We start from the raw sequence: 56130 nt of genomic DNA, 5'->3' as shown, positions 1-56130 counted from the left end.
GATAAGCTTTTCCAAGCTTTAGAAACGGATTCCCCCTTTTTTACAATATTTCCTTCAGCAGCATGCTTTCCACCATTATCAACTACGATGCCCACATGATCTGCATCAGGATTTCCTTCCTGATAATCATAGAAAACGATATCGCCAGGTCTAGCCTCTGATTGTGAAATGACGCGTGCTCCACATGAATTAATCATTTTTTTTCTCAATTCATCTGCGTATCCTTCTCCGCTGAAGCTATTTGGTATTGCATCTTCAGCACCCGCTAAGCGAGCGCAGTCTTCTACAAAATATGCACACCAAGCTACGCCATATTTAAATGTGCTATCAGTTAAGCCATCTTGAGCTTGGGCTATGGATACAATATCTCTTGCTTTATCGCCTGTGATAGTATATGTTTTCCTAAAATTTGCTGAGCGGTTAACTGCATATACAGTTAAGCTAGAATTAAATAGAATAATGAATGAAAAAATGCATGCAAAAGAAATTGCAAGTAACAGAAAATGATGGTGCTTAGATTTACGCATAGGAACCCTCCAATATTTTTTTGACTTGTGCAGCCATTTTTTTGCAACTGGCTGACATGTTAAAGTCCCTATAGCTTTGCGTCCTATGGTTTCCAGTTAGTTTGCTTTTAAAATTAATAATATTTTAAGATTTATAAAAATTGATGTCAATTGAATTATGCATTAGATATAGTGATATTTTGAATTGGGAACTTTCTAAAGTACTATAAAATATCATTTTTATTTATGTTTTTTGATAAAGCTAATTTGCGTAAAATGGATAATAAAAGACATTAAATCGGTAAAATTGTTATTATAAAACGTAATTATTTGATTTATAATTGTATAAAAGGGATAAATAGACAATGAAAAATGATCTATGAAAAATTGGAGGCGAAAGAATGATAAACGTCATGTTACTTGGGGTGCTAATGCTACTTATTTTTATTTCTGCTGGAAGTATCATGTGGAAAATAACACAATACAAACGAGCACCGTTTGCGCTTTCAGCGTTAGATGGTACATCAGTATTATATTTTATCTATTTTATCTTGGCGCTTTTCTTTTATGGGGTACTTTTATTTCTGACGAGCGCAGTAGATCAATTGCAAATAATAGAAAATTCATTTTTTCAAGCGGTATGTGAATTTGTTGCACCTTTATTAGTCAATGTGGTGTTGGTTAAAATATTGGTGGGATTAGAAAAGTTGATGCACCAAAAGCTCAACTTTGAGAATCTTAACGATTTTGATATACAAAGGCTTGAAATTTATGCTCTATTTATAAATATGATCATTTATGTATCAATGCAGGAATTAGTTATGGGGGGATCGTGTGCTGTGTTTATATTGGATATTTTCAAAGATGATATCGTGGCAGGGATCAAAGGAAACCCCAGCAAATTTTATAAGCATATACAAAATTTGTGCCGTATTAGTAGCTGTAAAGATATTTCGTATGGAATTTGTGTGCTCATCACATGGACAATATTTCTTATGATGATGCTTGCAAAATATATTGAGAAAAGATATTGCGCTTTATTTGTGGGATGCTATATCAGCGATATTGTATTAGCAACAATTATTCTCTACTGCCTCAATTTTAGTATATTTAAGAAAAAAATAGAGAATCGGAAACCAAAATGCCTGAAAGTATCATATGAAATATAAGCGAAAGAGAAATGAGCTGGGAGATAACTCCTGGCTTTTTTCTTTGCGTAATCAAACGTAATCGAATGCATTAAAAACGCTATTATAGTATCAATTTATTGCTGCAGACATCCTAAAAATGCTATAATAATAGCAATAGAAAGGATGAAATTATGGACTATATTAACTATATGTGGGACACCCCATCTGATGTAGCAATGAGACTGGCAAATAAAGTCAAAAATGTAAGAAAAAGAAAAAAAATCACGCAAAAAGAGCTTGCTGGAAGAAGCAATGTAAGTTATGCAACTTTGCGAAAATTTGAAAAGACGGGAAAGATATCGCTTGAATCATTTATAAAGCTAACAATGGAACTGGGGCTGATACAGGAAATAAACAATCTGTTTACAGAACCCGTTTATAACAGTATCGAAGAGGTAATTAATGCGAGCAAATAAAACATTAGATGTATACTATCATGGGCTTCATGTAGGCACGCTTGCCGAAACTCCCGACAAAAGAGTTGCTTTTCAGTATGATAGCGAATGGCAGAAAAATGGTTTTTCTATCAGTCCATTTTCACTGCCTCTACGAAATGATGTTTTTGTGCCGAATGAAAGGTCTTTAGACCGTTTTGGCGGGTTATTCGGGGTTTTTGCTGACAGTCTTCCTGATAGTTGGGGGCAACTGCTACTGGACAGGCACTTGGAATCAATTGGTATTAAAAGAGGTGAAATTAGCACATTAGAGAGTTTGGCATACGTTGGCAAAAACGGTATGGGTGCCCTGGAATACATGCCATCTAAGGAATCTGATTTTGATTACAGGAGTGCTGGCCTAGATTTCGATACAATAGAAGAGCTTTAAATGAATACATAAATTATCTTGAAAGTGAAGAATCCATTGAAAGAAAGGATATCTGCTATCGATGCTTTAATAAAGATGCTCTAAAAAGATATCTCTTATTCATGAAGGATACACTAAAGCTTAGCGAAAAAACCTGCAATCTCAGGATGACAGCAATCCGCTCACTTCTTGCATATGCTGCAGAGGAATCTGTTGAAATCACAGCACTTTCAGTAAACTCTAAAGCGATAAAAGGTCTGCCTGTTACACAGCAGGAAATAGAGTATTTTGAAGATGGCCAGCTCAAAGGATTATTATCAGCGCCATCTCAGGATACTAAAATGGGACGACGTGATCTGATGATTCTTATGCTTGGTTATGATGCTGCTCTTCGAGTTAGTGAGTTAATTGGACTGACTTTGGCATCGATTCACTTGGATGTAGAAGTCCCATATGTGAACGTATTGGGTAAAGGGCAAAAATACAGGAATGTGCCACTTATGAATAAGACAGTTGAACATTTAACGGAATATTTAATGGAGTTTCATGGGTCAAACTCCGTAAGTACACCGTTGTTTTTTGCAACTACGCATGGTATTTGCCATAGACTTTCTGATGATACCATCCAGAACATACTCAAAAAATATGTTGCCATGAGCGGTAAAAGCATTATAATGCCTGAAAAAGTGCATTTTCACATTCTTAGAAAAACAAGAGCCATGAATCTTTATCAGGCTGGATGCCCATTGTCATATATACAGCAGCTTTTGGGACATGAAAGCATTTCAACAACCAGCGGATTCTATGCGTTTGCAACACTAAAAACACTTGCTGATTCTATAGAAAAAGCATATCCATCCAACAATAAAGAAAAAACCTGGAAAGATAAAAGTGTAATGAAACAGTTATATAAGCTGTAAAAACTATGCCGATATTTCACGGGAAAGTCCTAAGTAGACTAGTATTCCAGAAAATATCGGCATAATTAATTTATCGGTATAAGTAGTGCTATGACGATATCGTCATAGTACTACTAACGCGATTGAAAGCCTGAATTCATGCTATCGCAGACTGAACAAGCAAAGAACTGTATTTCCTAGCCCTCAGGCGCTGATGAAGGCTCTTTATCTTGCTACATTTGAGGTTACCAAGAAGTGGACCATGCCAATCAGAAACTGGGGTAGAGTTCGCGGTGAGCTTTCAATCATGTATCCTGGCAGACTTTCAGATTAACGATTTAAACCTCTATCTCATTTGGGATAGAGGTTATTCGTGCAAATTTGAATTGATCCTTGGATTTATCTGCTGATTGTTTTCAAGAAGTCATGAATAATTCCGTTGACTTGATCCGGCTGATCATCGTTTGCATTATGTGCTGCCTCCCGAATCAGGATCAGCGGAAATCCGGTCCGCCGTGACCATTCCCTGTTATATGCAGCCACCTTTCCGACTTTATCCTTATCACCAAGCAGCAGAATCGTTCTGCATGGAATATCAATATGTTTGTTTTCGGGAATGAAAGCCGCTTCACCGACATACAGTAGGCGGCACAGTTCATTCTTTGTGTAAGAAGACAGCATGGCGAGCATTCGTTTGCGGGCTGTCTCTGTGGCTCCGCATATCTTTGCCATCGAAAATCTCAGCAACTGATCAGGAAACATTCTGCACATCCATTCTAATTGAGACAGCCAGAACATATCTGATTTCGAGTAATAATCTCCGAAAGGTACACTGTCAACCGAAATAAAACCGGCTGCCCGGGCTGGATGCTGATCGATATAATACTGGGCAATCATACCTCCCAGTGACTGTCCGATGAAGACCGCCTGATCCACACACTCAGTTTCAAGAATGCGGTTCAGTTCATCGCTGACATTGGCATATGAAAAGGAATCATAGGGTCTTGACTTCCCGTGGCACGGGCAATCCCATACCAGGACTTTGATCTTATCCCAGAAAAACAACAGCTGCGGCTCGAACAGCCGATGATCCGCACTCAGCCCCGGAAGGAACACCAATGAGACAGCACTCTCAATCTCATTTGTCCAATAGTACGTTGTTCCGTGATCAGAAGATATATTTTTTTCATTTAAACCAGGCATGTTTTTCTCCGTAAACTCCGATTTATCGATTGCATATACAAATAATCATACTACAATCCTTGGTACAATCACAAACTGATATTGACTTATATCTTTAATAAATGTATAGTCAGAAAAAGGAAGCAACCAGTCTGATTGCTCCCTCATAAATCTAAATTATCATAGAATACCCATATTTACAGAAAAAATTTCAAACTCTCGGTTCAGCTATTAAAATGTACCTATATCTATATTCAATAAGCCTTTATGATATGCACGATGGCACTCTGGACATAGGGTAATTATATTATCTGGAGTGGATGGACCACCTTCACAGACCTCAATCACATGGTGTCCATGAGCGTCTTTACATATTTTTCCGCAAACAAAGCAAATATAGCTGTCTCTCTCTTTTCCGGCTTTTTGCGCTTTGATATGATCATTATCCCGTGGAAAAAACTTTGCCATTAGTCATCCTTTCGACCTAATGCTTTTGCTATCATGCCAGGTAAACTCTTTTTATCTCCTTTAAGGTAAGCACCATGAGCATCAGGCGCAATTTTTCTCTTTAAATTCATAAATCCAGAAGTCATTTTGTCAGCTTGCTCATCAGTAAGGTTGTCCACTTTATACCATACGGATTTATCTTTAGGGGTATTAGCTTTTTTGCTCGGACAATTCCTGGCATCGTGACCTGAGCCGCCGCAATAGCTACATATTCTTTCTTTCGCCATAGTTTGTCACCTCTATCATCAAAAAGTCCCCATTTCTACTGAGCCATCCTCGGATTTTGTTTTAATAACGCCGTTTCCCTGTGTGATCAATATGCTATTATTTGACAGCCGGGGCAGTCCTTCATCATCTATGTCATAATGAAATATCTCTACGTCCTCATTTTTCCGGCGTACAGCTATGTTATTATCCCATACATTCAAGACAGAATCTCCTTTGTGAAGTATTCCAATTTCTATTTGCATACAAGCACACTCCTCTCCTGGGTTAATACTGAACCTATTGAATAAAAAAGACATATTTGATTGCTATAATACATTTTATCGTAGCTGGTAGGCATCATTTCTAAAACTTTTCTTAATTAATCATTCTGAAAACTACGACCGTCGCAATAATAGCGGCCTTTTTCTTTGCAATCAAATAGGCATTTTATTGTAAGTCCATTATAAAATTGGAGCATAAATTAAAATTAGAAATTTATTCCAAATTTAGACATATTTTGTCCAATGTGGATTTTATAATTTAAAATATAGAATAGAAAATAGAAGCAATCGTCTTTCAAGGAGTAGCCATGTTCCATCCGATCAAAGAAAAAAATATGCAGGCATTAGCAGCTTATCAGAGACAGCTATGGAAGAATCCTAAGCTCACCTTTTTATTCTTTGAGCTAACGGACAGATGTAATCTGAACTGTATGCATTGTGGAAGCAGTTGCTTAAATACTAATGTGACATACCTTGATTTTGAAGTGATTAGTAGGATTTTGAAGGGAGTATCCGAGCGGTATGATTCAAGCCAAATAATGATATGTGTTACCGGCGGAGAACCGATGCTTCATCCGGATTTTATTAGGGTAATCGAAGCATCTCATGATCTTGGATTTCCGGTAGGAATAACCACAAACGGAACGATGATAGATGATGGAATGGCGAAGAGCCTTAAAAAAGCTGGTCTGGATACGGTAGCGATTAGTATTGATGGTTTAGAAGCGGCACATGATGCTTTTAGAAGGAGCCCCGGTGCATTCAGGAAAGCGATGCAGGGAGTAAGGGCGCTTAAACGAGCTGAAATAGAGCCGCAAGCGCTTACTGTTATCCATAAAAACAATTTTGACCAGTTAGAGGATATTTATAACTTTGTTAAAGCAGAGGATTTTTATTCCTGGCGTGTTGTAAATATGGATCCTATAGGCAGGGCAAAAGAGCATGAAGACTTACTCCTTAATGGAGAACAGTTGAAAGGATTATACGATTTTATACATGAAAAACGTTTTGATCCTGACAATGATATGGATGTTACGTATGGCTGCTCACATTTTGTTACATATGAGTATGAAGACGAGCTTCGTGATTACTATTTCCAGTGCGGAGCTGGTACAAAAATAGCAAGCATCTGTGCTAATGGTGACATTGCTGCTTGTCTTGATATTGTAAGAAGACCTGATCTTGTGCAGGGGAACGCATATAAAGAAAGTTTCTGTGATGTATGGGAGAAAAGATTCGAGACTTTCAGACGGGATCGTACTGCTGAAAGTGCTGTTTGTAAGGATTGCCAACATAAAAGTGTTTGCATGGGAGATTCTGCACATACCTGGGATTATGATGCAAATGAACCACGGTATTGTGTTTCAAAAATGATAGGAGATAGAGCGGAATGACTATATAGATATGCATGTGTTGTAGTGAGGAATTTTCATAAAAGAAGGAGTTTTACGAATGCAGATAGTAATACCAGAAACAACCAAGGAATACTATATCGTTACGGATAAGGAAGAGATATATTTAAAAGCTCTGGATTTGAAGCTGGATAATGCGATCTTATTTACAGGAGAAAAATTTGATGCAGAAGATGTGGCCTTTTTTAATCAAAGTCCTAAGGCAATCGCTTTTATAGTCTTTTGTACAAACACCAGTAAATGGCTATCTGGACTGAAAACTCAGCTATATGATAAAGACAACAAGCTGTGTGTGACCTTACAGGATGGGAATCTGTTGGGGCAGGAAATTTCATATGCTTCTGTTGAAACGGTAGTCAAAAATCTAAAAGGAATAATAAAAGCTACTGAACAACAACTGAGATATCGTGGTTATGTCTCCTCACAAGATTATGAGAACAGATGCGGTAATTGTCAGTCGGAGCTTTTGCCTGGAGAAAAATACTGTAAGTATTGCGGAACAAAAAGAGGAGAAGGTGCATTTAGTCCTTATCTTAACTCAATGACTGGTTTATATGGGCCTCCGATAATCACTACTTATAAATGCAAAAAGTGCGGTAAACAATTTGATGAATGGACGATTGGACGAAGTAAAGTGAAGTATTGTCCTGAGTGTGGTGAAAATGTGAGAAAAATCGGCGAAAAGGAGTATTAGTGTTATGAACGATATCATACGTTAGAAAAGAAGACTGCAAGTGAAATAATGTCCTGTACCCAAAATAAAACTGAATGCATAGCTAAAGCGAACCCACTTCCAGAACCTGTTGATTATTATGAAGCAATATTTGATGTTGAAGATAAGCAAGCATCTGCCAAGTATGAACTTGGATCAAGACCTAATAAGCTGTATAAAAAAATAATCTCTGATTCTTTAAAATCTGCAAAGACTAATAGGGTTTTAACTCCGGTAACAGAACTGTATTCCATGATAATCCTCTCTGAACTGTGCAATGGAAAAACTAAAGAAGAAATACTTAATGCATTAAAAATGGAGGCACATGAAACGGCACATATAGGAAAACTTATCAGGGATGCAGTGATAACACCTAAAGGATATGGCTCTTGTATGTGTGAAATGAATTCATCACTATGGATAGATAAGTGCATGTATCCACAAAAAGAAAACCTTACAAGCATCTTCGACAGAACTGGTTTTGAATCATATAGTACAGTTATGGGCGATCCCGCAACAGATAATGAAATTGCTAAATGGCTTACAGATAAGACTGGTGGATTTATGGATGCGGAAATTACCAGAATAAAGTCAAAAAATGAAGATGCCTTCTATCTATTTTCAACCATAATGCTCAATGGAAAATGGATGAATGAATTCCGAAGGGAAGAGAATATACAGGATTATTTTACGATTGATAGTGGAAATAAGATGAAACAGGAGTATATGTGTGACATAGACTATACTTTCATTGGGCAGGGGTCCTGCTTTACAACGTATTCAAAATCTCTACATGGCGGTTATATAACTACTTTTGTCCTTCCAGACAGAGAAAAAACGGTAAAAGATGTTATCAATAGTGAGGATGGTTTATTGGCATTGGCTACAGGTTACACTCCAAAGCATACTTCATATATAGTACATGTACGGATTCCTAAATTCAGGGTATCAGAAAGGATAGATATGATAGACATGATGAAAGGTATGGGCATAAAATCGGCCTTTTGCAAGGATGATGCCGATTTTTCTGAAATAGTAGGGAATCCCATAAATGCATTTCTGGTAAAAGCAGAACAGAATTGCTGCTTTGAAATTGATGAAGAAGGTGTCAAAGGCGCAGGTCTTATTGAGTGTGGAGGTGCTTCTGGGTGTTCTCTTTTAGAATCGCAAAAAGACTATTATTTTTATCTGGACAGACCTTTCCTATTTACGGTAACCCAAAGGCTTGCAAATCCGATATTTACTGGTGTTATATATAGTCCTGCTGAATAATTTAGATAGATTTTATGAAATAGGGCAATCGAATAATTTATAATAAGTAATGGAGTACCAAAATGTGCTCCATTATTTTTATCTTTTTATAAAAATGGACAATTCATGTCCAGATTGACTGATAGTATCTAAGTAGACAATAGATCTAATGAGGTAGAGAAATGTCAGAAGATAAGGAAGGTAAGAGCAACCGTGCGTTATCAATATATTCACGATTAATGAATGGTCGTATCATCTATAAATCACAGGAAGCTGAGCGCTTTTGTGTATCTGAAAAAAGTATACAACGGGATATAGAACAGATACGGGAATTCCTCGACAATCAGGCTGCTACAGACGGTATTCCCAATAACCTCATATATGATTACATGAAAAGAGGATATGTAATCGAACAAGCAGAAGATGCTCATTTTACAAACGATGAAATCCTTGCTACATGTAAGATTCTACTTTCAAGCAGAGCTTTCCCTAAAAAAGAAATGAATTCCATTCTGGATAAACTTATAGCGTGCTGTGTCCCGGTAAAAAATCAAAAGGTTATATCGGACCTTATACTAAATGAGAGATATCACTATGTGGAGCTTACACATAAGCAGATTATCCTTGATAAGATGATGCTTTTGGGAAATGCTATTGAGTTTCAGTATGTAATAGAGTTTGAGTATCAGGGAGTGCAGGGTCATTCACCAAAACACAGGGAAGTAGAACCTTTGGCAATAATGTTTTCCGAGTTTTACTTCTATCTTGCAGGAAGAATCAGAAATATAGATAAGGAAACTGCTTTTGCAGATCCCAACGATGCCTTTCCAACAATATATCGTATAGACCGCATTAGAAATTTGGCTGTTACAGAGGAACATTTCTCTACTCCATATAGGAACAGATTTGAAGAGGGTGAATATAAGAAGAGAATCCAGTTTATGTTTGGAGGGAAACTTAGAAAAGTGAAGTTCAAGTATAGCGGATATTCATTGGATTCCGTTTTAGACCGACTCCCGACAGCAAAGGTAACCGGTGAAGAGGACGGAAAGTACGTCATCGAAGCAGAAGTCTTTGGAGATGGAATTGATATGTGGCTTCGAGGACAGGGCGAGAATGTAGAAGTGATGTGATAATTTAGGGAGACACTAATGAAAATCTCAGACAAGCAGGTAAAAATCGAAATTATTTCAGATGATCAGAAAAGGTATAAAGATGTAAAACAGTCTATTTTTGAAATTGAAGAAGAAATCAAGTCTGTCTCACCACATGCTGATGATATGGATTATTATATGGCAATAGCATCAGGCGTAATATGTGGATTGATTGATAATCTTTGGGTTGGTGAATTCGGCCTTGCTGGAGGCAGAGAAATAGCTAGTGACAAGGCTGAAGAATTTGTCATGAATGTTTCAAAGAAATTAGGTTATGAAGGAGATAATCTAGGTAATGCCGTCCATCACCTTGAAAAGAAATTTGGCTTACCTGCAGATAGCAATACCCCTGATTTTGGTGGTGGTCTGCAACATCATCTTCGTGATTTTGCGCACCATCCAACAGTTCTTGGACTATTCTTTTCATTGCTTACACAATTTACCTACATGTCATATGGAACGGATACAAATGGCCTGTTTAAAATTGTTCCTGTAAGAGAAAACGGTTTGGAGTTCATAGGAGAAACCCTACCTGAAAAAGTATTCAATGGAACTGTTATCTGGGTATTTCATTTAATCAGTGATTTGGTTGGTTCCCACACCACTGCTGGTTTGAGTGGTGGGACGGGAATCCCGGGACCTATTCTATCTATGGCCAAGGAAATATCAGTACTTCCTGTTTTTAGAGAAATTTGTATAGATGATCAGAGCCTTTCCGCAGTTCTGTCAAAACTATTTAATGGAACTCTCCTTGCAAAGCATGATGCAGAAGGAAAAGTAATAAAGGATGCTATTTTAAAATTTGATTTCAGAGGCGAATTAGGTTTTCTTCATGAGGTAGGAAAACAATCTGTTCCGGTTATTGTTAATGATTGCATAGTCAGAAGCTTTTTCTTTATCCGAAGATTTGCTAATGAACTTGAGGATAATGAGATTACCAAAGTAAAGGATTTGAGCAAGATTGATTTTGATAATGTAAAACCGTGGAATAATCCTACTTTGTCGAGAATGCTTTTTGTATCTTCGGGTGTCTTCTGTACGATGGACTTTGCTGATGCAATTATTTCTAAGAAATATTTTATATCAGTAAATTATGTAGGAATCGGTAGATTTACAGTAGCTGTTGGATCCGAGGTTGTTGACGTCCTAAAAATAAGGGACTTAAAAAAAATTAAGAAGATGTATGAGCATATAGAACTATACACATACACTTCGATAGATAAAAAAAAATATGAAAGGCTGGTAAATGATATGGATATAGATAAGTTTGGACTAACATTAGAACAGACAGAAATTCTATATAACCTGGAATACTACAAGACGCTTAATGACATAGAGAAAACGAAAGTGCTAATTAATAATGAAAAAGTTACCGAGCTAAAGACCGCATGGCTAGATGAATGGAAAAGTTTCATAACAGTAGGTTTTCCAGGATTCATGAGAGATGATAATGCAGTTATTCATTGGTATGAGAAGGATGAATTGCTTTCTATTATAAACAATAATACTCCTGAAGAAGTATGGCTAAGATTAGTACTGCTTGAAGCTATGCTTTTTGAACCATATTACGCGCTTGGAGTAGAAAAAGATAAGAATGGCAAAGATGTTCCAAGCAAAAAGTATAAGGATTTACAAAATCCGGTAAATGGTTATAAAAAATCTGAAGGAGATAGGTTTCTTGAGGAATTATTCGCAGGAAAGTCCTTCTATGAACAAGGTTATATAAAAAGACTTAGAAAGACTTATGAAAAATGCTTGAGAGAACTAAATGAAGTATTGAAAGCTACACTAACCGGCTTTGGAATTACTGCGGGAATTGTACTTGTTTCTGTTATTACTGCTGGAATGTTCGCTCCTGCCATAGCGGTATTATTGGTTGGCTCCAATTTTGCAGGACTTAGTGGTGCAGCTCTTACAAGCGCATGTTTGGCGTACTTAGGTGGTGGTGCTATTGCTGCAGGCGGTCTTGGCATGGCTGGAGGTACAATGGCTATCGTTGGTGGTGGAGCGATTCTTGGACTAGGTGTTGGAGCTGGCGTTGGTGGAACCGTAGGTGCTATAGGAGTTATCGGTAAACAGGCTACTATAATGCAGTCCGCTAAGCTCATGGTTTCGGTTAGAGAAATTTTCCTCAACGATGAGCATGATATCGATTACTCAAATACCGTCTATGAACAGTATGTTACTAATGCTAAGAACCTTGAAAATGATCTCGAAAGAGACAAAGCACTCGAAAAGGTTGCTGATAAGGACGAAAAGAAGCAATTGAAGCAGCGAATCAAGGATGAAGAAGAAAGCTTGCATGCAATGAAGATTGCTATAAAGAGCATGAATAAATTCAAAAGCGCATTTGAAGTAGGAATGGAAGTAGAGGATAAGGATTCAGTAGAAAAGGAACAGTAAAAAACCATTTTTTGCGCAGACCACACCAGAGGTCATGAAGGTAATTACTGATGATGGATATTTTAGATAAGCTCACGAAAACAATATGCTTTATATCAAAAAAGAATAGGCCATCTTTAGAGAGAGAGGATTTCTATCTCATTATTTCTGAATATAGTGATTTATCATTAGAAGAAAGACAAAAACTTATGATAGCATTTGAAACATACAAAATTGATGCTACTAAAAATGATATTGATGAATTTATCAGAAAAATGAAAGAGGCATGATTATAGTTGGAAAAAGAGACTTCCAAATCCTAAAATGGAAGGAAAAAAATACATGAAAGCTTTCTTAAAAAAATGTTTTATAAACAAAAGGAATGTACGTATAGAAGAATTCTGCAAAAAAACAGGTATATAATATTTTATCTCTCGTAAAATATTATTAGGCATGGAATTATGACTGAAAGACACCGCTTTGGCGGTGCTTTTTCTGCAATAATCTCGAATATTGAAGAAGTTAACGCGACTAAATCAACATTTTATAGAGTCATGAACATGAACATGCACGAACAGCTTGATAATGCAATTTCATTGCTAATGTGTTACTATATTAATACAAATAACTGTTTTTGTAATGGATAACTAGGAGGATTATTTATGGCAAGTACTATACAGGTTCGTGTAGACGATGAGTTGAAGCAGGATTCGGATAGATTATTTAAAGACCTTGGTACTGATACAACAACGGCTATAAGAATGTTTCTAAAAAAAGCTGTTGCAAGTAATGGTTTTCCTTTTGATGTAACTCTTGGGGATGTATATAATCCGGTGAAGCCAATGACAGAGGATGAATTTTTGAGCAAACTTCAAAAATCCCGTGAGCATGCTGCGCAAGGCAAATACCGTGATGCAGATGATGTAATCTCTGATATGAGGAAAAAATATGGCTTATAAAGCTGTAATGGCCGAATATGCAGAAAAGGATTTTGATAACTTTCTTTATTATTAAGCCCTTCGGGGCTTTTTTTCTGTGGAGATTAGTTGTTTCTGAATGAAATTGTTGTTTTATTCTTAAAGTCCCATCACTTTTTGCATTTCATCATTAATCCAACTTTCTCGCTCAGTGTGAACTTTTTGAGCATTGAATATTTCGAAGAATATTTCGAAGAATTTATTGAAGAAGTATTCTGGATTATATATAAAAATATTAAGAAACGGAGGTGATTCATATGCCAACAATAGCACCAATTTCTGAATTGCGTAATTATGGTCAGATTCTGGACAAGGTAGAAGCGGGTAAGCCAGTTTATCTTACTAAAAATGGTCGTGGAGAATATAGCATACATAGCATAGAAGATGATGAGATTTTCGACAAGGCTAGGGCTATGGTCAAACTCATCAGTGAACTCAATGCCGGATTTGCTTCCGGAGAATAGGAAGGATGGATCAGTGACGATGAGGTCGCTGAGCATTTTAAAAATAGGCGTAGGATGGTGAAAGACTGAAATGGATTACGAAATAGTTTACTCACCGATGGCTCTGGCAGATATGGATCAGACATGGGACGAAGTTTCAGCAGATTTTGGCATTGCAGATAAGTATATAGCCGATTTAAGAGCTAACCTCAAAAAGGTCAGTAAGCGCCCTAAAACAGGTGAACGCCTGTATTACGAAGATGTTTTTACTGGAATTTATTACGTGACTCATAAGAAGTACAGTGCATTTTATAGGATCAGATCTGATCGCATTGAAGTAGGAAGAGTCTTGTACAATAGGAGTGCATACATTAGTCTTGTAATAAAGTCCATGAGTGAAGAATGATGATCTTCACACTTAAAACAATTGCTGCCCATTGGAACGGATGCCTTTAATTGGTGGCAGCTGAATAGTTGGAGCAATTTCATGATATCACTACCCATATTAATGGGGAAAGCTGGAACTTTGTCATGTAAGTTCCAGCTTATTTTTTGAAGAAAAGTTTTTGTGTTCTTATGAGGGGATTATTATCATTTCTGATAGTCATATGATACAAACAGAATCGTAAAAGAAAGTGATAGAAGTATGAAGAATCTGTGAAATCATCACTTCATTAAAAATATAATCTATTAAACTCAGAACTTAACCATATATAATTTTTGGCAGCATAGATATATTGGTAATCAGTATCGATACCAAACATACCTTGGAAAGAAATGCCGATGCATTCATTTTTTCTTTATAATCAGGAGAGTATTTTAGTGTTTTCAATCTTCAAGCCCCATCACTTTCTGCATTTCATCATCATTAATCCAACCTTCACGCTCAGCGCGAGCTTCAGCCTTATTAAGGTCTAAAAGTACGTTGTGTAATGCTTTAAGACGATCAAGTTCATCAGCTTCCTCAATGGACATGATGGTATAGACTCCGCGACCATTTCTTGTAAGATATACTCTGCTGTTGGTATCAACTTCCTTAAGGACATCTGTGTAATTTCTCAAATCGGATATAGGCATAATAGCTGGCATAGGTACCTACTTATAACAGCGAAAAACAAATTTATATAATTACATTATATGGCTATAAGGATATATTAAGAAGTAAATTCGCATGCGAATATATCAGCAAGGCTTATGTTTACATTTATACATTACGTTACTATTGGTAGTATCAATACTTTTAGTTGAAAACTGTTGATAGTATGGTGAGTTATCCTTGGACTTTTTCTTTAAAATAATGATGTAAACAATATACTAAATTCGAAAGGAGAAGCTATGGATTTACAGGATATGACAAATCTCGTCACTGCATATGAGGGGATAGATGAGATTATTGACGGAGTTGAGATGATTTGCGGAGAAAGGTGCGGAGATGGTGCTTTGGACAAGATCTCAAGTCTTGTAGACCTGATCATCAAGTATTCGGTATATCATGACGAGAAAAATGATCCCGATCACGAAAAGATCTACAAAATACTTGAAGATGACAGGTTTGAGCCGGAGGAAAGAGCAAAAAGATTATTAGGAATGGAGTTATGACGGAAGATGGCTTAAAGAAATCGAACAAACACTATAATTATGGTTTGTTGGCAGGAGCTGAATGGAAGGTGCTACTCATATAAAACCTGTAAATAGTTGTAATTGTATGCTTGAGGTGTAAATACTTGTATAGATGTGTAAATAGGTGTATTATAATATCAAACATGTAAATAGTTGTATTGGAGGTCATTATGAAAAATCCATTTACACATACACCTGGAAGAGTTGGTGATGCGAATATTACCACCACTCTGGAAGAAAAAGTCTATGAAAACTTCTTGTATCCACAGCCATCTGAGAGCGTATATAAGATAACTGGAATACGAGGGTCTGGGAAAACCGTTATCTTTGGAAATATACTCAGACATTATAAAACTGCGGGCATGAAAGCTGAAGGATGGCTGGTTTACGATGTCTCATCTGCAAGAAATCAGATTAGCACATTGATATCTTATCTATTGCTCGAGCCAGAAGTAAAAAAAGCGTTGCTGGCGGAAAAAACTAATCTAAGTGTTTCAATACCTTTTGTTGGAATAAATGCTGGTGTTGATACAAAAACGGATTATGATGATGAAGTGCGTCTTGAGCAACTTATTGGTATTTTAGTCAAAGCGAAAAAGAAGATTATGATTGGCATCGATGATATAGCAAAGACCGACTCAATGACTGAATTCTGCTCAGTATATGCGAAGCTGATAAGAAACACTTTGGAGGATGAAATAGCAGCTCCATGGCCTGTTTATCTTATTTGCTCCGGTGTTTATCAGAATTTTTATGAGTTGGGCGAAGTTCCAAATCTTACTTTCTTTAAGAGGGCAGCCGAACTGAGAACAGAGCCATTTCCTATGCCTGCAATGGCAATCAAGTATGAAGATATTGCACAGATGGATGAAGACAAGGCTATTTCTTTTGCCAAGATGACTAAAGGCTTTGCCTATGCTTATCAGGTGATTGGAAGTGCATACTTCGAATATAAAGACAAGGGCGAAGATTATGTGCTAAAGCAGGCAAAGAGTGAGTTGTTCGCTCAATGCTATGAGAAGATATGGAAAGAACTTCCTGAAGGAGAACGAGAAATCCTCAGGATAGTTTCTTCAGGTCCCAAAAAGAGAAAAGAAGTTCTTGAAGAGCTGGATGGCAAGGGGAGCTATCAGGTAAATAGTACCGCGTTGAAAAAAATGGGCTTACTCCTAGATAGCTCAGAGTCTTATGGTGTAGCAGATATTACGTTGCCATTTTTCGGTGAGTATATTCAGAAGTATTGTTGATTGTTAATGACAAACCATGGGACTGTTCTTTTGTCTTTGTATATTTAATTCATGGACATGGTCATGTGATAAGGAGATTCATAAGAGCTCAAAATGTATAACTGAAATACAAAATAGATGAAGGAATATCCGGATATCAATGGGTTGAAATGTCCATGGTATCCGGTTTTTTCTAAATTGGTGCAATACACGAATGGAGGGAGCAATTCTCGTTTATCATTACACCATTAATGGGGAAAGCTGGAACTTTGTCACGTAAGTTCCAGCTTATTTTTTGAAGAAAAGTTTTTGTGTTCTTATGAGGGGATTATTATCATTTCTGATAGTCATATGATACAAACAGAATCGTAAGAGAAAGTGATAAAAGTATGAAGAATCTGTGAAATCATCACTTCAATAAAACCATACATGCTTGACTGAAATAGTTATCGCGACCTTTTAGATGGTATATTACGAAATACCGTTTAAAAGGTCTTTTTTTACTGGCTTTGAAAAATCAGCAATCGCTGAACTGTGCGCTATTTCGACAACCACCGCCGCAAAGATGCGCAATCTAAGCGGACGACTCACGACTTTATTGAAAAAGTAAACGCGACCCATCAATATCACGAATGTATGTATTTTGGGATATATATTAACTAAATAAAGAACGCATTCCGGAAATGCATCAGATTTTTACCATCTGTGGCATCATTTTTCCATGTATCAGATTTGAGCAGTTAAAATAATTCAGTATCGCCATCCGGAAGATCCCAAAAATCTGAGTCTTCTGGCCCATCAGGTTCAGTCAAGCCCATGTGCTAAACATGAATTTTGAACACTTTGCAACTACCAACAATCCGGAGATCTATCTTTCGCTTGTTATGCTTTATAAGTCTGCTTTTGGAGATGGTAATTATGGATGGTTTAATAGCGATATATGCTTGCTTTACTTGAACGCAGCACGTATTTGTAACAGAAATAAAGATTATGAACAAGCCATAAGTTGCTTTGAAAAAGCCCATGATCATGGTGATTGCTTTACAGAAGCCGCCAAAGAGCCCATAAAAAGGCCGACCAGTGCAGGCATAAGTAACGCAACTGAATTGCCTTCCCGTTTTGTCCATATCAATGAAGGAACTTTTAAACAGTATATCGAGCTTTTCTCAGAAGATGTCATTTCTAAACTGCGAAGCAATCCCAAGTACGCAGCAATTCTTTAATCATGAATACTACCGGTATTTGTGGGCAGAGCCCACAAATGCTGATAGTTATAGTAACTGTCGGTATGGAAAATAAAATGCCGCAAACTATGGAAAATTGTTTGCCGCATTTTCTGGAAAATTAAATGCCGTAATTTATGGAAAACTACTTGCCGTTTACAAAAATATTGCTTCATAATGGTCTGGCATTGTATAAGACGCTAAGAAATAGGAATATGGATATGTTTTTAAATGAATAGAGCCATGTATAACGGAAGGGTGATTATTCCTGCGTCTCCTACGCCTATGTTGCCATCTATGAACTTATATCCAAAATCTATATCGGATTTATTTTTTATCACAGAATTAAGCGATGTAGCACGCGTATTACCGCTCTTTACTTCTATTGGAATGACCTTGCCATCTTTTTGAATCAGAAAATCTATTTCCTTTTTAGTTGTTTCATTTTTATAGAAGAAAAGAGAGTAATCTTTTTTGATCAGAGCATCTGCAATGGCGCACTCAAACAATCCACCTTTTGTGCTTCCGGAAAGCGTGTTTTCAACGATATGCTGCTTTAGTGAAAAATCTTTCATGGCAATAAGCAGAGATAGATCAGTGGTATACGCCCGGAAAAAGTCGTCTCTTGCATAATCATCAAGATCATAGCGCATATCAGAAACAAGCCGGCAGAGCTGGATGATATCTGCTCTTAGGAGCCAGTCTATGCTTGAGTAATACTTCTGAGCCCTTGCGCCATGTTCAATCTCTTTATACTGAAATTTATGGTTTTTCTTATCAAGGAGCTGCTTTGAAAGGGAAAGATAGCATTTTTCTGCCTTTACCTTTTCTTCAGCAGTTGCGTAATGAGCTATATCATACAAATAACCCTGCAGGAGGCTCCGCTGTACCTTATCTACTTCCCTGTAATCTTTGGAATCTATATATTTTTGAACAGCTTCAGGCATACCACCGGTGGCGATATACTGTCTGTAATATGACATCATCTGATTGTGGATGCCTTCCGGAACAGCCTTCTTCTCGGAAAAAAAGGATTGAAGTGATCTTATCATGTCATCAGAAATGCCAAGTCCCCAGAGGTATTCTTCGAAATCAAGTCCATGCATTGTGATGTAATCAACATACCCTACGGGGTAGGATGATGATCTTTTGTAATCTATACCCAGAAGAGAGCCTGAAGCTATTACGTCATATCTGTTATCTGTAGCCCAGAACTTAAGTGAAGTTATGGCTTCCGGACATTCCTGGATCTCGTCTAAAAAGATAAGCGTTTTATCAGGAACAATTTTCTTTTCCGGAAATCTGAATCTTAATGCCATGACCATGCTATCAACAGTCAGATCACCTGAGAAAATCTCAGCGGCTGAAGGAGTCTCTTTAAAGTTGATTTCAACGGTTTCTTCGTAGTTATCACGGGCGAATTGCTCAATTATATATGTTTTTCCAGTCTGGCGAGCGCCTTTGACGATAAGGCATTTCTTATCTTTGGCGGAAATCCAGTTTTTCAGCTGCTCAGTAACTTTTCTTTTTAGCATTACGACACCTCATCAACATTTTAGAATATTTAAAATGCATCCAAATCAACATTTTGGAATACAAAAATGGTGATTGAATCAACATTTAAGAATATTTTAGCATGTGCAACTCAGACGAACAATATTTTAATTTTTTCAGAAAAGCATCCTTCTATTTTGCCAAAATATCCCATATGACTTAGTGTTCAAACCCTGACATAGCCTGTCTTTTCTGCTATATTAACTAAGTATGTACCACATTTCATAATATACGAAGGGAACTATATTATATGATCACAATGCAAAAACTCGGAATGGATTCCTACGATGCCATTCTGGAATTTGATAAACTCTGCTTTACAAAAGTCAGTTGGTGGCTCGATCTTTTGAAGAATGATAGAAATACTTACTATGCTCTTATGGACGATAACAAGATAATAGGAAATCTCGCCACCTACAACTGGAGCGGTAAAGACAATTATATGAAAATCATGGGAATTTCCGTGCACCCCGATCACAGAAATAAGGGCCTTGCTACAGAGCTTATGAAATATGCTGAGGAAGAATGCATATCATCAGGACTAAAAAACATCTGCATAGAGATACTCCCTGATAATCTTGCCATGCTAAGGGTTTTAAAAAAATGCGGTTATGAAAAAGATAATTATGTTAATCCCATTTATGGTCCGCAAGAAACTCATAACTATTTTTATACCAATCCTTCCTACACTGAGCCATCTAAAACTAAAAAACAAAGCAAAAATAAGTCTGCTCAGCCCAAAAAAGTGATTAATATTACGGTTAATCCTTCAGATAAAGTAGCCCTTACAGACAGCAAGTTCGGAGGATATCCTTACTGGCCACAAGACAAGGAATACCCTGTTAGCATGAAGGGTGAAAAACTCATACTCCTTGCCCAGATAAACCTAAGTGATGTAAAAAATCCTCTTCTTCCAAAGGAAGGACTATTACAGTTCTTCATAGGCTGCGATGATGTTTATGGCTGTAGCTATGATGATGACAAGGACTTCAAAGTTATATATCACAAAGATATTGATCCGGCTGTATCTGAGGAATCAGTAAAAAGCCTTGGTATCCGATCTGCCGCTGATCTAAATAGGGAAAAGGATGAATATTTCCCGCTCTGTGACTGCTATGGTATCACCTTTGAAGAAGGTATTGATAAGAAAGCCGGTAAAGACTCCGATGAAGATGAAGGCATCACCGGCAATAAAATATTTGGCTATCCCTTCTTTACCCAGGATGATCCTCGAGACGATGGTAAATATGATACCCTCCTTTTCCAGATGGATTCCTGTTATGGCGATGGATACGAGATCATGTGGGGAGACTCAGGAGTAGGTCACTTTTTATAGAAGAGGATGATCTGAAAAACCTTAACTTCGATAATGTACTCTATACCTGGGATTGTTTCTGATGAACTGACTTTGATATCATGATATGAAATTTGCAAAACTCACGACAAAAATCGCGTCGTGAGTTTTTTAATAATAAATAATAATTCCTGTAACGAATTTCTCAAAAAGTGGACTAATATAATAGAATCAGAAAAATGAGCAGCAAAGGAGGTCTTTGTGGATTGAACATTAAAAAAATATGCGAAGAGTATTATCCACTGGTATTGGGGAAAGGGGCATTATACCTTTTTATAGCAAATATAGTAAGTCCAGGCATCAAAAACGTTTGAGAAGTCAGAAACCTCCCAAACGTTTTTGAATAATAACAGGTGTTTTTAATGTTTGTTCTAAGAATTTATTTTAATGCCTGAATTCTGTCATTCATCTTTTTTGCCTCAGCGCTGTAATGTCTCATGAAGAGGAACCAGGTGATAAAAGCAACAAGGAGCTGTGCTCCGATCACAATTATGCCCTGGGCGGGTGTTGATGCGTTTACCCAGCCAACATTGAATGCCACTATGGTATAGATTATGCAGCCAATGCCCATGTGGATCAGTACCCTTAAGGGCATTGGGATGTTTTCAGCATCATAAACTATTGTCGGGACACCAAATCCTATGCCGACGATTATGCATCCAAGTACCATTTTGGTGAACTGGTAGTTGGTAAGCGTAAATGTTCCGCCGCCGTTTATGTCGAAAATAATTCCTGAGATACAAAAGAATAACATTGCGATACCTATTCCAAGAACTGCTCTTTTTACAACTTCTTTCATTATTTTTCTCCTTTATAGTCCTAGATATTTTTTAAATTCTGACAGATACTTTCTTGAAACATAATCTTTACAGCCATTTTTTAGCTTTAATAGGAGCGTTCCGCTAAAACCGGGCTCTATGCTGTCCATGCATGAGAGATTTATGAGGGTGGATTTTGATATCTGCATGAACTGGTTACCAAGCTGTTCGCCGATCTCGTAGAGTCTTTTTCGTGACCTGTACTGCTTCCTTTCCGTATAGATTATGTTTTCTGTGTTTTCCACCCTGACCATATAGATTTCTGCAGGCTGCAGGATCACTATGTCTCCGTTGCTTTGCAAAGCTGTAATCGGGCTGTCATATGAGCCGAGCATATCGATCATACGCTGTATGTCCGGGGTTACCCTTTCTGTGTATATCACAGCATATGGATCCTTGTATTGTGGAGATATATCTACGTTAACCTTCATGAAGTTTGCTCCTTTCTTTGATGATGCAATCATACAATATTCCCATGGACCTGTCCTTACATCTTATGTAAGTGGCGAAATTTTAAAGGTGAAATGCAAGAATTAGGATATGACAGATGGACAAAATATACTCTGCCCCGTGACGGATTTTGAGAAGAGATTCATCTTAATTCAAAGAATCTGGAGTAAAGCTCTAATGGATTTCTTCCGATAAACAAAATAGCAAAGGATTGCCAGGCATTGGCGGTAATGGATAAAACCGCCAGGTCTGGCTTTTTGTTACTGTTTTTGTTTTGAATGGAGGGATTTTATGATAACTGAAGGGATAAATGAAAGTAATAAGCATCAGATATATACCCATAGTCTCAGGCCTGAGAGTATAGGTGATACCAAGAGGTCCTCGTTTTTGGAAATATTTAACAGTACAGCGAAGGAGTATGTGCAGGATAACAGGCCCTGTGAATACTTTGATCTTGCTGACAGTACCGGACATATAGGCTATAAGAGTGCGATATATTACTGTAATAAGGAAAGTAACAGGTTAGAGCTTGGGAATGTTTCAGATGAGAGTAAGTGTATCAGGATCAAGCTCTCCAAGGGTGGGAGCCTTCTTGTTAACAGGGATAACATAGATGAGCTTCTAATGAGCATAAGTATGTTCTCAGCTAAGGATCAGGGGCTTATCATGCAGGCAGTGATGAAGGATAAGATTGCAACTGAAGCAAGGAAGCGAGAAGAGACCAGGGATGATACGAAGGATTTGATTGATTTGGTTTCCTCTGATGATAAGTGATTCGAGGTGATTTCTAGTGTATTAGAGATCAAGTATCTATGAATAAATAGAGCTGATTTATGATAAAATACTGACTGAGGAAAGGAGGTATACGCTTATGAAAACTACCTCAACTGCACTGAAAACAGTGCCTAACCTCAATTAGTGCTGGGTCCATAATTGACTAAGCACTTCATATATATTCAGCCCATCTTCGGATGGGCTCTTTTAATGTGTACCATTCCTAGCACCGCCTCCGGCGTTGGTCTGCCCATCTCCCAGACCACAATGCCGCAGGAGGATATTCTCACAAGAGAGGTTTTGATGCGGCATTGAAAGGTGGGATTAAAGTCCCCTTTCTCCAACGGTTTCCCCAGGGAAACCCCTTATGCATGCGTTTATTCTTACTTGGTGACAGCTATCTTTTAGCTATAATGAGCTATTTTCTATGATAAAATGTGTTTGTTGGGGCATTTTTGATTTTGTTTTCAATTAAGAAAAATTGGAAGGAATAAAGAAAGCATTGGCAACATATGCAATATCAGACCTGCACGGGCAGTACAATATGTTCTTAAAGCTCCTTGAGAAGGTGGAGTTTTCAGATAAGGATGAGCTTTATATGCTAGGAGATGCCATTGACAGAGGACCAGATGGGATAAAAATCCTTAAGCATGTGATGAATGCTAAAAATATGCATTTCCTTTTGGGAAATCATGAGTTCATGATGCTAAACGGTGTTGCCCCTGATGGGAGTGCGACCGTAGACTATGGGAAGCTCCCAGGGAAAGATTCCGTCCTTTGGGTATTTCGAAATGGCGGAAATAAGACATATTTTAAGTATAAGCTCCTCAAAAAGGATGAGCGTATAGAGCTTCTTACCTGGCTAAGGTCATGTCCTCTTTCAACGAAGGTCACGGTAAATGGTACAACGTATATTCTTACGCATTCATTTTTCAAAGAAGATAAGATAGATGTTCCTTATGGTGAAATTGATTATCAGACTGCATGGGATATAGTGTGGCAGTCGCCTTTTCGCTGGGATGTGTATATGGATAATAAGGAGTACACGACATATGAGCCATGGATTTTCATTATAGGACATGTGCCAACCTGTCATGCTGACGAAGCGGAAGGATGGAGACCTTTAGGAATATACCTTGAGGACAATATCATCGACATTGATGGTTGCTGTGCCCACTATGACAATAACGATAAGTACTATAAGGGCGGGATATTGCTAAGACTTGATGATTTAAAGGCATTTACAATTACTTTTGATGAGCTTGAAAAAAGGGGATAATTATTTTGAGAAGTAAAAGATATAGGCAAGAGTCACATATCATGAGGGGGAGTTTTTTAACAAAATAACGATGAAGATTTGGATTAAGGAAATGAAAAAAAGAGTTGCTGGGTGTTTTCTTTGTGTTGCGCTTGTATTGGGGGGATGCTCAAATCAAGAGGCTACCGAGCAAAGTGTAGTATCTCTGCTAGAGAGTTCTTCAATAGAAACATCTGACGAAGAGAGCAAAGTAAAGTATGCAGATGACTATGAGTATCTGTGGGGGATGTTGGAAAACAGCTATCCTTACTTGGTTTATATTGATGAGAACATTGTTAATACCAAGGATTTACATGACAGATATGAGGTGGAATTGACTTCTATAGATAAAGATGCGGATTTTGCGAATATGATTCAGCGGTTGTTCGGAGAAATGGAGCATTTTGCTCATCTGGAAGTAATAACTCCCGAGGTATATAAGGCATTATATAGCACTTTTGTTTTGGACGAAGAGCTTTCAACAAACGAATACGCGGCTCCGACTGCTGAGCTTTTAAAAGATCCGAAATTATCAGACATATATACTGTACCGCAGAGTTATGAAGAGTATGCAGAGCGTGAAAAATCAGATGAGCTCACGGCAGTTTATGTGAATTATTATGATGATTGCAATGCATTATACATGAGGTTACCATCTTTTGAGCATGCACTGGTAAAGCGGGATAAGGATATAGTATACAATGCTCTGGAACAATACCCGGATACGGAACACATCATTTTTGATATTTCCGCTAATCACGGAGGAGACAACACTTATTGGGTGGATAATATAGTTGCACCGTTTGGTGGTGATCATGAGTTTAAATTGCGTGCTTTCTATAAATCAGCTGATTCTGCAGATCCTGATGTAGAATTATTACCCACATCAGAACTTGTAGATGCTCCGGAGTGGGCAGCAAATCTGGGATTGAATCATTATTGCAACAATAACTGGTCCATATTGGAAGATAATTTTGATGGAAAAAGAATTCAGGGAAATTATGAGTTCTGGGTGTTAACCGGACCGAATACTTTTTCAGCAGCAGAAAGATTTGCCTGCTTCTGTAAATCTACCGGCTGGGCAACACTGGTCGGAGACAAGACAAGTGGTGATGGCCTTGGGAGAGTAGCATTTACAATGTTACCGGACTCAGGACTTCTAATTCAGTTTAATAGTGCAGCAGGAGAGAATCCTGACGGATCGATTAACGCTGTTTCCGGTACAGCACCCGATGTCAGCTGTAATGAGAAGAAGCATTCAGTAGCGCCATTGAGCCGCTGCCTGGAATTAATAAGGGGACAATAGTTTTATGGGGATAGAAACTGAAGAGATAATAGGCGGGGCTGATGGGCCCACTACCATATTTTTACTAGATAAGTCGAAAGAACCGACATTTAGGCAAAGGATGCAGAGCCGTATAACAAGGATAAAGAGATACTTTATCGCAAAAAGAATTCATCCAGGAACGCATAGCCTAGAGGAACTTGGAGAGTATCTTGTTTCAAGGTATGGATTTGTTGAAGCTGATATGTCAGATCCTCAAGTTATTGAAGAATATGAGCAGCTTAGAGTATCGCTTTTGTTTGAACACAGACCGGATTTGGTAGGAGAGCCGTGCTTTCCTTCTATTGATGATATTGAAGACACAGAAGCTGTGCTTAGAATGATGGATGAGGCAACTAAGAAAAATCAGGAGAAAGCTGACTCTATAGCAAGAGAAGTCTTTGATCTTGATTTCCATAAATATGTAAAAACTGAGAAGAATGCTGAAAATATGATGGATGTAACCATTGAAAGAAATGCCGGTTACATAGGCGATGGAGCAAGCGGCAGTAAGTCCTTTATCCGAAAGAGTAATAAGATCATGAAAGATGCATATCTTTATTACGGTGTTTCAGAGGAAGATATAAGGACCAACTCCCAGAGATATAAGGATTTGTTGGTACAGCTTAGTATGTAAACGATAAGATGGATAACCATAAGGAGAGAGATGGAAAAAGTACTTGGATTATTTAAGGAACTCTTACAGTTCTTTAAAAACTACGGCGACAGCAGGATAACGCCTCAATATAAATCCCTTCAGGGAGCGATTGAATATCTGGAGTCGGATGCATTAGAGGAAGACAAAGTTGACTGCATAAAGTCTTGTTATAGATCATTGTACCCTCCGAGGGAAGGGCTATCTGAATTCTATGTATTTAACAAGGATGCGGACAGAATGAATGAGATAAACAGTGAGCTTGAACGAATAAAAAGCGAGCTTGGAAAAGCAGTTGCAGAGGTATTAGACCAATGAAACTAAGTATGAAAAGATGGTGAATACAATTGCGAAACAACAAAAAGACTATAAAAAATAAATTCTTTCTTTCAGTCTATCTTATTGTTCTGATAACCACACTTTTTGTGGATACCATCGTTTATTTTATATACAAAAAGGATATCGAGAATAAAATTGGCGATTATGGTCAGCAGGCAATAGACAATATGGCAGTCAACATATCTAAGAATATTCTTCAGATGGAAGAAAATATAACTTATAAAATTAACGATACCGCATTGTTTTATCCTAATAAGGTAAAAGACGGGCTTATCAATAGCAACGTTGAGATCAAAGCCTTTACTGCGCTTGTTGGCAGCAATGATATAGATGTGAAGACTTGTTATGTAGAAAGGACAGACGGAACTATTGCTTTTTGGAGCGGAGGAAATGAAACCTACGAGGCATATAAAGACCTTATGGTGTGGAAGGGAATTGATGAGATAAAGAGCCTGCCTACTCAGAATCGCGGAACTATGCTGTGGAGAAGGTTTAGTGATAGACCAGACAGCATATTTTTGATTAAAAATGTAATCGATGTAGACTCATTACAGAAGCAAGCTTTTCTTTGTCTTGAAATAGATGACAAATATTTCGAAACGCTGTGTAAGAGTGACTTCATGCCGTTTATTGTAAGGGATGAGAATGATGTCATACTCTATGCAACCGACTCGATTAAGGATCCCGCAGACAACAAAGCTGTGCAAAAAAAGTATATTACTATGAATGCACCTATTTCAAAAAAAAGGTGGAATCTTACCGGATTGGTGGAACGTGATGAATCTCTTGCCAATTTAAATCATCTGCTTGCAATCATTACATTGTTTGAGGTTGTATTGCTAGTTTTTAGTGTCGTTATTGCGTCTAAAGTAGCTGATAATATAACAACAAATATAAGAACACTAATTGCAGGAATGAAGCGCTTAGAGAACGGAGAAGACGTTGAAGAGATAAACCCCATCACCGGGGATGAAACGGAGTACCTTGTACAAACATTTAATGATTTAAATCAAAGACTAAAAGATACTGTCGCAGAGGTTACTGAGAAACAGGTGCAAAAAGAAAGAGCAGAGTACCATTCTCTGGTTACCCAGCTAAACCCGCATTTCCTTTATAATACATTAGAGTCTATGAGTGCTATGGCAAAGCTAAATGGACAACAGGAAATAGTTGACACTATCGGCGCTCTATCAAAAATACTAAGAGTAAGTCTTACTGATACAGATGGAACCGTAACACTCAAGTCAGAGATAGATTACATAAACCAGTACTTAAAGCTTGAAAAGCTGGTTACTGGTGGCAAGGTTGATTGGGAAATAGACTGTGATGAAAATACTCTTATGATGGAAGTTCCTAAGCTTATACTGCAGCCAATTGTAGAAAACAGTATAGTTCATGGCTTCAAGGATAAAAAGGAAGATGCGATGATTGCAATACATGCTGAGGCTAAGGAAAAGTTGATCATTGAGGTCTCTGATAATGGTTGTGGTATGTTTCAAGATGAAGTAGATAAAGCTATAAACAGTGAAGTCGAAACTGTTAATCCTGCAGAGGGTAGGAAGCATATTGGAATCGGTTCAATTAAAAAGCGTCTTAAGTATATGTATGGTTTTGATGCGGTGATCAGTATAGATTCAGTACCTGAAATTGGTACTACAATAAAAATAGAAATACCTTTGGGAGAAGCAAATGTATAAGATACTTATTGCAGATGATAACGAACTGGCAAGGACAGCACTTAAACAATCTATCAAATGGGATGAATTAGGCTGTGAACTTGTGGCAGAGGCTTCTGACGGTGATAGTGCAAATGAAATGATAGATGAGTTCGTTCCTGATATAGCTTTGCTTGATATTAAAATGCCAGGGAAGAGTGGAATGGACATTGTAGAACGGTTGTCAGGATTCGATAGGAAACCACTTTTTATCATGGTAACTGCGTATGATGATTTTGATTACATGAGAAAAGGCATGCAATATGGAGTATGGGATTATCTTTTAAAACCGGTTGATGATTTTGAGTTAATGCAGGTACTGCATAAAGCAGTCAATCAATTGAAGGAAAAGACAGGAAGGGAAGATCATGACCAGATTGATCAGGAATTAGAAAAATATAAGGCAAGACTTAAAGAAACAGAGGAAGAGATAGAGGAAAAACTGTTTCATGACGCTATCAATGGCCTTAAAGAGCCAACTGAGAGATTGTTTAGGATATGCAAAGAAAAATATGGAATTCATGATTATGCGCTCGTTCTGGTTTCTCCGGAGAACGTTCAAGACAAAGAATGGCTTCAAGGCTTTATAGAATCACAAAAAGAGATTGAAGCAAGTATTAGCTCTGTTGTAAAAGGAACATGGAGAAAAGAAGGATATTTATTACTGCTTTCCTTTAAAATGGCAAGATTTTCCAAAGAGTATAATGTACAGGCTATAGGCATAGCAAACGATATCCTCCATAAGAATAAAGAGCGGGGATATCAGGTTTATATTACTTTAAGCCAGGCATCATCAAGTTTTGATGATATTACGGCATTGTTTGATCAATGTATATTTGCAAAGAATGGGAGGTTTTTCCTGGAAAACAGGACCATAGTCCATTATGCAAGCCTTCAGAGTAAAAGCAACAATTCTGATTATTTCAAGATGAAGGCATTACATGAACTATATGATTCATGTAAAGAATCAGATGGTGAGATCAGCAAAAAGATGGACGAATTATTAGATCAGTTCAAGGCTGACGATACATATGATGTGGCTTATATGAAAAATAACTTGATACAGGCAGTTATGCTCATGTGCTATGCTGTGAATGAAAAAACCGTTAATAGTGATGGATTTGTGGATGTACAGGCATGCATTAAAGAGCTGTCTCAAAAGGAAAGTATAAGCGACACGTTTGACTGGATGAGAGAGTTTGCTGAAACTATAGAAAAGCAATTATCCAATGCTCAGACTATTTCTCCACAAGCCCGTAGTATTCTGGATTTCCTACATTCGCACTATGTTGAAGACATAACTCTTGAGGATGTGTCTGAACATATAGGAATTACAGGTACACATGTAAGTCGGATATTAAAGAAAGAAACCGGTGAGACATTCGTGACTTGTCTTAATAAGATCAGAACTCAGGAAGCAGTAAAATTATTAAAAAGCGGGCAATATAAAGTATATGAGATAGCAGAGATGGTTGGTTACAGTAACTACGCATATTTTTATCAGACATTTAAAAAATATACAGGGGTATCTCCTAAGGAGTATGTTTAAAAACTGATATAAAATGTTGAAAAAACTATTGTTTTCTTCCTAGAAAATGTAATTTTTGTGGCATTTTTTTTATGTTCAAGCAATTGTTTAATAGGAGTGTAAACAAAAATTACACGGGAGGGTAACAAAGATGAAAAGACGATTGTTAAGTTTAATGCTTAGTACAGTAATGGGCAGTATGCTTTTGGCAGGATGTGGGAGCACGCCTGTTGATACAACTGATCAAGGTGCAGGAACGGCTGTGACTGAAGTGGCAGATACACAGACAGCAACTGCTGAGGCTCCGCAAAGTGGCGAATTGTCTGGAGAATTAAACATAGTTCATTATCTGTCTGAACCTCAGAAGATTGCAGCTCTTGATGAAATGGTGACCGGCTTCGAAGCAGAGAACCCTGGAGTTAATGTGAACCTTGAATCTACAACGCTGGAAAACTATCAGGATGTTTTAAAGCTTAAGTTTTCTACTGGAGATGTTCCTGACGTTGTATTCGGTGGGCCCAAGACATATTCTACGTTTGTAACTGCAGGAAATATTGAAGATCTTACTGGTAAAGAATTCGTAAGCCGTGTACAGCAGAACACACTTCAAAATGTAGAAATTGATGGAAAGGTATATGGAATACCTCTCGATGTACTTGCGAATGCCGTTCTTTACAACAAAGATATTTTCAATGAGGTTGGACTTGAAGTACCTACTACCTATTCAGAGTTTATCGATTGTTGTAAAAAGCTTGAAGATGCTGGGTATGTTGGATGTACTGCAGGTTATCAGGACGGAATATCAGTAGGTGCTAATTTCTATACAATATTCTATGGGGCACCATACTCAAAAATGGCTCAGTTTGAAGATGAGATGCTCGCTGGAAGCAAGTCAGCGTCAGACTACCCTGAACTTGCAAAGTCACTTACACAATGGCGAGAGATCATGGAATATCAAAACGAAGACCAGAGATCAATCAACACCGATCGTGCAGAGCAGATGTTCGCTAATGGTGAGGCAGGAATGCTTATCATTGGAACCTGGGGAATTGGTGCAGTTATGAACTATAATCCTGATGGAAATTATGGTGCATTTATGTATCCTTCTGAAGACAACGCAGCAGATAATCTGATACCGATATCGGCTGGCGATTGCTGGATGATGGTTAAGGATTCTCCAAATCATGATATAGCTGAAGCTTTCTTTGAATATATGACCAGACCAGAGACAAATGCTAAATGGTGTGCGACAACCCAGGAAATAACGATTCTTAATGATGTTCAGATGACAGATGTTCCTGATGCAATGAAAGATTGCGCAGACATCATTTCTAGCGGTAAAGTTTGTAACTATACTGCAGGAACAATATTCTCAGGCCAGCACTTCTCATCATGGGGTGAGACACTTCTCGAGTTTGCAGTAACTCCGGATATGACTAATGAACAGTTCTGTGAAACTCTCGATAATAAGTTTTCCGCAGCTAATAAATGATGACCTGTTGGAGCAGCTAAAATTCTTAGCTGCTCCTAATATTAGGAGATAACAATAATGGATGTTGAACGTATTAAGGCAGGACCTATAGATGGCGTTGCCAGGGTGCTTTTTGCGCAAAAAAAGGATGAAAGCTCGTTAAGAGCAAAAAGACATGGCAATAAAAAGATGGATATAAAAAGTGAATTAGTGGATCTGTCCTTTTTAATGCCAGCATTTTTGGTTCTATTATTTGTCATTCTGATTCCTTTAGTACTTGGAGTACAGTTTACTTTCACAAGTTGGGATGGGATCTCACCGGTTAAAGAGTATGTAGGATTTAAAAATTTTAATACAGTCTTTCATGATAAAGACCTTTTGGTTCCAATAAAAAACACAGCCATTTTCACAGTTATAACGGTTGTGTGCGTTAACCTTATAGGACTGGGGCTTGCACTTTTAGTTAACAAAGAGCTCAAAGGATTGAACATCTTTAAGAGTATTATATTTATCCCCCTTGTTATAAGTCTTGTTCTTGTATCACAAATGTGGATGTATGTATATAATGACTTCTTTTCATTTATAGGACTTGAAAATCCGTTAGTAAGCAAAAAATATGTAATGCTTGGATTGTGTGGAATGTGTATCTGGAAGGAATCAGGACTTGCTATGATGGTATACCTTGCCGGACTAAAGGGAATTCCTTCAGATGTTATGGAAGCAGCAGTTGTTGATGGGGCTAATGCCTGGGAAAGATTCAAAAACGTTACCATACCATTTCTGGCACCTGCATTTACATATTGCATACCACTATGGCTTGCCGGAGGGCTTAGAATGTTTGATTATGCCACGGTTGCAACCAGTGGTGGACCTGGTGATGCATCAACAACAATGACATATTATATTTACAAATACTTATTCCCATACAACAAAGTGGGTTATGGTCAGACGGTTGCAATGATCTATTTAGTAGTCTGTATTGTGATATCAACAGTTATAACAAAGCAGCTAAGAAAGAGGGAAATTGATCTATGACGAAAAATAACAGATTTGGGATGGATATGATGAGAGGTCTGGTTCTGACCATTATCTCGATAACCATATTGGCACCGTTTTATGTGGCTTTTTGTTATGCTTTTAAGTCAAGAACTGAGTTTGCCAGAACGAAGCTCGCATTCCCTACATCGATATATTTAAAGAATTTTTTAGAGGCTATCCAAGTTCCTAACTACTTTACAGCATTTAGAAACAGCATTATAGTCGCAGCGTTCATGGTATTTACTGTAATGGTTGTGTCATCGACATGTGCCTATATTATAGTAAGAAAAAAGAACAAATTTTACGACGCTTTTTACTATATTTTTCAATTTGTTATTCTTATACCATTTCAAACTCTTATGTTTCCATTATATAGAGAGCTTAATGCTATTCATGCACTTAATACTCTTTGGGGGCTTGTGCTTACGCAGGTGGGAATGAATGTTGGATATGTGGTGTTTCTTTATGCAGGGTTTGTTAAAGGCATACCTATTTCGCTCGAAGAAGCAGCAATGCTTGACGGATGTAATAAGTATCAGACGTTCTTTAAAGTTGTATTTCCGCTTTTGAAACCGATAAATATGACAGTTTTTGTATTATCTTTCTTGAACTCCTGGAATGATTTTGGCATGTCCATGATAATATGCCAAAAGAAGGAAGTAAGAACCATTCCGATGATGCAATATACTTTCTTTGGAGAGTATTCATCAAATGTGAGTGTTGCCTTTGCTGGAGCTATACTTGCTATGATACCTACAGTGGTAGTATATTTTTTGGCACAGAAATACATTGTTGAAGGAATGACTGCGGGTGCAGTCAAGAGTTGATGAAAATGGTAGAAAAGAATTACCTTTTTAAGATAGATGTCACGCTTGATGAAATCAATGAAGTTAGAGGTGGGCATGCAAGCGCTTGCATGATACTTTTTCATGGAAGAATGGATTCGAATTTTTTCCATGGGGAAATATTGCCGGGAGGAGTTGATACTCAGATTGTGAGTGGTGAAGGAAGAAAAAACCTTTCAGCAAGATATATCATAAGAGGCATTGATGCAAAGGGTGATACTTGCAATATCTTTGTGGAAAACAACGGATCTGTAAACGGAGATAATGAGATTATTACAAAGCCAAGGTTTATTACAGACAGCCCTTTGCTTAAATGGCTGGAAGAGGATGTGTATATCGGAAAAATATATGGAAAATCTGAAATAGAAATAGAGATACGAATATATAGGGAATAAACAGAGGATTAAAATGGATATAATAAAAGAAGAACATATTGTTCATAATGGGGAAAGAAATATCTATGGCAAATGGTTTTTCCCTAAAGATAAAGATATAAAGGGTGCCGTTATTCTAAGTCATGGATATAATGGCATTCACGATGACTTTGAATATGAATGTACAACATTTGCCGAAAACGGTTATCTTGCGTATGCTTTTGATTTTAGTGGTGGATCTGTTAGAACAAAAAGCATCGGTCTTAAGACGACAGAAATGACTGTATTTACCGAGAAAGATGATCTGCTGGCGGTATTTAAGGATATTTCCTCCAATGAAAAAGTCTCTGGGAAGAAGCTGTTCCTTTTTGGCGGAAGCCAGGGCGGTTTTGTAAGCGCACTCGCCTTGGAAGAATTGCAGAATGCGGTAAATGCAGCAGCCTTATATTATCCGGCATTTAATATCCCGGATGATTGGCGTAAAAACTATCCTGATGCTGACGGTATTCCAGAGGTTACGGAGCTTATGGATATGACTCTTGGTAAATGTTATTTTGAAGCAATAAGAAATTATAATGTATTTGATCACATTGGAAAGTATACAAATCCATTACTTATCATATATGGCGATAAGGATGAGCTGGTACCAATGGAGGCAATTCGCAATGCGAAAGAAAAATACATGGATGCAAAACTGGTCATTCTGAATGGAGAAGCACATGGCTTTACACATGAAGGATGTAGGCAGGCTATGAAGGATATCATTGATTTATTTGATAAAAATTGAGAAAGAGAGAGAATTAAAGCATTGTAGTTTTTACGGGAGATCAATCAGTATGATTGATTTCCTTTTTTGTAGGTTTTAATCCTATTTGTAAAAAATACTTACTGATATCACCCTTAAGTCCAAAGATGGAAGAGTACTGATCATAGATGCAAAGTATTATGGTCAGCAGATGCAGTCTAATTTTGATGTTCAGTCGTATAGAAATGCAAACCTATATCAGATTTTTACCTATGTTAAAAACTGGGATAAGGATCAAACTGGTAATGTATCAGGTATGCTGTTATATGCAAAGACAGGTGAAGAATTTCAGCCGGTTAATCAGTTCTCGATGGGTGGGAATAAGATAGCTGTAGGGACATTAGATCTTAATTTGCCATTTGCAGAAATATCAGCTCAGCTGGAACAGATAGTAGAAGATTATTTTGAAGAGGCGGTGTGATTTATGGTTGGAAAATATCCGGTTGTTACTTTATGCGGAAGTACACGTTTTAAAAATGAATTTATGGATATACAGAAGAGACTTACATTGGAAGGCAACATTGTTATCAGTGTAGGTCTTTTTGGTCATTCCGGTGATCAGGAAGTCTGGGAGAACATGGACGAAGGGACACTCACCAAGACGAAGGAAATGCTTGATGACATGCACAAACGTAAGATAGATTATCCAAGGAGTTTATTTATCTGAGGAGATAGGCCAAAATACCATTGTATTAAGCCTATCTCCAAGATTAATTCTAAATAAAAAAGTCGACTATTTCAAAAAATCCGGAATATTAGTCTTGCTTTGATCGACGGATTCTTTATTTAATGAGTCAATTAAGATATCATTCCAGTATTTTTCATCCCAGTCCTTAAGCCTCTCGTTCACTTTAGACTGGCTTAGTTTTGCGTACACCTCGGTCGAAGTCAGACTGCTGTGACCAAGAAACTGTTTTATAACAATAAGCGGTATGCCTGCTTCTACCATGTGGACAGCAGTTGTATGTCTCATTGAGTGAGGCGTATAATTCTTTTCCAGAAAGAGGCCATCGTTTTGTTCTTTGGCACGTGACACATATTTGGAGAATATTTCTTCAAGGGCACTCACGCTCATCTGCTCATTTCGCTGTGTAGAAAACACATGTCTGTCAGGCCGGTTTGATATTTTTCGATGTGCAATGTATTTTTTTAGCATGCCAGACGGTACTGTGGAAATCTTTATCCTCCGACTTTTTCCACCTTTGCCATGTATAAGAATGGAAGCCCTGCCATCCTCAGGAAAATTTATATCTCCTACAGTCAAGTTGCATAATTCATCTGCTCTCATTCCGCTTGCATACATTACAGAAAGAATAACTTGGTCTCTGTAACCTGTTTGATCCTTGACATCTGGGAGTGCAAGAATTTTTTGAGTCTCCTCCTGAGTAAAGTATGATCGTTCCTTAGCATCACATAACTTTTTGTAGGGAAATTTAATACATGCTGAACGGAAACAAGATGCTGCACTAAAATTTCTATTCTGGGCATATTCAGAAAATTTTGTTATGGCTGCCAATCTTGTATTTCTTGTTGATGCACATACTCTACGCTCTTTTTGTAACCATTGCAAAAAATCAGAAATCATCTCATAATCAAGTGACGAAAAAGTAATCTTATCTGCAGGGATGGATTTCTGTTCATACATAAACTGGATCATTAGTCTCCAACTATCGCGATAGAACTTAATGGTATTGAAGCGCTTGCCCTCTTCGTCCGGAAGATAACCTGATAGCCAGAACTCAAGCATTTCGAGGAAAGTGGTTTGCTTGTTCATTCAATCACCTCCTCGTAGAAATCAGCCCATATGCTGTCATCAGGAAAAATGGATATAGAAGCTTCATCAAATTTGCCAAGTTCATCTGGAAACATCTCAGCACTAAATTTCAAATATTTTTCGGTTTCCTGAAAGCGTTCATGTCCCAAAAAAATAGAGAGGTACGGTATAGCGTCGTTGAGGTGTATTCCCATTGATTCCAGTTTTTTTAATGACCTTAGCGCAAAGCTGTGTCTTAAACAATGAGGACAAATCCCACGGGAGAACTTTTTCTTGTTACTTTCAACAAGCTTATTCCATTTAAGAATGTTTGAAAACCTATAATAAATATCGTTTTTTCCAAGATGAGCCGAAAAGTCCTTTCTGGGAAAAATATATGCATCTGGATTATGGATTATTCCCAATCCCATGCAATAGCGTTCAAGGATTGTGGCGAGCGATTCCGCCATTGGAACAATTCGTTCCTTATGTTTCTTTGCATGCACTATTGTCAGTGTGCCATGTTTTAAATCTACATTCTTCATCTGCAATGAAAGTGTTTCATTCAACCTTGTTCCGCAGCTTTCAAGTATTCTTAAAACCATTGGTAGCTCGACTTTTATGTAAGGTAGTCCATTGCATTTCCCACATGGATAATCATCTATAAAAGAATAGATAGTATCCAGTTCATTTTCAGAAAAAATGTGGGCGACATAATTATCAGAAACCTTTCTTACCGGAGGAAGGTAACAAGCTGCAACCCCCATTGCATTGAGATATTCGAGGAACTTTCTGATTGAAACGGTATAAGTCATTATTGTTTTATCTGACAATGGAGTCAATGAATGAATCCATTTATTCACTATGTATTCATCTATGTCTTTGTCCTTAAAATTGGTATTAAATAAAAACTCGTCAAATAATGCAAGTTGGGAATACCTTCGTTCATAAGAGCTTTCCGATAATTGTGGCTTGCTGTATTCCATAAACTGTGGTATATACAGACCAATGTTACTCTTAAATACATGCTGTTTCATAACTTCACCTCCCCGTTGAGAAAGCGCTCAAAATAACCGGAGGGTTCTCTTACTTCTAAAGCACACAATCGTAACTTTTTTCTGTCAAGCCGCGCATAATGCCTGATGGCATTTGGATCCCTATGACCGAGAACTTTTCTTGTTTGTTCATAGGTTTCACCAGTATTTACCATGTCAGTTGCAAGCGAAGATCTCAAAGAATGAGCGCCATGCTTTTTGTTGGAGGTATCAATCCCCGTCTGCCTAAATACCTTTGAAACTATACCGTAAATTGTGTTTCTGCTAATGGGAGCATAAGGTGAACGGTGCATAGTAAATATGTGTTTATCATCTATTGCAGGTCTTCCATTTTCGATATAGTCAATAATTGCAGATTTAACATCATCCAATAAATAGATTTCGTAGGGTTCCTTCGTTTTTGCCATTTCAAATGTGATAATACTATCGTCAAGATTTAGGTTGTCAAAAGTCAGGTGACAAATATCTATACAACGGATACCAAGTCTATTGGCAAGAAGAATAATGGCATAATCGCGTTTTCCAATAGAAGTAGTTCTATCTGGAGCCATTTCAAGACGCTTACGTTCATCTTTATCATATGTGGTAGGAAGATGATACTCCCGCTTTTGCTTTGGTATAAGTATAGATAAATCATCTTTTACAAGATCATTTTGAGCCAAATATTTGAGTATTTCACGAATATAACCATAATTTCCAGTATAATGTTCTTTAAGCACTGCCCCTGTTACGTGGCCGGGATTGATTTCCGTTAAGGAACTGCATCCAACCGATTCAAGAAGACAGAACCATTTGGAAAAAGCACTTTTCTTATTCTTGATTGTAGATGGGACATTCCCTTTTTCTTCACACCATTTTAGGTATTGATTTTCTAAATCTACATATTGCGTTGGGGTACTAACGATAATCTTACGACAATGATAAGATTTAAAATACCCATATATCAGACAGTCATTAAGTTGCGTAATAAGCGCCACATATTCAGCTTTTTTTTGCTGTGAACCTTTTCTACACTTCAAAGAAGTAAGAAATAAAACACCAATATCGGGAGTATAAAACTCAAAGCCATTGATGTTCATGAATATTTGTAAACGATTTAAGTGGTATTTGCACATCCGAATGGTTGACGCAGAGCATTTGAGTTCTTCTTTTCGATGTAAAAGGATTTCTCCCAAGTCTGAAAGGAACGTTTGACAATTAAGAATATCCATAGGACCTCCTTTCTGTAAAATAAAGCTATAGTTGATTACTTTATTATATAGTTTGGTGATTATTTCGTGCCAAGGGCACCGGTGCTGAGCATCGCTCAGCACCATCGTTTTTTTATTGCGAACCACCGGTTCGCAATTCAGCCCCACTTGGCAGATTATTCGCGTTTACTGCAGTATCTGCGCATGTTTGTTTTTCCTGTTTCTACCCAGGTTGTTGTATAAGCAAATCTGTCTACTATCGCCTCCGCATAGACTCCTTCACCCAGCTTTTTGATCCAGTCTTTTTTAGAATACTGCGTACAAAAGATAGTGGATGAGGAATCTGAGCGTCTTTCCATAAGCTCAAAGAGAAAGTGGAGTTCCTCTTTGGATATATCTGCCATAAGCCACTCATCCAGTATCAGGAGCGGTACTTTTGCATACTTATTAAGAATACGTTTCTCTTGTCCTGGAATAAGAACAGTATCACCATACTCCATCAATAGATCTGGAAGTCTTATGTATCTGGTCTTTATCTGTTGACGGCAAGCTTCCTTTCCGAGTGCACATGCCAGAAATGTCTTACCTGACCCAGTATAGCCTTGAAGTACAATACTATGTTTGGAATGAACGTACTGACATGTCATCAGCTCAGTAACAGCTTCATGATTAAGTGTTCTGCCATCAAAGTACAGTGACTGCCTGTCAGCTTGAGGAAATCTGAACTTGGCTGTCTTTATAAGCCTCTGTATCTTACAATTATACTTCTCCTGGTAAAGATAATCGACAAGTCTCAGAAAGCGCTCATCGAAAGAGAGTTTTGCTGAAAGAGGATCTTTTTGCTGCTGTTCAAGTGCAACTGCTAATTCGCTGATGTTAAGCTCCTTAAGTTTTCTTCGTGTTTCTTCGTTTATCATTCTTCAATTCCCCCATCTTCGTAATAGTTGCTTCCCCTTAAATATCCCAATGAATCATCAGGACCTTTACTTTTCTTGGATTCCATGTATACCTTGTCTTGATTGGCTGCCAGTATCGACTTATGACTACAAAGCTCATTATCATGCTTCTGGAATTGCCAAAGCATATCCGCGTAGAGTATGTTCCTGATCTGAAACATAATAAATAAAAGCCAGGCATTGCCGGGCTGGATCTTAGGGAGGAAGGCTACCCAGCTATTCCGACTGTCAGCCTATTGTGTTATGAAAATGAAAAAGTTTGTGTGGGGTTATCAGGTTTTCTCTTCCTGATAAGTACAGGATATTATCGTAACCTTAACCCAGCCTTAAATGATTCTGAAAGAGCATTATCAGGGTATACTGGTCCATGATCACGATATGACATACCGGTGGTCTGACTGATTTCAGTCTAGATCACCGGTATTCTTATCTCAAGCTAACCTATGAACAGTAACCTTAAAAGTTTAATCGCGTTTATCTAGGCGGAAAAACCTTTTATTTTTAACGGTATTATGTGCTACAATTATTTATGTAGAAATGATTCACTTGAAGAGAGGATCTTAATATGGCAGAAAGAAGCAACGAACAGAAAAACTTTTTCAAGAACCTGCACACGGATCAGTATAAATGGAATGATTTCTTTCTTATTCCGCTTATAGTGACACTTGTGATGATGCTTGTCGGGCAGACGGGAGTTCTCGTAATCTCTAATATATTAATGAAACCGATTATCAACGATAACAATGTCGATTTTCTAACAATATTTCAACAATATTTCACCTTCCTGGGAGTTTGGATTATAGCTTTACTTTATTGCTACTTTACCCCAAAAAACAGACCAATAATTAAGGCTTTAACACCTTTTTGCAAAGGGAATACAGTGAAATACCTGCTTTTAGGTCTTTTAATTGGTTTTGCTCAAAATGCATTTTGCATTATGGTGGCTTTGCTGCATAAAGATATCCATATTTATTTTGATTCATTAAATCTATTGCAGGTAATACCACTTTTTATAGTTATATTTATTCAGTCCAGCGCAGAAGAATTACTTTGCAGGGGCTTTCTGTATCAGAGACTAAGAAGAGGATATAAAAATCCTGCTATAGCGGTTGTAGGAAATGCTCTGCTGTTTTCACTGGTGCATGCAGCTAATCCGGGATTGTCTCCACTTGCTCTTCCTAGTATCTTTTTTGCCGGACTTCTCTATACACTTATGGTTTATTATTGCGATTCAATATGGATGCCGATGGCAGCACACGCAGCCTGGAATTTCACCCAGAACATTATATTTGGACTTCCAAACAGTGGTAACGTATCGCCAGTTTCAATCTTTAAACTAGATGCATCTACAGCCATGGATAGTTTTGCATATGACGTAGGATTTGGTGTTGAAGCTACAATACTAGCTATAGCACTTATAATAGTAAGTTGTATAATAGTTTATCTATGGGGAAGCAAAAATAATAAAAAGCCAACTGAAATCTGGAATTAAAAGCAATGCGCCGAACTTTCGTTCGGCGCATTATATTTATCACGATTTAATTCTCTTTACCCCATTTCCGGTTCCAGGTTTCCATAATTTCATCCCATGCCGATGGATGTAAAAGATATATCGCAATAATGATCTGTAAAACAGATAGAATCATATTGAGAACTATATCAGAGGTTTTTAAAGTGCCTTCCATTACTCCAGCTTCAGAAACCAGATCCAAATTCATAAAAGCATAAACATCATTTATTGTATGCATGAGCATTGAAGGAAGTAAACTTCCGCTCCTGATAAATAGTGCACAGAGCAAAAATCCTGCTGCACTGGTTGAAATAACCTGTAAAAGCGCCGCCAGAAGTGTAGCACCGGCAAAAAAATTGAAACCATGAACTGATCCAAATATCAAAGAAGTCACTATTGCTATCCATATTATATGTGACTTCTTTTTATTTTGCCTCATCAGATATGACACAGGAAGTCCTCTGAAAACGGTCTCTTCAACAGTTCCTGCAACACCTGCCATTAGTACAGAGTGAAGAGTCGGTGCTCCCAAATTAGTTTTTAGAATAAGCGAAGTAATAATATCAGGAAGCAGCACGATAACAAGGATAATTAAGCCTGTAATTAACCATCTTTTAAGATCTTTTGTCTTTAGGGAACCCTCATACTCAGGATAAAACCACCTTTTATGAACAAGTAAAGTCAATAATGCTCCAAGTATCATCCCTATATACATGATCTCTTCTTTCGGAAGCGGAATCACATTTCCCAAAATTACCGCCACTATAACTGAGATAAAGTATGTAAAAAGGTACCCCCAGATAATAAGCAATATGGATCCAATAAACCAGTGTTCATTAAAAATTTTGTGATTAATGATCTTCTTTTGTCTTTCCATGCTTGAGACTCTCCTTACACATTGTTATATTATTTTAAATATCCTAACTTTTTACTGCACGTTTACTATCTTTGAAGTCATCTTTCTCTGATATACATCAGTTAAAACTCCGCCAATTATATAGTCACCATCCTCTATTGCTTTGAATTCAACCTTCGGACTGCCGCTAGCTGTTACAACAACAGGCCTTACTTCTGTTGTAGAGCTTATTAGCTCACCATCCTGTGTGTATCTGTCAAATACAAACTGCAGAGTGTCTCCGGCCTCCAGCTTTCCCATCGCCGCTATTGCAAAGGATCTGTAGAAGGTTCGCATTCTCTTAAACAGAACAGTTGAAAGCTCCCGCTCTGCAAGAAATGGCACCACAGCTGTCCATTTCTTTAAACCTGCCTTTTTGAGCACCAGGAAGTACCCAATGGACATGAGTATCCAACCTATCAGTAGAAGGGGAATATTTGAGAATAAAGCAATTATTAACTACATATGTTTTCCTCCATTGCTGTAAATAATTCGTACACATTAATTATCCGATAAAAAAGTAATATTTTGACATTTAATAGAGAAAATTTATTTTTTTTTAATACGTATACCTATCTGGGGAAACATATCTATGGACTCAGATTGCATCATATGTCCTCTGCCAACAATTAAAAAAAAATAAAGCGCCGGGGATATAGGATACCTGAATGCAATGTTTGATATAATAACGTTAAAAGATGTACATACAGGAGAGTTGAAATGGATTTACAAAGAGAACGTAGACGTAGCTTAAATAGTCTTTCTCTATGTGGGACCGGCGCTATTGGCCTTGGGTTATGGTCAGTTATAAAAGCCATAATGACGTTTTTCGCGAATAGGAACTATATCGCAGAAATGATCAGCAATATCTATACTAATTCAGGAGTTTCAGAGGAAGAAGTAAGTCTTAAAGCAGTAGCATTTATAACGTACCTCATAATTTTAGCTTTTTTGGTATTGGTTTTTTCTATTAGTCTATACGTTGGCAAATGTGCAAATGCAGAGGCTAAAAAAGGGAAAAAAGATATCTTTATTTGATAATCGCACTTTTAGCAGGCTTCTTATATATATATTCCTACTATTTGGGGATTCTTTCAATCAGAGATTTAACTTTTAATGAGGCTAGTTTAACAGATGACATTAACAATTCTATTGATCAGATTGCAGAGTTTCTTTTGGATTTGTCATCTGCAGGAGTATTGCTGGCACTGTTTTTTTCCGCAATCAGATCCCGAATTCTTTCCAATATGATCAGTAAACAGGAGGCAGCCCATGAACATTGATTTTCACTATTATGCTACCTACCTGGCAGCAATTATTGCAGGATATTCTCATGAAGAAAGCAGTGAAATAGCGTATTCTGCGCAATTTGTTGATTGTTGTACAAGAACTTTTTTAACAAGCATCAAAGCCCCTTTGTCCGCAGCTACAACTCAGTCACAGGTAGAGCTGATAAATGCTCGTGCAGACCTTCTGGGGCTTCAGGATATAACTAGGATATGGTCTAGCTTCCATTTTTTGCCTCAGGATCTTTATGCTGAAAAAAAATGGTGTACTAGAGGATATAGAAACAAATATCGTCTTATCTGCGGTCCAAATGGCGATCTGTTGGTGGAGACTGTAAAGCTTGCAAAAGGAAAGTCTCTTGAGTCAGTAGGGCTAGCCATGCACGTTTTGGCTGATACCTGGGCACACCGCAATTTTGCAGGGACACCTTCTCTTGTCATCAATAATACCGACTATTATTTCTATGAGATTTTTAGCGGTGATGCCGGAGAATTTGAAAAGAAAATAACATTTCGGCACAGTACGTCAACTCCGGATGATCTTAACAGAAGCATATATACTAACAGTCTTTTCCAGACCAGTGAGAATTCCATAATGAATCTGGGACACGGGAGAGCCGGGCATCTTCCGGATTATAGCTTTATCAAATATAAGTATTTGCCTGCATGGGGGGATTTTACGGAGATTGTAAAAGACAATCCATCTGACTATTATCATGCCTTTTGTCAGATGGTTTATGCCATGAGGTATTTAAGGGGGAATATCAGCTCTTTTGACAAAGATACTTACGACTTTGAAATTGTTAGTCCTTATGAAGCTCAAATAAAAGAAATCATAAATAAACGGCAGATTGACTCCTGCGCTGACTGGAAAGCTTTAGGTGAAAAAATTACCGGCAATATAATTGATGATTTTGATGTCTACAGATATAAAGATGAGTACTTGGCAGCCAGAAAAGAAGCTAAAGACAATACTATTCTTGGTAGATTTTTTGTGGCTGCGTTAAGACAAAAGAGCATGGTCACCAATAAGATTTATAAATCAGGCAACATGCTGGCTGGCTTTTCTGCAGATTTTGCAGAGAATGGTTTTGTGGGTATAAAAGATTTCAAAAAGCTGGTAGATGTTGCTACTTCCGGAGGTGAAAAGCATGACTAGAATGCAAAAGATTAGAAGTATATTTGTGGCTATCGTAACTATTCTTGCCAGCATATATATGATAGTTGAGCCGGATGACGGTCTGATTACTATGGCTTTAATCCTCAGTATTGCTCTTGTCGCCATGGGACTTAAATACCTCACCTACTATTTTACAATGGCGAGACATATGGTAGGCGGAAAAGGAATCCTTTTTTATGGCCTGATAGTGTTTGATTTTGGTCTTTTCACATTGTCACTCTCGGACATTCCAAAACTGTATCTGGTGTTGTACCTTGTCGTCATCAATGGATTTAGCGCAGCTGTAACAATCTTAAGAGGGCTTGATGCCAAAAAAATGCACAGTGCCTCCTGGAGACTATCCATCAGCCATGGTATTCTCAATCTTGCGCTGGCATTTTTTTGCATAATATTTGTCAGGTCCACTTCTGTTGTAGTTTATGTATACTGCTTTGGACTTATTTACAGGTCTATCATCAGAATAATATCTGCATTTAGAAAAACTGCTGTCGTGTATATTCAGTAATAAAGCAATCGCAAAAGCATACTTAGTCTGCATCAAGGGGCTGGTCTTTATATTCTGCATATAATTCCGGAAGGAATGTATACAAATGCTCCCACTCAACTAATGTATCCTTAGACATATCCATATTGGTTGAATTTTTGAATTTATCTATGCCGCCACAATGATGAACCTTGAGTAGTGGCAACAATTCAATAATTAGCCGTTTCAAAAAGGCTATTTCTGCTGTAATCGGTTATGCCACATATGACAGTGATAAATACAATAACCCTCGATGCTCACAGCTTTCTGTGTGGACATAGAGGGTTAAATTCTTAAATAATCCCGTGTGAAACTGTAACTACTGTTTTTATGCCATTTCTCTTATGGAGCATACGGGACTTGAACCCGTTAGAAACGTACGCCGCTAGGCGCACACTACAATAACCAGAAGCCATCGCTATGTCTGATAGAACATGATGAACATCATTCACAATATCAAAAGGATCCGAATATTCAATGGACTGTCCACCAATGACATCCTCTTCCTTATATATTGAAATATTGCGAGGCTGCCCTGCCCATTCAAAGAGATCTTGGAAGATATATTCATGCATCTTAAAGAAATACTCTGTATGATAGTCTCCATCAAGTTTATTCTGAGCCACTTCCTTCAGCCGAAAAACCACATAGTCCGCTTCAGCTGAATCAAGTAAATTCTGATCTTTAATGCCAGGTTTGTCTGCAAATGTGACGAATCTTTTGCCCTATATCGCGGAAGAAAGATATCTGAAGGAAAGCACAATAACATAACAGTATCTCATGCGACAAAGAAGCTAATTCGAACCATCTACAGGATGGAACTTACCAGAGTGACTTACTCACTAAGGTAACACTCTAGGAATTCTTTTCTGTTCGAGCACCCGAACGGATGCTCTTTTTGTCATGCGATTTTGTTTTTAAACTTTTTATCGACTATAAATCACTGTCTTTAAAATGTTATAATGGAAGTACATATAAAAAAGGAGAAATACCAAATGGAAAATACTATGTATCAGGTGTCGACACTTCAGGCGCTAATTCTTGGGTACAGCCGGACGGTGATAAATGTAGACGAACTAATTCAGCATGGTGATACCGGGCTGGGAACATTTGAGGATGTGAACGGTGAGATGATCGTCATGGATGGACACTGCTACAGGTCAGATCAGTTCGGGAATGTAACAGAGGTTGATCCTTCGACGGGAACTCCTTTTGCTGCTGTGGCCAGGCTCTATGGCAATCAGCAGTTTCAGCTTAATGACATGCCGAATTTTGCCTCAATTCAGACAGAACTGACAAGGAAGATCGAAGAGGTATTCGGGCTTAACAGTATGCATATTGTCAGGATTGACGGAGAGTTTGGGAAAATCGATGCCAGATCGGAGGGGCCTTACAGGTCGCACCATATCAGGCTGAAAGAGATTCTTCTCCACACGCAGCAATCGTTTCTTTTTGAGAATATCCGGGGATCTCTGGTGGGTGTATATTTTCCAGATTATATGGATGGAATAAATATGCCGGGATGGCATCTTCATTTTCTCTCCGAGGACAGAAAGAAAGGCGGGCATGTTTTTGATGCAAGTATAATCAAAGGAGCAGCCAGAGTAGATAAGATTACCAGTATCCACATAAATCTTCCAAAAGAAGCGTCTTTTGATACCTATTCTCTTAAAGAGGATCTGGAAAGCGAGATAAAGTCCGTCGAGTAAAGTAAAAACATCAGATATACAGGCAGAGTTTTAAAAGGAACTAACGACCTCGGCGAAGAGGTAGAGATATCAGCTACAACAAAAGCGCGTCTGGTCCTATTAGTCAGTTTTTCGCCGGATATTCACTCACAAGCATCCATAAAAGACATGTTGAATCACACATACGTGGGAACCAGTCATTAAACCTTGTAGCAATATTCAACTTTCTATGAAGTTCTCTGGCTGATATTGTTTGCTTGTCAAAATCAATCTTTAATAATTCGTTCATTATGCCTTCCTATCAAAATTAAAGTTTTTTTAATCAGCAACCCTGATAATACTTACACAATTATTTTAAACTCAAGATTGTCTTATGAGACTAACCTTGAGTCCTATTTGCATGAATTATTACATATTAAAAACAAACAGTGTGTTCCTTGACAAGCGCTACATGGTAGGAGGCCTTAAAACAGATGCCGGAAAAAACAGACAGATACCCATATCCGGAAAGATAGTTCCACTTGACGATATATAGTGGTGCTGAAGTGTGAATTGAATTTTGTGAAATTATAGTGGTGCTATTGTGTGAATAGGTGGGGCTCAATTGCGAACTAGGTGGGCTCACAGCCCGAAATATTCAGTTTGGTGGATGATCCTAGTAATTTATTCAATAAGCAGTATTCTACGACTAGCTTAATTTGGCGGTATTAAGCAAAAATACTCAGATAAATAAACTCCTTGGATAATCTATCTTATTTAAGATATAAGATAAGATAGATATGGCCGACAGCATTTTTGTAATTAACGTTGGTGGCTATATTGGTGACAGCACTAGGGGAGAGATTGCGTATGCCAAAGCTCATGGTAAGCCTATAGAGTACTTAGAACCACTAGAGAATAAGGAAAACAAACAATGAAAAAGGAATTTATAAAGACAATTATAGTATCATATGGTGGCTTTTTCGATGGTGCCGAAAAGAGAACGTTGACTCATGAGGGAGAGAAGATTTTCGTTGAAAGAGAATTTTATAATGGCGCTTTTGATAACGGAAAGCCCCTTTATGTCGGAAAAACTTGGAGCATGTTGCTTGATGAATTAGACAGTCTTCATATCGATGAATGGGATGAAGGATATGATGATCCTGATGTGATGGACGGAACACAATGGTCGCTGGACATTAAGTTTTCAGACAAATCTGAAGGATTGCACTACTGGGGAAGTAACAAGTATCCAGAAAATTTTGATGCATTTATGAAAGTTATGGAAATGAGATGATGCCTTTAGACTATCAGAGGGATAATCATATGATAAATGGTTGTGAAGCGTGTATTGCGTATCAAGTGCAGAAAGGTATCGCAAAAACAGATTTATGTGAAAATTGCGGTAAACAGGAAATGTTTTGGAGACAAAGTGAGGCTGGTACCCTATACATGGAATGTTCCAATTGCCATGATACCATCGCTGTAGATTTGAATACGCCCTGTGAACTTGACCCTGTTTTTAATCAAAGGGTGAATTTGACTATAGTTCCACAACAGAATATGCCTGAAAAAGAAGCAATGGCTGAATTGTCAAAAGCTTTTAAAGTAAATGTTCTTGGCATGAGAAAAATGCTAGTGGAAGGGACATCTAGGGATGTGATTCTTGAAGATCTGGAAATAATTATTTCATTAATGAATAAATATAGCGTGAAATATAGGCTTAAAAATTATGAGGATTGCAAGGTGAAGTATCCTTTTTATAAGGAATGTAAGTATCCTTACTCGGCAATGCGTATATTCATGAAATAATCATGGAGGTGGCTAGAATGTATGATGCTAATGATTTAAAAGCCATTGTTAGATTTGAAGTGAATCCGGCATTATTTGAAACTGATACTGAAAACGAAGAATTCTATAATGTTGATAATTATAGAGGGACATATAGGCCATCCTATCAGGATTTGCGGGTTGCATGCGAAAATATGTTGAAAGCTGGTACCAATGCTGAGATGTTTCAGAATTGGTATTGTTTTGTCTCTAATGATTTGGCTGATTGCTATGAAGGCATGTGGACCTTCACGGGAGATAATGGATATCTCTGGCCTAACAATGATTATGATCAGTTTAAGGCTATGGACAATGCAATCAATAACATCGGAATTTACATTGGATGTTATGAAGAAGAAATAAAGTCCGCTCTTTTGGAAATAATCCAGATGGCAGACAATTATGAGTTTAATAGAAATCATGAACCGGTAGATTGGAAACTTACCAAATCTCAGATTGAAGAAATACTCCAGGAATTTATTGAGGATACTGCCGGAGTATCTAATTCGCGCAGGGAGCTTTTCAGAAAGATAATTAACGAAGAGTGCGATGCCGAGAATCCATTAGCCATGAGAATAAAGGGTTATGGATGCTATGGCGGGGATAAAGTATTTGACTGTGATTGGGACGAGTCCAGAAAGCTTATAACAAAGCTTTTTGAATTAGACGGAAATCCTTATTATGCGAATACACTTGGATACATTTATTACTATGGCAGATGTAATGAAGGCGTGCCGGAATATGAAAAAGCCTTTCAGTATTTTTCAATAGGCTTCGCACACGATGTCATCGAGTCTATGTATAAGATTGCTGATATGTTTCTTGCAGGTAAGGGATGCATAAAATCTCCGGAAACATCAGCGCACATTATACATAAACTTTATTATGGCTGTAGACCGGACTTTTGTATGGGCGATGATGCTAAGTTTGCAGATGTAGCACTGCGAATGGCCGCACATTATCAGAGGAATGGACGTTATAGTGAAGCATTTTATCATTATCTGGAAGCTGATTATGCAATTAAAAAAAGGCTCAAGAAAAGCGATTTCTTTGGAGATAAAAAAGTTCAGGATAATATAACCAAGAGTATAGCAGAAGTAAAGCAACATCTGGAACCGGGATTTTTCAAAGATAAAGAGATAACAAGAAATCCATATTGGCTATTTGACATGATTGATCGTGAGTGCAAATCAAAGATTGAGATTAGTCATATTAACGAAAATAGATATAGGATAAAAGTTATCAGACCGAAGGGCGAAGATGTTGGAAAGGCTATGGTTGTAGCACCTGAGCTTGAACGTGTTACTCTTACCCGCGCCTTCGCATCAGAATTTACAACGGATGAACCGATTGCATATGAGTGTAAGGATAAGTTCAATATGTACGTGGACAATATCAAATATTGTGACGAAAACACATATTCTTTCTGCATGGGTGATAAAGTGATTTTTATAATTAAGAATGCGAATTATATCTTGACTAAGAATGATTTCGAGAAGGTATAGCATACTGAGGAAGCTACAGAAGAGCAGGCTATTCGTGATTGTAGATTTATAAATATCAATACATACTTAAATTCCATAATGACAGCGCATATTATTTTATGGGTAAGGGAAAAATATGAGAATATTAAAAGATAATCTGTCAAAAACCATGAAGCCATATGTTAAATTAGTTGATGGTGTATTATGCATAAAAAGAGGAAAAGTTGATGATGCTATTTCGGCTATAGCAACTACATATGGTGCAGAAGGCTGTGCGTCAGTAGAAACAAATGCTTATGGGCGGGAATACCTTATAGTTTATGCCGCTGACAAAAATCGTCTTAGGAAAGTCCAGGAATATTACATAGGAGTGGGAACTACAGATAATAAGTCTCCATCTAAAAAACAAAAGATACTATAGAAGCTGTTGTAGCTGATTCAAAGAAAGAAATATTGACAAAGGAAACTTCTGTTTTTAAAGGTGAAAACTATGAAATCATAAAACATATAGGAATAATATCAGAAGCCCCTTCCGGTTGGAAAAAGGAGTTGAATCTTGTTTCGTGGCATGGAAAAGAACCTAAATATGATATTAGAGAATGGTCACCAACACATGAAAAGATGGGGAAGGGCGTTACTTTCTCTAAAGATGAGCTCTTAAAGCTAAATGATATTATTAATGTTATAGATAGTTCAGATTAAATATATAACAAATGTAAGTGATTTTAGATGTATAAAAAAACAATTGTGGAGCAAATTATGAAAGCATTATCAGTACATCCATATTATGCAATGGCAATTATATCAGGCAGAAAGACTATTGAAATCCGTTCATGGGATACTGCCTATAGAGGTGATATCCTGATTTGTTCGACTGCAAAGAAGCAACGCGGATGCATATCAAGCCACGCATTAGGAGTTGTAACTCTTAAAGATATAAGAAGATTTGATAGGGGAGATTGCGAAGGTTCATTACTTCCGCCTGAAGACTATGTTTATCATTATTTCGTGGACTATGCATGGGTATTAGAAAATCCTAGACCTATAATACCGTTTGAGATAAAGGGAAAGTTGTCATTATGGAACTATGATGGTGATATTGACATTATACCAGAGTCAGACTGGAAGCCGGCTATTGTGTATGATGAGGATGCTGAACAGTATGTTGGAAAATTTTTTGATAAGTATTGGAAACCATTACTTTACTAAAGGATTGTAAACACTCAGATTACATTAAAAGCCACATTATCAGCAGAAGAATTAATTAAAGTTTTATATTATCAAGGGAGGCCTTTTAAAACAAAAAAGAGATGCTTACAAACCGAAACCAATGTCAGATCATAAGGATCATAGAGGGTAGGTCTTCTATATTTATGCGTATAATTTAAGTTATGCACGTAAGTATTGCAAAGCTTGAGCTATTCTGGCTATATCTCCGAGAAAAATATGGAAAAGAGAATCATCGATAAATTCAATAAAGTAGCTGAGCCCTGTTCTCTAGACTGCCTGAGATTTAGATAGGGTACAACTTGTTTGTACAGATTGAACATATATGTTTGTTGAGCTATAATAATAATAGATTTTCTATCTAAAGGAGCTTGACATGATTAACGTTGATTGTGAATACAAAATCAAAGAAGACATCGAGTTTATCATCGAGTCAGAGAAAACGACAAAACTTGAATTATCAAAAAAGACCGGAATTTCCAGAGTGACACTTGATGAAATTTCTAAGAATGGTATGACTACTGATAGCGTTTATGAGAAGTTTTATTCATATGTATACAATAGTAATTACAGAATAAATTCGGTAAAAGAAGAATTGATAAAAGAAAAATATCAAGATGTACTTTTTCATGGGTCAAAAAATGGTCTGTCTACAATCACTGTCAATGGCTCCAGAAACAGTTGTGATTTTGGGAATGGATTCTATTTAGGAGAAACCTATAATCAGGCTTTGTCATTTGTCTGTGAAAACGACAAATCTTCTGTATATTCTTTCAGATACTCCCTCGATAATTTGAAAATTTGCAGATTTGACTGTTCCATGGAATGGATGCTTGCTATTTGTTATCATCGTGGTACACTTGGAACTTTCTCGAATGATAAGCAAGTACAAAATATCCTAGAAAAGATAAATAATGCTGATGTAATCATTGCCCCTATTGCAGATAATAAAATGTTTTATGTAATGGCTCAGTTCACCGAGGGTGAAATAAATGCTGATGTTGCTCTTCACTCATTGTCAGCATCAAAACTTGGCTTTCAATATATTTTTAAAACGGATAAAGCTTTAAGCAAATTGATTCCAATTGAAAAATATTACTTATGCATACCTGAAAGAGATGAATGTAAAAAATTGCTCATTGAGCGTGGATTTGAGATTGACACAAAATTAAAGCTCGCAAAAAGAGAATTTAAAACAGGACTGTATATAGAGGAGATTTTCAATGAGAAAATTTGACCATAATGGGCTTTTACTTGCAGAATATCAAGGAAAATTGTTTGAAAAATCTTATGATTTAAAATGTTCTACCGGGATTTTTATTAGAAGATTTATACATTCAAATTTGCTGAATACTTTAGATAGCAACAATCCTGCACTCTTGTCATTGGATGTAAATGAAGGTATTTCGAGTATTATTGAGCAATTTGGTGATACAGATTATGGTAAAACGAAATATTCTAAAAGCGCGTTGTTCTGGATTGGATATATATACAGGTATATTTCATATACCAGAGAAGTCTCAACAAGATTTGTCATGGATTTATTTGCATATAAACAAATGAATGATGTTTATTATACATTTCATACTCAAGACCCTGAATGGTGTATTGCAAGTTTGCTGGATATCAGTGGGTTAGATGAAAATATTTTTGACAACAATTTCCGCCTCAAAGAGGCAATAAAAGAAAAGGGCACATACTAGAAACTTATATGTATTAAATGTACAATTTTGTAGAAGGCCTCGGGATGAATGTATTTGTATATGGGGATTACGTTCAGGAAGAGCCTTACTATACCAACTGGAATGTCGTACAAGCCTAGGCTTTAATATTACATACAGGGATGGCAAATATGAGATTGGATATATAGAGCTGGATACTCCGGATAGTACTTTCTAACAACGCATATTTCAGTTTGTAAATACGAGAATAGGAGGACAAAAGATTGAAAGAATTGACGCGCGGTGATGTATTGCATGTATATGGAAGCTTTGGACTAAATATGGATTACACTGTAAGACTGTGTGTGCGAATGAAAGATGAGATAAACGGTGAGATGCTTTCAGAAGCGGTGAGAAATACTTCAAAGCGCTATCCTTATCTATCCTTGCAGATGAAGAGGGACGAAAACCGGGTATATTATGAGGATAACCCCAAAGAAATAGCACTTATAAATGACAATAAAAGAATCAGCTTGAACAGCGAAGAGTCCAATTATCATGTATGGGCTGTATGCTACAGGGACGATTTTATCTATCTTGACATATATCACGGCCTTCTTGACGGGACCGGTATGTATATGGTCCTTTCAACCTTGCTTTATGAGTATTGCTCAAGAAGGTATGGTGTGACGGATCACAAGGGCGTTCGCACACTTGAGGATGAAGTGCGTCCTGAAGAGGCAATAGACCCTATGGATTACCTTCCCGAGATAGATCTGTCAAATGTTGCCACACCTTCATATACGCCCGCATTCTCCCTGGAGAAAGATGCAGGGTTTCATACAGCAGATCTTAACCTTATGGATATTGAGATCTCAGAAGCTGATTTTCTCAAGTATACATCCGCAAACGATGCGAGCCCAGGAACGATGATAGCCCTTTTAAATGCCAGAGTGATAGATTCGCTTTACCCTGACCGGGATAAGAAAATCATGGGCTCATATATAATAAATGCACGACCTATGCTTGGAGCTTCAATCACACATCACAACTGTGTTAGTACGGTTTTTCTTGATTACAGCGACAAAATAAGAAACATGCCATTCGACAGGCAATGCACAGTTTACCGTGGAAAGACGTTTATTCAGAGTGATTCTGAACGGGTAGCCGGAGCTATGACTTTTTCTGCTAACCGAAACCGTCTAATGCTTGATTCAGCTCCAACTCTTGCTGAAAAATATGATGTATTTGCAAGGTCTCTCTCAGGAGGACGTTTGCTTTTCACATATATGGTAAGCTATGTTGGAAAATGGAAGTATAAAGCTGTTGAAGAGTATATCTCCGAATTCTGGACTCACGTACCAAGCGCCAATGCCTTGCTTACTGAAGTTGCAGCAGTCGGAGGAAGGATTTTCCTAACTGTACATCAAAGATTTGAGGAAGATATCATAATTCATAGTCTGCTTGATGAGCTTAAAAGAAATGGTATCTCCTACAAAGTACACAAACATATCCCTGCAGACAATGCGCATTTTCCTTTGCCGTAAAACAGGTGGCGAAGTTCGAAACTCTGCAGCCATGTCATATACATGTCATTAAACAGAGGAATTTCATCAAATGGAGAAATCAGAATGCTTAGAAAGGTGTTTTCATTGGCTATCATATCTATATTGATACTGACAGCATGTGGAACAAGAGATGATGTTATGGCTTCTTTTCAATATACGCTTGAGTCAATCCATAAAGTTAATGGCCGTCAGGGAGTATGTACAGAAGACGGATATTACTGGGTTAGCGGATCTACGTCGCTTACAAAATACGACGAAGACTGGAATGTAATAGCTGAGAACACAGATCCTTTTAAGGGTTATGATATCGAGGTCAACCATATCGGCGATATCGACGTGTATCAGGGTGAACTTTATCTTGGCGTCGAATATTTCATGGATGGTGTAGGTCGCAATATTCAGGTGGCTGTTTATGACGGAGACACACTTGAGCTTAAAAGGGTCTTTCCTTTTAAGACTGACACCGGACAGATTGAATGCTCCGGAATAGCAGTAAACGAGGATGACAGAATAGTATATATGTCATCATGGGTAGATGATCCATCAAGTAGTTATCTGTATATGTATGACCTGGATAACGGAGGCTATAAAGGCAGGCTTCAAATGAATGCAGCTCCCAAGTGGATACAAGGAGTAGCATATTTTGATGGCAGCCTTTATATAACAGCTGACGATGGTGATGCAGACAAAGATGAACCTGATAATATGTACCGAATAGACCTGGGAACGGCGGGCAGCACATATTTAGTGAGTCCTGAGCATTCCTTTGTAGAAGTTACAAGGCAAGGCGAGATAGAGGGGCTTACCTTTGATAAAGTCAACAACAAGTTTCTTTTGCTGTATAACCGGGGCGCAAGGATAGTCCTTGGTATTCCTAAAGGATTCTATGATGACTATAACGAAGAAATACATGAAGTGTTTGTATATGATATAATGCCTGTTCGATAGAACAGTTTACGTTAGTTACTGGAGGCTGGTGATGGGTGAATTTGACCTTGACGGAATATTTGATCAGGTAGTCGATGGCCTTGTAGGGGCTCAGATTTCCGACACGTTAAAAGAATATGACATCAATAAAAACAGGCCGAGTATTAATTGTGTTTAACAAGAAAATGGCTTAAATATGCATTAAAATAAGATTTTTTATAGAATAATTGAAATAGTAAACGCGACTTTTTGTCCTCGCGAAGGGCTCAAAAGTCGCGTTATGTTTTTAAAAATCGTGATAAAGCCAGTGAAATAGCAGCGAACATCAGTTTGGTATAAAAGCACTTCGTTAAATCCCAATTTAAAGAAGTAAACAATTAAATAGCAAACAAAGAAACAGCAAGGCGGAACAGAATATAAATTCTTCTGCTCCGCCCGTGTCTCTGATATGCAGTTGTATAGTTCTGAGTGTTTGTTAATAAAAGCTCTGTATTAAGTTTTCATAATTCAAAAGGTATAATTCTAGGTTTTAAATCCTAATCTTTTAAAGATTTTCCGTGTTGTAAATTGGAAGGGTTATATTCGGATATAATCGTCCACGTCACATTGCAAAAGCTGAATCGTATCTTCAACAGAAATTTTCCTTTTTATAAGTTTTTTGCAATTTCAAATACTTTTCTTAGATACTTACCAGCGTTTTTATCCCGATTAGCATCATTACCATAGCCTCTGGTCATCTCATCAAAAGCATATACTTCGCAGGTTTTTGCTCTATTTCTGATCCGGTCACCAACCATAACTGTCTTCATTGCTTCCAGCTGATCTCTTCTTACATTATCTTTTAATGACCCACCCATGGTAATCAAAAATAAAGCTTTCTCAAGACATTTCATAGATGTTTTATCCCCATATGCAAATCCGTAAGTCCATACCCGTTGAAACCATCCCTCTAACATAGCAGGAGACGAAGTCCAAAAATCAGGATAAATAAAAGCTATCGCATCTGCTTCATTTATCTTTTTCTGCTCAAAAAGAACGTCCTCCGATACAGGACTATCCAAATTATAAAATCCTTCTCTTATATACTCTTTTTCCGACATC

General features: G+C 37.5%; 69 protein-coding genes, 1 pseudogene and 1 riboswitch (2 of these 71 running past the window's edge). Of the genes and pseudogenes, 50 read left to right on the top strand and 20 right to left on the bottom strand.

The window, feature by feature from the left end; genetic code table 11:
- Positions 1 to 527, bottom strand: the start of a protein-coding gene (locus BV60_RS0100650) for an InlB B-repeat-containing protein (protein WP_029318904.1). It extends 1828 nt beyond the left edge of the window; 527 of the gene's 2355 nt are visible here — the first part of the coding sequence; it begins with the start codon at positions 525 to 527; its stop codon lies off the left edge, out of view.
- A 39-nt stretch (positions 528 to 566) separates the two neighbouring features.
- Positions 567 to 643: riboswitch (cyclic di-GMP riboswitch) on the bottom strand.
- A gap of 264 nt (positions 644 to 907) precedes the next feature.
- On the opposite strand from BV60_RS0100650, the gene BV60_RS0100645 reads away from it, so the two are divergent.
- From BV60_RS0100645 to BV60_RS22480, 5 genes and pseudogenes are all read left to right on the top strand, one after another.
- A complete protein-coding gene (locus tag BV60_RS0100645; RefSeq protein ID WP_029318903.1) occupies positions 908 to 1675 on the top strand; it encodes a hypothetical protein in 768 nt (255 codons plus the stop codon).
- A gap of 152 nt (positions 1676 to 1827) precedes the next feature.
- A complete protein-coding gene (locus BV60_RS0100640; protein WP_029318902.1) occupies positions 1828 to 2112 on the top strand; it encodes a helix-turn-helix domain-containing protein in 285 nt (94 codons plus the stop codon).
- Positions 2099 to 2521 (top strand): HipA N-terminal domain-containing protein, encoded by a 423-nt coding sequence (locus BV60_RS0100635; RefSeq protein WP_029318901.1) that lies wholly within the window; start codon positions 2099 to 2101, stop codon positions 2519 to 2521. Before BV60_RS0100640 ends, BV60_RS0100635 begins: the two co-directional genes overlap by 14 nt.
- Positions 2522 to 2622: 101 nt before the next feature.
- A complete protein-coding gene (locus BV60_RS0100630) occupies positions 2623 to 3420 on the top strand; it encodes a tyrosine-type recombinase/integrase (protein WP_081846511.1) in 798 nt (265 codons plus the stop codon).
- A gap of 109 nt (positions 3421 to 3529) precedes the next feature.
- Positions 3530 to 3733, top strand: a pseudogene (locus BV60_RS22480) (transposase); the annotation flags it as partial.
- Positions 3734 to 3798: 65 nt separating this feature from the next.
- Here the strand turns inward: BV60_RS22480 and BV60_RS0100620 are convergent.
- From BV60_RS0100620 to BV60_RS0100605, 4 genes are all read right to left on the bottom strand, one after another.
- Positions 3799 to 4602, bottom strand: coding sequence for an alpha/beta fold hydrolase (locus BV60_RS0100620; RefSeq protein WP_029318899.1), 804 nt, complete (start codon positions 4600 to 4602; stop codon positions 3799 to 3801).
- A gap of 210 nt (positions 4603 to 4812) precedes the next feature.
- A complete protein-coding gene (locus BV60_RS0100615) occupies positions 4813 to 5049 on the bottom strand; it encodes an HNH endonuclease (RefSeq protein ID WP_029318898.1) in 237 nt (78 codons plus the stop codon).
- Entirely contained in the window at positions 5049 to 5315 is a 267-nt protein-coding gene (locus BV60_RS0100610; protein ID WP_029318897.1) for a hypothetical protein, read from the bottom strand. The genes BV60_RS0100615 and BV60_RS0100610 overlap by 1 nt, the downstream gene beginning before the upstream one ends.
- An 18-nt stretch (positions 5316 to 5333) precedes the next feature.
- Positions 5334 to 5558 (bottom strand): hypothetical protein, encoded by a 225-nt coding sequence (locus BV60_RS0100605; protein WP_029318896.1) that lies wholly within the window; start codon positions 5556 to 5558, stop codon positions 5334 to 5336.
- Positions 5559 to 5884: 326 nt separating this feature from the next.
- Here BV60_RS0100605 and BV60_RS0100600 point away from each other — a divergent pair, with 326 nt between their 5' ends.
- From BV60_RS0100600 to BV60_RS0100560, 9 genes are all read left to right on the top strand, one after another.
- Positions 5885 to 6970, top strand: a complete 1086-nt coding sequence (locus BV60_RS0100600; RefSeq protein WP_029318895.1) for a radical SAM/SPASM domain-containing protein — start codon at positions 5885 to 5887, stop codon at positions 6968 to 6970.
- Positions 6971 to 7028: 58 nt separating this feature from the next.
- Positions 7029 to 7682: a zinc ribbon domain-containing protein gene (locus BV60_RS0100595; RefSeq protein ID WP_029318894.1), complete on the top strand. Its 654-nt coding sequence runs from the start codon at positions 7029 to 7031 to the stop codon at positions 7680 to 7682.
- A gap of 48 nt (positions 7683 to 7730) precedes the next feature.
- Positions 7731 to 8972: a serpin family protein gene (locus BV60_RS0100590; protein WP_029318893.1), complete on the top strand. Its 1242-nt coding sequence runs from the start codon at positions 7731 to 7733 to the stop codon at positions 8970 to 8972.
- A gap of 161 nt (positions 8973 to 9133) precedes the next feature.
- Positions 9134 to 10084: a helix-turn-helix transcriptional regulator gene (locus BV60_RS0100585; RefSeq protein WP_029318892.1), complete on the top strand. Its 951-nt coding sequence runs from the start codon at positions 9134 to 9136 to the stop codon at positions 10082 to 10084.
- Between the two features lie 18 nt (positions 10085 to 10102).
- Entirely contained in the window at positions 10103 to 12508 is a 2406-nt protein-coding gene (locus tag BV60_RS0100580; protein ID WP_029318891.1) for a hypothetical protein, read from the top strand.
- 50 nt (positions 12509 to 12558) lie between these two features.
- Positions 12559 to 12777, top strand: coding sequence for a hypothetical protein (locus tag BV60_RS0100575; protein WP_029318890.1), 219 nt, complete (start codon positions 12559 to 12561; stop codon positions 12775 to 12777).
- Between the two features lie 372 nt (positions 12778 to 13149).
- Positions 13150 to 13446 carry a type II toxin-antitoxin system RelB/DinJ family antitoxin gene (locus BV60_RS0100570; RefSeq protein ID WP_029318889.1) on the top strand — a complete coding sequence of 99 codons (297 nt, stop codon included), beginning with the start codon at positions 13150 to 13152 and terminating at the stop codon, positions 13444 to 13446.
- 275 nt (positions 13447 to 13721) lie between these two features.
- Positions 13722 to 13928, top strand: coding sequence for a type II toxin-antitoxin system prevent-host-death family antitoxin (locus BV60_RS20670; protein ID WP_029318888.1), 207 nt, complete (start codon positions 13722 to 13724; stop codon positions 13926 to 13928).
- Between the two features lie 70 nt (positions 13929 to 13998).
- Positions 13999 to 14313: a type II toxin-antitoxin system RelE/ParE family toxin gene (locus tag BV60_RS0100560; protein WP_029318887.1), complete on the top strand. Its 315-nt coding sequence runs from the start codon at positions 13999 to 14001 to the stop codon at positions 14311 to 14313.
- Between the two features lie 422 nt (positions 14314 to 14735).
- Here BV60_RS0100560 and BV60_RS0100555 read toward each other — a convergent pair whose 3' ends face one another.
- The gene (locus BV60_RS0100555) at positions 14736 to 14996 is read right to left on the bottom strand and encodes a type II toxin-antitoxin system prevent-host-death family antitoxin (RefSeq protein WP_029318886.1); all 261 of its coding nucleotides are present in this window, start codon (positions 14994 to 14996) and stop codon (positions 14736 to 14738) included.
- A gap of 246 nt (positions 14997 to 15242) precedes the next feature.
- Between BV60_RS0100555 and BV60_RS0100550 the strand changes: the two genes are divergently transcribed.
- The 3 genes from BV60_RS0100550 to BV60_RS0100535 all read left to right on the top strand — a co-directional run bounded on the left by BV60_RS0100550 (position 15243) and on the right by BV60_RS0100535 (position 17976).
- Positions 15243 to 15506 (top strand): hypothetical protein, encoded by a 264-nt coding sequence (locus tag BV60_RS0100550; RefSeq protein WP_029318885.1) that lies wholly within the window; start codon positions 15243 to 15245, stop codon positions 15504 to 15506.
- 191 nt (positions 15507 to 15697) lie between these two features.
- Positions 15698 to 16774, top strand: coding sequence for a hypothetical protein (locus BV60_RS0100540; protein WP_029318884.1), 1077 nt, complete (start codon positions 15698 to 15700; stop codon positions 16772 to 16774).
- 806 nt (positions 16775 to 17580) lie between these two features.
- Positions 17581 to 17976, top strand: coding sequence for a hypothetical protein (locus tag BV60_RS0100535; RefSeq protein WP_029318883.1), 396 nt, complete (start codon positions 17581 to 17583; stop codon positions 17974 to 17976).
- A gap of 227 nt (positions 17977 to 18203) precedes the next feature.
- Here the strand turns inward: BV60_RS0100535 and BV60_RS0100530 are convergent, their stop codons facing one another.
- The gene (locus tag BV60_RS0100530; protein WP_029318882.1) at positions 18204 to 19511 is read right to left on the bottom strand and encodes an ATP-binding protein; all 1308 of its coding nucleotides are present in this window, start codon (positions 19509 to 19511) and stop codon (positions 18204 to 18206) included.
- Positions 19512 to 19780: 269 nt separating this feature from the next.
- On the opposite strand from BV60_RS0100530, the gene BV60_RS0100525 reads away from it, so the two are divergent.
- Positions 19781 to 20866: a GNAT family N-acetyltransferase gene (locus BV60_RS0100525; RefSeq protein WP_029318881.1), complete on the top strand. Its 1086-nt coding sequence runs from the start codon at positions 19781 to 19783 to the stop codon at positions 20864 to 20866.
- A 397-nt stretch (positions 20867 to 21263) separates the two neighbouring features.
- On the opposite strand, the gene BV60_RS0100515 is transcribed toward BV60_RS0100525, so the two are convergent.
- Positions 21264 to 21683: a DUF3021 domain-containing protein gene (locus BV60_RS0100515; RefSeq protein ID WP_029318880.1), complete on the bottom strand. Its 420-nt coding sequence runs from the start codon at positions 21681 to 21683 to the stop codon at positions 21264 to 21266.
- Positions 21684 to 21695: 12 nt separating this feature from the next.
- Positions 21696 to 22166, bottom strand: a complete 471-nt coding sequence (locus tag BV60_RS0100510) for a LytTR family DNA-binding domain-containing protein (RefSeq protein ID WP_242840914.1) — start codon at positions 22164 to 22166, stop codon at positions 21696 to 21698.
- Between the two features lie 277 nt (positions 22167 to 22443).
- Between BV60_RS0100510 and BV60_RS0100505 the strand changes: the two genes are divergently transcribed.
- The 14 genes from BV60_RS0100505 (at position 22444) to BV60_RS0100440 (ending at position 34984) form a co-directional block, all read left to right on the top strand.
- Positions 22444 to 22926 carry a hypothetical protein gene (locus tag BV60_RS0100505; RefSeq protein WP_029318878.1) on the top strand — a complete coding sequence of 161 codons (483 nt, stop codon included), beginning with the start codon at positions 22444 to 22446 and terminating at the stop codon, positions 22924 to 22926.
- A 481-nt stretch (positions 22927 to 23407) separates the two neighbouring features.
- Positions 23408 to 24205, top strand: a complete 798-nt coding sequence (locus BV60_RS0100500) for a metallophosphoesterase (RefSeq protein WP_029318877.1) — start codon at positions 23408 to 23410, stop codon at positions 24203 to 24205.
- Positions 24206 to 24296: 91 nt separating this feature from the next.
- Complete coding sequence (locus tag BV60_RS0100495) at positions 24297 to 25529, top strand: S41 family peptidase (RefSeq protein ID WP_197029465.1); 1233 nt, start codon at positions 24297 to 24299, stop codon at positions 25527 to 25529.
- A 4-nt stretch (positions 25530 to 25533) separates the two neighbouring features.
- A complete protein-coding gene (locus tag BV60_RS0100490; protein WP_029318875.1) occupies positions 25534 to 26184 on the top strand; it encodes a hypothetical protein in 651 nt (216 codons plus the stop codon).
- A gap of 30 nt (positions 26185 to 26214) precedes the next feature.
- Positions 26215 to 26520 (top strand): hypothetical protein, encoded by a 306-nt coding sequence (locus tag BV60_RS0100485; protein WP_029318874.1) that lies wholly within the window; start codon positions 26215 to 26217, stop codon positions 26518 to 26520.
- Positions 26521 to 26549: 29 nt separating this feature from the next.
- Entirely contained in the window at positions 26550 to 28238 is a 1689-nt protein-coding gene (locus BV60_RS0100480; protein WP_029318873.1) for a sensor histidine kinase, read from the top strand.
- The gene (locus BV60_RS0100475; RefSeq protein ID WP_029318872.1) at positions 28231 to 29805 is read left to right on the top strand and encodes a response regulator transcription factor; all 1575 of its coding nucleotides are present in this window, start codon (positions 28231 to 28233) and stop codon (positions 29803 to 29805) included. The genes BV60_RS0100480 and BV60_RS0100475 overlap by 8 nt, the downstream gene beginning before the upstream one ends.
- 130 nt (positions 29806 to 29935) lie before the next feature.
- On the top strand, positions 29936 to 31276 hold the full coding sequence (locus BV60_RS0100470; protein ID WP_081846510.1) for an ABC transporter substrate-binding protein: 1341 nt from the start codon (positions 29936 to 29938) through the stop codon (positions 31274 to 31276).
- A 57-nt stretch (positions 31277 to 31333) separates the two neighbouring features.
- Positions 31334 to 32290: a carbohydrate ABC transporter permease gene (locus tag BV60_RS0100465; protein WP_051656401.1), complete on the top strand. Its 957-nt coding sequence runs from the start codon at positions 31334 to 31336 to the stop codon at positions 32288 to 32290.
- Positions 32287 to 33120 carry a carbohydrate ABC transporter permease gene (locus BV60_RS0100460; protein ID WP_026659933.1) on the top strand — a complete coding sequence of 278 codons (834 nt, stop codon included), beginning with the start codon at positions 32287 to 32289 and terminating at the stop codon, positions 33118 to 33120. The genes BV60_RS0100465 and BV60_RS0100460 overlap by 4 nt, the downstream gene beginning before the upstream one ends.
- Positions 33121 to 33125: 5 nt before the next feature.
- Complete coding sequence (locus tag BV60_RS0100455; protein ID WP_029318870.1) at positions 33126 to 33533, top strand: DUF3237 family protein; 408 nt, start codon at positions 33126 to 33128, stop codon at positions 33531 to 33533.
- A 13-nt stretch (positions 33534 to 33546) separates the two neighbouring features.
- A complete protein-coding gene (locus tag BV60_RS0100450) occupies positions 33547 to 34299 on the top strand; it encodes an alpha/beta hydrolase family protein (RefSeq protein ID WP_051656400.1) in 753 nt (250 codons plus the stop codon).
- A gap of 94 nt (positions 34300 to 34393) precedes the next feature.
- Positions 34394 to 34738, top strand: a complete 345-nt coding sequence (locus BV60_RS0100445) for a 5-methylcytosine restriction system specificity protein McrC (RefSeq protein ID WP_330376168.1) — start codon at positions 34394 to 34396, stop codon at positions 34736 to 34738.
- 3 nt (positions 34739 to 34741) lie between these two features.
- Entirely contained in the window at positions 34742 to 34984 is a 243-nt protein-coding gene (locus BV60_RS0100440; RefSeq protein WP_029318867.1) for a hypothetical protein, read from the top strand.
- A gap of 66 nt (positions 34985 to 35050) precedes the next feature.
- On the opposite strand, the gene BV60_RS0100435 is transcribed toward BV60_RS0100440, so the two are convergent.
- The 5 genes from BV60_RS0100435 to BV60_RS22900 all read right to left on the bottom strand — a co-directional run bounded on the left by BV60_RS0100435 (position 35051) and on the right by BV60_RS22900 (position 39432).
- Positions 35051 to 36091 carry a tyrosine-type recombinase/integrase gene (locus BV60_RS0100435; RefSeq protein WP_029318866.1) on the bottom strand — a complete coding sequence of 347 codons (1041 nt, stop codon included), beginning with the start codon at positions 36089 to 36091 and terminating at the stop codon, positions 35051 to 35053.
- The gene (locus tag BV60_RS0100430; RefSeq protein WP_051656398.1) at positions 36088 to 37107 is read right to left on the bottom strand and encodes a tyrosine-type recombinase/integrase; all 1020 of its coding nucleotides are present in this window, start codon (positions 37105 to 37107) and stop codon (positions 36088 to 36090) included. The genes BV60_RS0100435 and BV60_RS0100430 overlap by 4 nt, the downstream gene beginning before the upstream one ends.
- Positions 37104 to 38336 carry a tyrosine-type recombinase/integrase gene (locus BV60_RS21480; RefSeq protein WP_051656397.1) on the bottom strand — a complete coding sequence of 411 codons (1233 nt, stop codon included), beginning with the start codon at positions 38334 to 38336 and terminating at the stop codon, positions 37104 to 37106. Before BV60_RS21480 ends, BV60_RS0100430 begins: the two co-directional genes overlap by 4 nt.
- A gap of 155 nt (positions 38337 to 38491) precedes the next feature.
- Positions 38492 to 39232, bottom strand: a complete 741-nt coding sequence (locus tag BV60_RS0100420) for an ATP-binding protein (RefSeq protein WP_029318863.1) — start codon at positions 39230 to 39232, stop codon at positions 38492 to 38494.
- Positions 39229 to 39432 carry a hypothetical protein gene (locus tag BV60_RS22900; RefSeq protein ID WP_156035893.1) on the bottom strand — a complete coding sequence of 68 codons (204 nt, stop codon included), beginning with the start codon at positions 39430 to 39432 and terminating at the stop codon, positions 39229 to 39231. Before BV60_RS22900 ends, BV60_RS0100420 begins: the two co-directional genes overlap by 4 nt.
- Positions 39433 to 39836: 404 nt before the next feature.
- Between BV60_RS22900 and BV60_RS23380 the strand changes: the two genes are divergently transcribed.
- The gene (locus BV60_RS23380) at positions 39837 to 40763 is read left to right on the top strand and encodes a CPBP family intramembrane glutamic endopeptidase (RefSeq protein ID WP_197029464.1); all 927 of its coding nucleotides are present in this window, start codon (positions 39837 to 39839) and stop codon (positions 40761 to 40763) included.
- A 46-nt stretch (positions 40764 to 40809) separates the two neighbouring features.
- Here the strand turns inward: BV60_RS23380 and BV60_RS0100405 are convergent, their stop codons facing one another.
- Both BV60_RS0100405 and BV60_RS0100400 read right to left on the bottom strand, forming a co-directional pair.
- The gene (locus tag BV60_RS0100405; RefSeq protein ID WP_029318861.1) at positions 40810 to 41658 is read right to left on the bottom strand and encodes a CPBP family intramembrane glutamic endopeptidase; all 849 of its coding nucleotides are present in this window, start codon (positions 41656 to 41658) and stop codon (positions 40810 to 40812) included.
- A 51-nt stretch (positions 41659 to 41709) separates the two neighbouring features.
- Complete coding sequence (locus BV60_RS0100400; protein WP_029318860.1) at positions 41710 to 42081, bottom strand: hypothetical protein; 372 nt, start codon at positions 42079 to 42081, stop codon at positions 41710 to 41712.
- 315 nt (positions 42082 to 42396) lie between these two features.
- Between BV60_RS0100400 and BV60_RS0100395 the strand changes: the two genes are divergently transcribed.
- From BV60_RS0100395 to BV60_RS0100380, 4 genes are read left to right on the top strand one after another with little or no spacing between them, the layout of a single operon-like run.
- Positions 42397 to 42714, top strand: a complete 318-nt coding sequence (locus BV60_RS0100395) for a hypothetical protein (RefSeq protein ID WP_029318859.1) — start codon at positions 42397 to 42399, stop codon at positions 42712 to 42714.
- Complete coding sequence (locus tag BV60_RS23375) at positions 42711 to 42959, top strand: hypothetical protein (RefSeq protein WP_029318858.1); 249 nt, start codon at positions 42711 to 42713, stop codon at positions 42957 to 42959. The genes BV60_RS0100395 and BV60_RS23375 overlap by 4 nt, the downstream gene beginning before the upstream one ends.
- The gene (locus BV60_RS0100385; RefSeq protein WP_029318857.1) at positions 42949 to 44121 is read left to right on the top strand and encodes a DUF6765 family protein; all 1173 of its coding nucleotides are present in this window, start codon (positions 42949 to 42951) and stop codon (positions 44119 to 44121) included. The genes BV60_RS23375 and BV60_RS0100385 overlap by 11 nt, the downstream gene beginning before the upstream one ends.
- Positions 44114 to 44647, top strand: coding sequence for a DUF308 domain-containing protein (locus BV60_RS0100380; RefSeq protein ID WP_029318856.1), 534 nt, complete (start codon positions 44114 to 44116; stop codon positions 44645 to 44647). Before BV60_RS0100385 ends, BV60_RS0100380 begins: the two co-directional genes overlap by 8 nt.
- Before the next feature lie 22 nt (positions 44648 to 44669).
- On the opposite strand, the gene BV60_RS22895 is transcribed toward BV60_RS0100380, so the two are convergent.
- Complete coding sequence (locus BV60_RS22895) at positions 44670 to 44855, bottom strand: hypothetical protein (RefSeq protein ID WP_156035892.1); 186 nt, start codon at positions 44853 to 44855, stop codon at positions 44670 to 44672.
- A gap of 103 nt (positions 44856 to 44958) precedes the next feature.
- Complete coding sequence (locus tag BV60_RS21475; protein ID WP_051656396.1) at positions 44959 to 45312, bottom strand: hypothetical protein; 354 nt, start codon at positions 45310 to 45312, stop codon at positions 44959 to 44961.
- Between the two features lie 348 nt (positions 45313 to 45660).
- Between BV60_RS21475 and BV60_RS0100365 the strand changes: the two genes are divergently transcribed.
- The gene (locus BV60_RS0100365) at positions 45661 to 46374 is read left to right on the top strand and encodes an acetolactate decarboxylase (protein WP_029318854.1); all 714 of its coding nucleotides are present in this window, start codon (positions 45661 to 45663) and stop codon (positions 46372 to 46374) included.
- Positions 46375 to 46477: 103 nt separating this feature from the next.
- Here the strand turns inward: BV60_RS0100365 and BV60_RS22890 are convergent, their stop codons facing one another.
- A complete protein-coding gene (locus BV60_RS22890) occupies positions 46478 to 46642 on the bottom strand; it encodes an antA/AntB antirepressor family protein (protein WP_155834141.1) in 165 nt (54 codons plus the stop codon).
- A gap of 111 nt (positions 46643 to 46753) precedes the next feature.
- Here BV60_RS22890 and BV60_RS23955 point away from each other — a divergent pair, with 111 nt between their 5' ends.
- The 12 genes from BV60_RS23955 to BV60_RS23950 all read left to right on the top strand — a co-directional run bounded on the left by BV60_RS23955 (position 46754) and on the right by BV60_RS23950 (position 55207).
- Positions 46754 to 46888, top strand: a complete 135-nt coding sequence (locus BV60_RS23955; protein WP_255358067.1) for a hypothetical protein — start codon at positions 46754 to 46756, stop codon at positions 46886 to 46888.
- A gap of 378 nt (positions 46889 to 47266) precedes the next feature.
- On the top strand, positions 47267 to 47629 hold the full coding sequence (locus BV60_RS0100345) for a hypothetical protein (protein WP_029318853.1): 363 nt from the start codon (positions 47267 to 47269) through the stop codon (positions 47627 to 47629).
- A gap of 29 nt (positions 47630 to 47658) precedes the next feature.
- Entirely contained in the window at positions 47659 to 48144 is a 486-nt protein-coding gene (locus BV60_RS0100340) for a hypothetical protein (RefSeq protein ID WP_156035891.1), read from the top strand.
- A gap of 17 nt (positions 48145 to 48161) precedes the next feature.
- Positions 48162 to 49667, top strand: coding sequence for a sel1 repeat family protein (locus tag BV60_RS0100335; RefSeq protein ID WP_029318851.1), 1506 nt, complete (start codon positions 48162 to 48164; stop codon positions 49665 to 49667).
- Between the two features lie 115 nt (positions 49668 to 49782).
- Positions 49783 to 50067, top strand: a complete 285-nt coding sequence (locus BV60_RS0100330) for a hypothetical protein (protein WP_029318850.1) — start codon at positions 49783 to 49785, stop codon at positions 50065 to 50067.
- A gap of 32 nt (positions 50068 to 50099) precedes the next feature.
- Positions 50100 to 50348, top strand: coding sequence for a YdbC family protein (locus tag BV60_RS0100325; protein ID WP_051656395.1), 249 nt, complete (start codon positions 50100 to 50102; stop codon positions 50346 to 50348).
- Positions 50349 to 50405: 57 nt separating this feature from the next.
- Complete coding sequence (locus tag BV60_RS0100320; protein ID WP_029318848.1) at positions 50406 to 50855, top strand: ASCH domain-containing protein; 450 nt, start codon at positions 50406 to 50408, stop codon at positions 50853 to 50855.
- Between the two features lie 394 nt (positions 50856 to 51249).
- Positions 51250 to 52110, top strand: coding sequence for a DUF3990 domain-containing protein (locus BV60_RS0100315; RefSeq protein WP_029318847.1), 861 nt, complete (start codon positions 51250 to 51252; stop codon positions 52108 to 52110).
- Positions 52097 to 52576, top strand: a complete 480-nt coding sequence (locus BV60_RS0100310) for a hypothetical protein (RefSeq protein WP_051656394.1) — start codon at positions 52097 to 52099, stop codon at positions 52574 to 52576. The genes BV60_RS0100315 and BV60_RS0100310 overlap by 14 nt, the downstream gene beginning before the upstream one ends.
- A gap of 242 nt (positions 52577 to 52818) precedes the next feature.
- On the top strand, positions 52819 to 54081 hold the full coding sequence (locus BV60_RS0100305; RefSeq protein ID WP_029318845.1) for a hypothetical protein: 1263 nt from the start codon (positions 52819 to 52821) through the stop codon (positions 54079 to 54081).
- A gap of 42 nt (positions 54082 to 54123) precedes the next feature.
- Positions 54124 to 55050 carry a hypothetical protein gene (locus tag BV60_RS0100300; RefSeq protein ID WP_051656393.1) on the top strand — a complete coding sequence of 309 codons (927 nt, stop codon included), beginning with the start codon at positions 54124 to 54126 and terminating at the stop codon, positions 55048 to 55050.
- A gap of 31 nt (positions 55051 to 55081) precedes the next feature.
- Positions 55082 to 55207 (top strand): hypothetical protein, encoded by a 126-nt coding sequence (locus tag BV60_RS23950; protein WP_255358066.1) that lies wholly within the window; start codon positions 55082 to 55084, stop codon positions 55205 to 55207.
- A gap of 469 nt (positions 55208 to 55676) precedes the next feature.
- Here BV60_RS23950 and BV60_RS0100290 read toward each other — a convergent pair whose 3' ends face one another.
- A protein-coding gene (locus tag BV60_RS0100290) for an NAD(P)H-dependent oxidoreductase (protein ID WP_029318843.1) crosses the window boundary here: on the bottom strand, positions 55677 to 56130 show its 3' portion. Its footprint extends 140 nt past the window's final position; only the last 454 of its 594 coding nucleotides appear in the window; the start codon falls outside the window, past its right edge; its stop codon occupies positions 55677 to 55679.

It is taken from the genome of Butyrivibrio sp. AE3004, from assembly GCF_000703165.1.
Lineage (GTDB): Bacteria > Bacillota > Clostridia > Lachnospirales > Lachnospiraceae > Butyrivibrio.
Note: the sequence above shows the minus strand (reverse complement) of the source record. Positions and strands in the feature narration are given on the sequence as shown.

Bases quoted from the DNA above. Each gene is read 5' to 3' on its own strand.
- BV60_RS0100645 (WP_029318903.1), top strand. From the start codon at position 908: ATGATAAACGTCATGTTACTTGGGGTGCTAATGCTACTTATTTTTATT.
- BV60_RS0100310 (WP_051656394.1), top strand. From the start codon at position 52,097: ATGAGAAAATTTGACCATAATGGGCTTTTACTTGCAGAATATCAAGGA.
- BV60_RS0100550 (WP_029318885.1), top strand. From the start codon at position 15,243: ATGGATTTACAGGATATGACAAATCTCGTCACTGCATATGAGGGGATA.
- BV60_RS0100380 (WP_029318856.1), top strand. From the start codon at position 44,114: ATGACTAGAATGCAAAAGATTAGAAGTATATTTGTGGCTATCGTAACT.
- BV60_RS0100485 (WP_029318874.1), top strand. From the start codon at position 26,215: ATGGAAAAAGTACTTGGATTATTTAAGGAACTCTTACAGTTCTTTAAA.
- BV60_RS0100340 (WP_156035891.1), top strand. From the start codon at position 47,659: ATGATAAATGGTTGTGAAGCGTGTATTGCGTATCAAGTGCAGAAAGGT.
- BV60_RS0100525 (WP_029318881.1), top strand. From the start codon at position 19,781: ATGATCACAATGCAAAAACTCGGAATGGATTCCTACGATGCCATTCTG.
- BV60_RS0100475 (WP_029318872.1), top strand. From the start codon at position 28,231: ATGTATAAGATACTTATTGCAGATGATAACGAACTGGCAAGGACAGCA.
- BV60_RS0100490 (WP_029318875.1), top strand. From the start codon at position 25,534: ATGGGGATAGAAACTGAAGAGATAATAGGCGGGGCTGATGGGCCCACT.
- BV60_RS0100560 (WP_029318887.1), top strand. From the start codon at position 13,999: ATGGATTACGAAATAGTTTACTCACCGATGGCTCTGGCAGATATGGAT.
- BV60_RS0100320 (WP_029318848.1), top strand. From the start codon at position 50,406: ATGAAAGCATTATCAGTACATCCATATTATGCAATGGCAATTATATCA.
- BV60_RS0100515 (WP_029318880.1), bottom strand. From the start codon at position 21,683: ATGAAAGAAGTTGTAAAAAGAGCAGTTCTTGGAATAGGTATCGCAATG.
- BV60_RS0100630 (WP_081846511.1), top strand. From the start codon at position 2,623: ATGAAGGATACACTAAAGCTTAGCGAAAAAACCTGCAATCTCAGGATG.
- BV60_RS0100315 (WP_029318847.1), top strand. From the start codon at position 51,250: ATGATTAACGTTGATTGTGAATACAAAATCAAAGAAGACATCGAGTTT.
- BV60_RS0100615 (WP_029318898.1), bottom strand. From the start codon at position 5,049: ATGGCAAAGTTTTTTCCACGGGATAATGATCATATCAAAGCGCAAAAA.
- BV60_RS0100510 (WP_242840914.1), bottom strand. From the start codon at position 22,166: ATGATTGCATCATCAAAGAAAGGAGCAAACTTCATGAAGGTTAACGTA.
- BV60_RS0100465 (WP_051656401.1), top strand. From the start codon at position 31,334: ATGGATGTTGAACGTATTAAGGCAGGACCTATAGATGGCGTTGCCAGG.
- BV60_RS0100435 (WP_029318866.1), bottom strand. From the start codon at position 36,091: ATGAACAAGCAAACCACTTTCCTCGAAATGCTTGAGTTCTGGCTATCA.
- BV60_RS20670 (WP_029318888.1), top strand. From the start codon at position 13,722: ATGCCAACAATAGCACCAATTTCTGAATTGCGTAATTATGGTCAGATT.
- BV60_RS0100610 (WP_029318897.1), bottom strand. From the start codon at position 5,315: ATGGCGAAAGAAAGAATATGTAGCTATTGCGGCGGCTCAGGTCACGAT.
- BV60_RS23955 (WP_255358067.1), top strand. From the start codon at position 46,754: ATGAATTATTACATATTAAAAACAAACAGTGTGTTCCTTGACAAGCGC.
- BV60_RS0100575 (WP_029318890.1), top strand. From the start codon at position 12,559: ATGATGGATATTTTAGATAAGCTCACGAAAACAATATGCTTTATATCA.
- BV60_RS0100460 (WP_026659933.1), top strand. From the start codon at position 32,287: ATGACGAAAAATAACAGATTTGGGATGGATATGATGAGAGGTCTGGTT.
- BV60_RS0100530 (WP_029318882.1), bottom strand. From the start codon at position 19,511: ATGCTAAAAAGAAAAGTTACTGAGCAGCTGAAAAACTGGATTTCCGCC.
- BV60_RS0100570 (WP_029318889.1), top strand. From the start codon at position 13,150: ATGGCAAGTACTATACAGGTTCGTGTAGACGATGAGTTGAAGCAGGAT.
- BV60_RS0100555 (WP_029318886.1), bottom strand. From the start codon at position 14,996: ATGCCAGCTATTATGCCTATATCCGATTTGAGAAATTACACAGATGTC.
- BV60_RS0100535 (WP_029318883.1), top strand. From the start codon at position 17,581: ATGAATTTTGAACACTTTGCAACTACCAACAATCCGGAGATCTATCTT.
- BV60_RS0100635 (WP_029318901.1), top strand. From the start codon at position 2,099: ATGCGAGCAAATAAAACATTAGATGTATACTATCATGGGCTTCATGTA.
- BV60_RS0100540 (WP_029318884.1), top strand. From the start codon at position 15,698: ATGAAAAATCCATTTACACATACACCTGGAAGAGTTGGTGATGCGAAT.
- BV60_RS0100385 (WP_029318857.1), top strand. From the start codon at position 42,949: ATGAACATTGATTTTCACTATTATGCTACCTACCTGGCAGCAATTATT.
- BV60_RS0100405 (WP_029318861.1), bottom strand. From the start codon at position 41,658: ATGGAAAGACAAAAGAAGATCATTAATCACAAAATTTTTAATGAACAC.
- BV60_RS0100345 (WP_029318853.1), top strand. From the start codon at position 47,267: ATGAAAAAGGAATTTATAAAGACAATTATAGTATCATATGGTGGCTTT.
- BV60_RS0100365 (WP_029318854.1), top strand. From the start codon at position 45,661: ATGGAAAATACTATGTATCAGGTGTCGACACTTCAGGCGCTAATTCTT.
- BV60_RS23950 (WP_255358066.1), top strand. From the start codon at position 55,082: ATGGGTGAATTTGACCTTGACGGAATATTTGATCAGGTAGTCGATGGC.
- BV60_RS0100595 (WP_029318894.1), top strand. From the start codon at position 7,029: ATGCAGATAGTAATACCAGAAACAACCAAGGAATACTATATCGTTACG.
- BV60_RS0100640 (WP_029318902.1), top strand. From the start codon at position 1,828: ATGGACTATATTAACTATATGTGGGACACCCCATCTGATGTAGCAATG.
- BV60_RS0100620 (WP_029318899.1), bottom strand. From the start codon at position 4,602: ATGCCTGGTTTAAATGAAAAAAATATATCTTCTGATCACGGAACAACG.
- BV60_RS0100580 (WP_029318891.1), top strand. From the start codon at position 10,103: ATGAAAATCTCAGACAAGCAGGTAAAAATCGAAATTATTTCAGATGAT.
- BV60_RS0100605 (WP_029318896.1), bottom strand. From the start codon at position 5,558: ATGCAAATAGAAATTGGAATACTTCACAAAGGAGATTCTGTCTTGAAT.
- BV60_RS0100455 (WP_029318870.1), top strand. From the start codon at position 33,126: ATGGTAGAAAAGAATTACCTTTTTAAGATAGATGTCACGCTTGATGAA.
- BV60_RS0100495 (WP_197029465.1), top strand. From the start codon at position 24,297: ATGAAAAAAAGAGTTGCTGGGTGTTTTCTTTGTGTTGCGCTTGTATTG.
- BV60_RS0100330 (WP_029318850.1), top strand. From the start codon at position 49,783: ATGAGAATATTAAAAGATAATCTGTCAAAAACCATGAAGCCATATGTT.
- BV60_RS0100395 (WP_029318859.1), top strand. From the start codon at position 42,397: ATGGATTTACAAAGAGAACGTAGACGTAGCTTAAATAGTCTTTCTCTA.
- BV60_RS23380 (WP_197029464.1), top strand. From the start codon at position 39,837: ATGGCAGAAAGAAGCAACGAACAGAAAAACTTTTTCAAGAACCTGCAC.
- BV60_RS0100440 (WP_029318867.1), top strand. From the start codon at position 34,742: ATGGTTGGAAAATATCCGGTTGTTACTTTATGCGGAAGTACACGTTTT.
- BV60_RS0100505 (WP_029318878.1), top strand. From the start codon at position 22,444: ATGATAACTGAAGGGATAAATGAAAGTAATAAGCATCAGATATATACC.
- BV60_RS0100600 (WP_029318895.1), top strand. From the start codon at position 5,885: ATGTTCCATCCGATCAAAGAAAAAAATATGCAGGCATTAGCAGCTTAT.
- BV60_RS22890 (WP_155834141.1), bottom strand. From the start codon at position 46,642: ATGAACGAATTATTAAAGATTGATTTTGACAAGCAAACAATATCAGCC.
- BV60_RS21480 (WP_051656397.1), bottom strand. From the start codon at position 38,336: ATGGATATTCTTAATTGTCAAACGTTCCTTTCAGACTTGGGAGAAATC.
- BV60_RS22900 (WP_156035893.1), bottom strand. From the start codon at position 39,432: ATGTTTCAGATCAGGAACATACTCTACGCGGATATGCTTTGGCAATTC.
- BV60_RS0100400 (WP_029318860.1), bottom strand. From the start codon at position 42,081: ATGTCCATTGGGTACTTCCTGGTGCTCAAAAAGGCAGGTTTAAAGAAA.
- BV60_RS0100590 (WP_029318893.1), top strand. From the start codon at position 7,731: ATGTCCTGTACCCAAAATAAAACTGAATGCATAGCTAAAGCGAACCCA.
- BV60_RS0100450 (WP_051656400.1), top strand. From the start codon at position 33,547: ATGGATATAATAAAAGAAGAACATATTGTTCATAATGGGGAAAGAAAT.
- BV60_RS0100585 (WP_029318892.1), top strand. From the start codon at position 9,134: ATGTCAGAAGATAAGGAAGGTAAGAGCAACCGTGCGTTATCAATATAT.
- BV60_RS0100420 (WP_029318863.1), bottom strand. From the start codon at position 39,232: ATGATAAACGAAGAAACACGAAGAAAACTTAAGGAGCTTAACATCAGC.
- BV60_RS0100430 (WP_051656398.1), bottom strand. From the start codon at position 37,107: ATGAAACAGCATGTATTTAAGAGTAACATTGGTCTGTATATACCACAG.
- BV60_RS0100300 (WP_051656393.1), top strand. From the start codon at position 54,124: ATGTCATTAAACAGAGGAATTTCATCAAATGGAGAAATCAGAATGCTT.
- BV60_RS0100335 (WP_029318851.1), top strand. From the start codon at position 48,162: ATGTATGATGCTAATGATTTAAAAGCCATTGTTAGATTTGAAGTGAAT.
- BV60_RS0100470 (WP_081846510.1), top strand. From the start codon at position 29,936: ATGAAAAGACGATTGTTAAGTTTAATGCTTAGTACAGTAATGGGCAGT.